The 57,027-nt window shown below is 72.1% G+C and carries 50 protein-coding genes (1 of these 50 cut by a window edge); 34 read left to right on the forward strand and 16 right to left on the reverse strand.

The genetic code is table 11. The annotated features are described in order from the left end of the window. Both OHT61_RS18715 and OHT61_RS18720 read left to right on the forward strand, forming a co-directional pair. Nucleotides 1–827, forward strand: partial view of a transcriptional regulator gene (locus OHT61_RS18715; RefSeq protein ID WP_329039936.1) — the 3' portion only. The gene continues 556 nt to the left of window position 1, outside the view; the window shows 827 of its 1,383 coding nt (coding positions 557–1,383); the start codon falls outside the window, past its left edge; it ends in the stop codon at nt 825–827. Between the two features lie 161 nt (nt 828–988). Continuing rightward, nucleotides 989–2,389 carry a hypothetical protein gene (locus OHT61_RS18720; RefSeq protein WP_329039937.1) on the forward strand — a complete coding sequence of 467 codons (1,401 nt, stop codon included), beginning with the start codon at nt 989–991 and terminating at the stop codon, nt 2,387–2,389. 68 nt (nt 2,390–2,457) lie between these two features. On the opposite strand, the gene OHT61_RS18725 is transcribed toward OHT61_RS18720, so the two are convergent. Then, a complete protein-coding gene (locus OHT61_RS18725) occupies nt 2,458–3,717 on the reverse strand; it encodes an ABC transporter substrate-binding protein (protein ID WP_329039938.1) in 1,260 nt (419 codons plus the stop codon). Nucleotides 3,718–3,891: 174 nt separating this feature from the next. Between OHT61_RS18725 and OHT61_RS18730 the strand changes: the two genes are divergently transcribed. Next, on the forward strand, nt 3,892–4,338 hold the full coding sequence (locus OHT61_RS18730; protein ID WP_329043315.1) for an SCO4402 family protein: 447 nt from the start codon (nt 3,892–3,894) through the stop codon (nt 4,336–4,338). 28 nt (nt 4,339–4,366) lie between these two features. Continuing rightward, nucleotides 4,367–5,266, forward strand: a complete 900-nt coding sequence (gene purU, locus OHT61_RS18735; protein WP_329039939.1) for a formyltetrahydrofolate deformylase — start codon at nt 4,367–4,369, stop codon at nt 5,264–5,266. 19 nt (nt 5,267–5,285) lie between these two features. Here purU and OHT61_RS18740 read toward each other — a convergent pair whose 3' ends face one another. After that, nucleotides 5,286–6,527 carry a maleylpyruvate isomerase N-terminal domain-containing protein gene (locus OHT61_RS18740; RefSeq protein ID WP_329039941.1) on the reverse strand — a complete coding sequence of 414 codons (1,242 nt, stop codon included), beginning with the start codon at nt 6,525–6,527 and terminating at the stop codon, nt 5,286–5,288. Further along, nucleotides 6,524–7,096 carry an RNA polymerase sigma factor gene (locus tag OHT61_RS18745; protein WP_329039942.1) on the reverse strand — a complete coding sequence of 191 codons (573 nt, stop codon included), beginning with the start codon at nt 7,094–7,096 and terminating at the stop codon, nt 6,524–6,526. The genes OHT61_RS18740 and OHT61_RS18745 overlap by 4 nt, the downstream gene beginning before the upstream one ends. 292 nt (nt 7,097–7,388) lie before the next feature. On the opposite strand from OHT61_RS18745, the gene OHT61_RS18750 reads away from it, so the two are divergent. The 3 genes from OHT61_RS18750 to OHT61_RS18760 all read left to right on the forward strand — a co-directional run bounded on the left by OHT61_RS18750 (nt 7,389) and on the right by OHT61_RS18760 (nt 9,386). Then, nucleotides 7,389–7,763, forward strand: coding sequence for an STAS domain-containing protein (locus OHT61_RS18750; protein WP_329039943.1), 375 nt, complete (start codon nt 7,389–7,391; stop codon nt 7,761–7,763). An 82-nt stretch (nt 7,764–7,845) separates the two neighbouring features. Then, a complete protein-coding gene (locus OHT61_RS18755) occupies nt 7,846–8,382 on the forward strand; it encodes an EF-hand domain-containing protein (RefSeq protein ID WP_329039944.1) in 537 nt (178 codons plus the stop codon). Between the two features lie 551 nt (nt 8,383–8,933). Continuing rightward, on the forward strand, nt 8,934–9,386 hold the full coding sequence (locus OHT61_RS18760; protein ID WP_329039945.1) for an ATP-binding protein: 453 nt from the start codon (nt 8,934–8,936) through the stop codon (nt 9,384–9,386). 45 nt (nt 9,387–9,431) lie between these two features. On the opposite strand, the gene OHT61_RS18765 is transcribed toward OHT61_RS18760, so the two are convergent. Next, a complete protein-coding gene (locus OHT61_RS18765) occupies nt 9,432–10,421 on the reverse strand; it encodes a GlxA family transcriptional regulator (protein ID WP_329039946.1) in 990 nt (329 codons plus the stop codon). A gap of 61 nt (nt 10,422–10,482) precedes the next feature. Between OHT61_RS18765 and OHT61_RS18770 the strand changes: the two genes are divergently transcribed. Continuing rightward, the gene (locus OHT61_RS18770; protein ID WP_329039947.1) at nt 10,483–10,908 is read left to right on the forward strand and encodes a ribosomal maturation YjgA family protein; all 426 of its coding nucleotides are present in this window, start codon (nt 10,483–10,485) and stop codon (nt 10,906–10,908) included. Between the two features lie 67 nt (nt 10,909–10,975). Further along, a complete protein-coding gene (locus tag OHT61_RS18775; RefSeq protein WP_329039949.1) occupies nt 10,976–12,316 on the forward strand; it encodes an MFS transporter in 1,341 nt (446 codons plus the stop codon). A 103-nt stretch (nt 12,317–12,419) separates the two neighbouring features. On the opposite strand, the gene OHT61_RS18780 is transcribed toward OHT61_RS18775, so the two are convergent. The 5 genes from OHT61_RS18780 to OHT61_RS18800 all read right to left on the reverse strand — a co-directional run bounded on the left by OHT61_RS18780 (nt 12,420) and on the right by OHT61_RS18800 (nt 16,973). Then, nucleotides 12,420–13,604: a flavin-containing monooxygenase gene (locus OHT61_RS18780; protein ID WP_329039950.1), complete on the reverse strand. Its 1,185-nt coding sequence runs from the start codon at nt 13,602–13,604 to the stop codon at nt 12,420–12,422. 104 nt (nt 13,605–13,708) lie between these two features. After that, nucleotides 13,709–14,293: a PspA-associated protein PspAB gene (gene pspAB, locus OHT61_RS18785; RefSeq protein WP_329039951.1), complete on the reverse strand. Its 585-nt coding sequence runs from the start codon at nt 14,291–14,293 to the stop codon at nt 13,709–13,711. Between the two features lie 9 nt (nt 14,294–14,302). Next, nucleotides 14,303–15,214, reverse strand: coding sequence for a zinc metalloprotease HtpX (htpX, locus tag OHT61_RS18790; RefSeq protein ID WP_329039952.1), 912 nt, complete (start codon nt 15,212–15,214; stop codon nt 14,303–14,305). A 303-nt stretch (nt 15,215–15,517) separates the two neighbouring features. After that, nucleotides 15,518–16,183 carry a pyridoxine/pyridoxamine 5'-phosphate oxidase gene (locus OHT61_RS18795; protein ID WP_329039953.1) on the reverse strand — a complete coding sequence of 222 codons (666 nt, stop codon included), beginning with the start codon at nt 16,181–16,183 and terminating at the stop codon, nt 15,518–15,520. Between the two features lie 142 nt (nt 16,184–16,325). Beyond that, nucleotides 16,326–16,973, reverse strand: coding sequence for a TetR family transcriptional regulator (locus OHT61_RS18800; protein ID WP_329039954.1), 648 nt, complete (start codon nt 16,971–16,973; stop codon nt 16,326–16,328). A gap of 428 nt (nt 16,974–17,401) precedes the next feature. On the opposite strand from OHT61_RS18800, the gene OHT61_RS18805 reads away from it, so the two are divergent. Together OHT61_RS18805 and OHT61_RS18810 are read left to right on the forward strand one after the other, a co-directional pair. Further along, a complete protein-coding gene (locus OHT61_RS18805) occupies nt 17,402–18,202 on the forward strand; it encodes a VOC family protein (protein WP_329039955.1) in 801 nt (266 codons plus the stop codon). A 252-nt stretch (nt 18,203–18,454) separates the two neighbouring features. Further along, nucleotides 18,455–20,824, forward strand: a complete 2,370-nt coding sequence (locus OHT61_RS18810) for an outer membrane protein assembly factor BamB family protein (RefSeq protein ID WP_329039956.1) — start codon at nt 18,455–18,457, stop codon at nt 20,822–20,824. A gap of 38 nt (nt 20,825–20,862) precedes the next feature. Here OHT61_RS18810 and OHT61_RS18815 read toward each other — a convergent pair whose 3' ends face one another. Continuing rightward, entirely contained in the window at nt 20,863–21,552 is a 690-nt protein-coding gene (locus tag OHT61_RS18815; protein ID WP_329039957.1) for a hypothetical protein, read from the reverse strand. A gap of 224 nt (nt 21,553–21,776) precedes the next feature. Here OHT61_RS18815 and OHT61_RS18820 point away from each other — a divergent pair, with 224 nt between their 5' ends. Next, a complete protein-coding gene (locus OHT61_RS18820) occupies nt 21,777–22,316 on the forward strand; it encodes a hypothetical protein (RefSeq protein WP_329039958.1) in 540 nt (179 codons plus the stop codon). A gap of 191 nt (nt 22,317–22,507) precedes the next feature. Here the strand turns inward: OHT61_RS18820 and OHT61_RS18825 are convergent, their stop codons facing one another. The 3 genes from OHT61_RS18825 to OHT61_RS18835 form a co-directional block, all read right to left on the reverse strand. Next, on the reverse strand, nt 22,508–22,663 hold the full coding sequence (locus OHT61_RS18825) for a hypothetical protein (RefSeq protein WP_329039959.1): 156 nt from the start codon (nt 22,661–22,663) through the stop codon (nt 22,508–22,510). Nucleotides 22,664–22,946: 283 nt separating this feature from the next. After that, nucleotides 22,947–25,913, reverse strand: a complete 2,967-nt coding sequence (locus tag OHT61_RS18830) for an AfsR/SARP family transcriptional regulator (RefSeq protein WP_329039960.1) — start codon at nt 25,911–25,913, stop codon at nt 22,947–22,949. Between the two features lie 354 nt (nt 25,914–26,267). Next, nucleotides 26,268–26,471: a cold-shock protein gene (locus OHT61_RS18835; protein WP_023587141.1), complete on the reverse strand. Its 204-nt coding sequence runs from the start codon at nt 26,469–26,471 to the stop codon at nt 26,268–26,270. 284 nt (nt 26,472–26,755) lie between these two features. On the opposite strand from OHT61_RS18835, the gene OHT61_RS18840 reads away from it, so the two are divergent. The 4 genes from OHT61_RS18840 (at nt 26,756) to OHT61_RS18855 (ending at nt 31,777) form a co-directional block, all read left to right on the forward strand. Beyond that, nucleotides 26,756–27,634: a menaquinone biosynthetic enzyme MqnA/MqnD family protein gene (locus OHT61_RS18840; protein WP_327115838.1), complete on the forward strand. Its 879-nt coding sequence runs from the start codon at nt 26,756–26,758 to the stop codon at nt 27,632–27,634. A 512-nt stretch (nt 27,635–28,146) separates the two neighbouring features. Beyond that, nucleotides 28,147–29,853 (forward strand): serine/threonine-protein kinase, encoded by a 1,707-nt coding sequence (locus OHT61_RS18845; RefSeq protein ID WP_329039962.1) that lies wholly within the window; start codon nt 28,147–28,149, stop codon nt 29,851–29,853. A gap of 72 nt (nt 29,854–29,925) precedes the next feature. Further along, nucleotides 29,926–31,125, forward strand: coding sequence for a cyclic dehypoxanthinyl futalosine synthase (gene mqnC / locus OHT61_RS18850; RefSeq protein WP_329039963.1), 1,200 nt, complete (start codon nt 29,926–29,928; stop codon nt 31,123–31,125). Between the two features lie 7 nt (nt 31,126–31,132). After that, nucleotides 31,133–31,777, forward strand: coding sequence for an imidazolonepropionase-like domain-containing protein (locus OHT61_RS18855; RefSeq protein ID WP_329039964.1), 645 nt, complete (start codon nt 31,133–31,135; stop codon nt 31,775–31,777). Nucleotides 31,778–31,849: 72 nt separating this feature from the next. Here the strand turns inward: OHT61_RS18855 and OHT61_RS18860 are convergent, their stop codons facing one another. Further along, a complete protein-coding gene (locus OHT61_RS18860; protein WP_329039965.1) occupies nt 31,850–32,731 on the reverse strand; it encodes a DUF3152 domain-containing protein in 882 nt (293 codons plus the stop codon). A gap of 187 nt (nt 32,732–32,918) precedes the next feature. Between OHT61_RS18860 and OHT61_RS18865 the strand changes: the two genes are divergently transcribed. Further along, nucleotides 32,919–33,611 carry a demethylmenaquinone methyltransferase gene (locus OHT61_RS18865; RefSeq protein WP_329039966.1) on the forward strand — a complete coding sequence of 231 codons (693 nt, stop codon included), beginning with the start codon at nt 32,919–32,921 and terminating at the stop codon, nt 33,609–33,611. A gap of 33 nt (nt 33,612–33,644) precedes the next feature. On the opposite strand, the gene OHT61_RS18870 is transcribed toward OHT61_RS18865, so the two are convergent. Next, entirely contained in the window at nt 33,645–34,163 is a 519-nt protein-coding gene (locus tag OHT61_RS18870) for a GNAT family N-acetyltransferase (protein ID WP_329039967.1), read from the reverse strand. Between the two features lie 97 nt (nt 34,164–34,260). On the opposite strand from OHT61_RS18870, the gene OHT61_RS18875 reads away from it, so the two are divergent. Beyond that, a complete protein-coding gene (locus OHT61_RS18875; RefSeq protein ID WP_329039968.1) occupies nt 34,261–35,544 on the forward strand; it encodes a geranylgeranyl reductase family protein in 1,284 nt (427 codons plus the stop codon). A gap of 65 nt (nt 35,545–35,609) precedes the next feature. Further along, the gene (mptB, locus tag OHT61_RS18880) at nt 35,610–37,094 is read left to right on the forward strand and encodes a polyprenol phosphomannose-dependent alpha 1,6 mannosyltransferase MptB (protein ID WP_329039969.1); all 1,485 of its coding nucleotides are present in this window, start codon (nt 35,610–35,612) and stop codon (nt 37,092–37,094) included. 63 nt (nt 37,095–37,157) lie between these two features. On the opposite strand, the gene OHT61_RS18885 is transcribed toward mptB, so the two are convergent. Further along, on the reverse strand, nt 37,158–37,979 hold the full coding sequence (locus OHT61_RS18885; RefSeq protein WP_329039970.1) for a C40 family peptidase: 822 nt from the start codon (nt 37,977–37,979) through the stop codon (nt 37,158–37,160). 924 nt (nt 37,980–38,903) lie between these two features. Here OHT61_RS18885 and OHT61_RS18890 point away from each other — a divergent pair. From OHT61_RS18890 to recQ, 15 genes are all read left to right on the forward strand, one after another. After that, nucleotides 38,904–39,263, forward strand: a complete 360-nt coding sequence (locus OHT61_RS18890; protein ID WP_003967084.1) for an NADH-quinone oxidoreductase subunit A — start codon at nt 38,904–38,906, stop codon at nt 39,261–39,263. An 18-nt stretch (nt 39,264–39,281) separates the two neighbouring features. After that, nucleotides 39,282–39,836: a NuoB/complex I 20 kDa subunit family protein gene (locus OHT61_RS18895; protein WP_014154689.1), complete on the forward strand. Its 555-nt coding sequence runs from the start codon at nt 39,282–39,284 to the stop codon at nt 39,834–39,836. Beyond that, complete coding sequence (locus OHT61_RS18900; protein WP_329039971.1) at nt 39,833–40,543, forward strand: NADH-quinone oxidoreductase subunit C; 711 nt, start codon at nt 39,833–39,835, stop codon at nt 40,541–40,543. The genes OHT61_RS18895 and OHT61_RS18900 overlap by 4 nt, the downstream gene beginning before the upstream one ends. Next, nucleotides 40,543–41,901 (forward strand): NADH-quinone oxidoreductase subunit D, encoded by a 1,359-nt coding sequence (locus OHT61_RS18905; RefSeq protein WP_329039972.1) that lies wholly within the window; start codon nt 40,543–40,545, stop codon nt 41,899–41,901. The genes OHT61_RS18900 and OHT61_RS18905 overlap by 1 nt, the downstream gene beginning before the upstream one ends. A gap of 29 nt (nt 41,902–41,930) precedes the next feature. Beyond that, nucleotides 41,931–42,755: an NADH-quinone oxidoreductase subunit NuoE gene (gene nuoE / locus OHT61_RS18910; RefSeq protein ID WP_329039973.1), complete on the forward strand. Its 825-nt coding sequence runs from the start codon at nt 41,931–41,933 to the stop codon at nt 42,753–42,755. Continuing rightward, entirely contained in the window at nt 42,755–44,128 is a 1,374-nt protein-coding gene (nuoF, locus tag OHT61_RS18915; protein WP_329039974.1) for an NADH-quinone oxidoreductase subunit NuoF, read from the forward strand. Before nuoE ends, nuoF begins: the two co-directional genes overlap by 1 nt. After that, entirely contained in the window at nt 44,125–46,632 is a 2,508-nt protein-coding gene (locus OHT61_RS18920) for an NADH-quinone oxidoreductase subunit G (protein ID WP_329039975.1), read from the forward strand. Before nuoF ends, OHT61_RS18920 begins: the two co-directional genes overlap by 4 nt. After that, on the forward strand, nt 46,629–48,047 hold the full coding sequence (gene nuoH / locus OHT61_RS18925) for an NADH-quinone oxidoreductase subunit NuoH (protein ID WP_329039976.1): 1,419 nt from the start codon (nt 46,629–46,631) through the stop codon (nt 48,045–48,047). Before OHT61_RS18920 ends, nuoH begins: the two co-directional genes overlap by 4 nt. After that, nucleotides 48,040–48,630: an NADH-quinone oxidoreductase subunit NuoI gene (nuoI, locus tag OHT61_RS18930; protein ID WP_329039977.1), complete on the forward strand. Its 591-nt coding sequence runs from the start codon at nt 48,040–48,042 to the stop codon at nt 48,628–48,630. Before nuoH ends, nuoI begins: the two co-directional genes overlap by 8 nt. Next, nucleotides 48,627–49,481 carry an NADH-quinone oxidoreductase subunit J gene (locus OHT61_RS18935; RefSeq protein ID WP_329039978.1) on the forward strand — a complete coding sequence of 285 codons (855 nt, stop codon included), beginning with the start codon at nt 48,627–48,629 and terminating at the stop codon, nt 49,479–49,481. The genes nuoI and OHT61_RS18935 overlap by 4 nt, the downstream gene beginning before the upstream one ends. Continuing rightward, nucleotides 49,478–49,777, forward strand: coding sequence for an NADH-quinone oxidoreductase subunit NuoK (gene nuoK, locus OHT61_RS18940; protein WP_327115797.1), 300 nt, complete (start codon nt 49,478–49,480; stop codon nt 49,775–49,777). The genes OHT61_RS18935 and nuoK overlap by 4 nt, the downstream gene beginning before the upstream one ends. 12 nt (nt 49,778–49,789) lie before the next feature. After that, nucleotides 49,790–51,685 (forward strand): NADH-quinone oxidoreductase subunit L, encoded by a 1,896-nt coding sequence (gene nuoL, locus OHT61_RS18945; RefSeq protein ID WP_329039979.1) that lies wholly within the window; start codon nt 49,790–49,792, stop codon nt 51,683–51,685. A 2-nt stretch (nt 51,686–51,687) separates the two neighbouring features. Continuing rightward, a complete protein-coding gene (locus OHT61_RS18950; RefSeq protein ID WP_329039980.1) occupies nt 51,688–53,259 on the forward strand; it encodes an NADH-quinone oxidoreductase subunit M in 1,572 nt (523 codons plus the stop codon). Beyond that, the gene (gene nuoN / locus OHT61_RS18955) at nt 53,256–54,920 is read left to right on the forward strand and encodes an NADH-quinone oxidoreductase subunit NuoN (protein ID WP_329039981.1); all 1,665 of its coding nucleotides are present in this window, start codon (nt 53,256–53,258) and stop codon (nt 54,918–54,920) included. The genes OHT61_RS18950 and nuoN overlap by 4 nt, the downstream gene beginning before the upstream one ends. A 120-nt stretch (nt 54,921–55,040) precedes the next feature. Then, nucleotides 55,041–57,017, forward strand: a complete 1,977-nt coding sequence (recQ, locus tag OHT61_RS18960) for a DNA helicase RecQ (RefSeq protein ID WP_329039982.1) — start codon at nt 55,041–55,043, stop codon at nt 57,015–57,017. The last annotated feature ends 10 nt before the right edge of the window (nt 57,018–57,027 follow it).

The raw sequence follows: 57,027 nt of genomic DNA on the forward strand, positions 1-57,027 counted from the left end.
ACGTGCGTCCCGTCCTCGTGCACTACCTCAACAGCGTGGTGTCCGGGCTGCTTTCGGGCGCCTACCGCGAATCGGTCGGCCGTGAGCTCTTCGGGGCGGTGGCGCGGCTGACGGAACTCGCCGGGTACATGGCCGTCGACACCGGCCAGCCGGGCCTCGCCCAGCGGTACTACATCCAGGCGCTGCGCCTGGCCCAGGCCGCGGGCGACCGGGCCTACGGCGGATACGTGCTGGCGGCGTCCATGAGCCATCTCGCCGCGCAATTGGGCAACCCGCGCGAGATCGCCCAGCTCGCGCGCGCCGCCCAGGAGGGCGCGCGGGGACGGGTGACCCCGCGCGCGGAGGCGATGTTCCACGCCGCGGAGGCGCGGGGCCACGCGCTGATGGGCGACGCCCGTACCTGCCAGACGTCCGCGGCCCGGGCGCTGGCCGCCCTGGAACAGGCGGACCCGGACACCGGCGACGACCCGACCTGGATCTCCCACTTCGACGCGGGCTACCTCGCGGACGAGCTGGCGCACTGCCACCGCGACCTGGGGCAGGCGGAGCCGGCCGCCCGCCGGGCGAAGGAGGCCCTGGCGGCTCTCCCGGAGTCCCGTGCCCGGCGCCGCGGCATCGGTCTCGTCCTGCTGGCCACGGCGCAGGTGCAGCAGCGCGAGGTGGAACAGGCCTGCCACACGGGTCTGCGGGCGATGGAGCTGCTGGGGACGGTGCGCTCCAGCCGGGGCGCCGAATACCTCGACGACCTCCAGCAGCGGCTGGAGCCGTTCGCGAGCGAGCCCTCGGTCCGTGAATTCGGCGCCAGGCTCGAACTCCAGGCCGCCTGAATCCGCCCCGTGGGCGAGTCGCCCAAGAACAGCGTCGCGGGCGCGCGGCGCGTTACCCGCCCTGTGAAGGGGTGGTGAGCGCTCACGGGCACTTGGCGCCCGGAGGCGGCCACCCGGTAGCGTGAGCCGACGATTCCATAGGTTGACACGTAGGAGTCCCGGTGACGCAGAGCGGACAGGGTGACGAGCAGCAGCTCCCTGCTGTACGGCCCGCGCACGAAGGTGTCGTGCTGCCCGCAGAGGGTGGTGCCCCCTGGACCGCGGGGGGCACCGGGGGCGGGCAGCCGGACCAGGCGGCCCCCGCGGGCGGGCAGCCCTGGGGCAGCCCCTGGGGGCCCGGCGGGTCCCAGGACGGCCACGCGGCACCGGGTCAGCTTCCACCGGAGCAGCCCCAGCAGGGCTACGCGCCGCAGCACGACCCGTACCAGCAGCAGTACGCGCCCCGGCACGACCCGTACCAGCAGTACGCGCAGCCGCTGCCGCCCGAGGCCGGGCACGGCCCGGCGCAGGGTGGGGACGCCGACGCCACGCAGTACATCGCGCCCGTACCCGGCGGCCACGGGCCGGGCGGGCTGCCGCCCGAGCGCGCCGCCGAGTCCACCCAGTACCTGCCGCCCACGCAGCAGGGCGACGCCGACGCGACCCAGTACATACCCCCGGTGCCCGGTGGCGCCCCCTACGGCATACGTCCCGGGGCCCCCGGCGACCGCCAGCCGCCCGCGGAGTTCGACAGCCTCTTCCGCAGCGACGAGACCGCGGCCGGGACGCAGCAGATGCCGCGCTACGACCAGGGCCGGCAGCAGCAGCCCCAGCAGGCGTACCAGGGCGGCCCGGCGCAGCCCCAGCCGCAGGGCGGACAGCCCTACCCGTCGGGTCTCCAGGGCCTCCACGGCAGGCAGGAGCCGGAGGACCAGGACCGCGGTCCGCAGCGCAAACGCTCCGCGCACATCCCGCTGATCGCCGCGGTCGTGATCGGCTGCGCCGTCATCGGTCTCGGTGCGGGCGCCCTGATGAGCGGCGGCGACGACCCCGAGGACGCCAAACAGCCCGTCGCCTCGCAGAGTTCGGCCGGCGGCGACGCCTCCACGCAGGCCGCCGACGACCCGGCGAAGCCGCAGGCCGAGGCGCTGGACAAGCTCCTCGCCGACAGCAACAACAGCCGCGCGGCCGTGATCGGCGCGGTGGAGAAGACCAAGAACTGCCGCGCCCTCGACCAGGCGGTCACCGACCTCACGGGCGCGGCCGGCCAGCGGCGCGACCTGGTGACCCGGCTGGAAGCGCTCAGCGTCGACAAGCTCCCCGCGAACGCCGAGCTCAAGGCCTCGCTGACCAAGGCGTGGCAGGCGTCGGCCGAGGCCGACGACCGCTACGCCGCCTGGGCCGGGCAGGCGAAGAACGACAAGAAGGTCTGCAAGGGCGGCCATGCCCGCTCCACGGACCAGACGGCCAAGGCGAACGCCGCCAGCGGTGAGGCCACCATCGCCAAGCGCGAGGCGTCGAAGCTCTGGAACTCCATCGCGCAGAAGTACGGGCTGACCGAGCGCGCACCCACGCAGCTCTGACACCGGATCGTGCGGGGGAGCCTCCGGCGCGGGTGACGCCGGAGGCCGTCGCCGGGGGTGACGACAGGTCAGCCGGCGTCCAGGAGCGTGTCCGTGACGTCGACGAAGCCCTTCTTCGACGCCGTGAGGCGGCCGTTCCTCACCACCTGGAACGTCACCTGGCCGTTGACGACGCGGGCGTGGGCCCGGGAGCCGACGCCGTCCTGGAAGCGCCAGCGCAGGGGTGGCGTGAGCCCGCCGGTGTCCACCTCGGTGCCGCGGTTCAGGTTCACGGAGACGCCGCCCGCCCAGATGTCGGGACGGTCCATGGCCTCGATGACGGCCTCGAGTGCGGTGTACGCGATCCAGGTGGTCTGCACCCCGGTGTCCTCGGGATCGACCTTGTTGTCGCCGAAGGCGTACTTCTGGATCACACCGCGCATCTTGTTCCAGCGCGCGTCGCCCGGGGCCGGGTACCAGCCGGTGACGTAGGCACCCTCGAAGGGGCTGGAGGGGCCGCCGGTACGGTTGATGAGGGGCTGGCCGACACTTCCGGCGACGGAGGAGATCCGTACGCCGCCTCCCGCGTCCCCGAGCCGGCGGAACGAGTCGAAGAAGGTCTCGGTGCCGTCGCCGAGCACCGCGGTCACGCACCCGTCGCCCGCCTCCTCGATGGCCTCGGCCGCCTGGTCGGCGTAGGACGTGGCCTCCTCGGGCGCGCGTATGTCGTGCGCCTTGGGCAGCCTGCGTTCGCGGAGGCTCACGTCGAGCAGTCCGGGCAGACTGTCGCCGACGAGGGTGTCGGGCCGCACCAGGGCCACCTGCCCGCAGTCGTCGGCCAGTTGCTCGCCGTTGCCGGCGACGAGCGCCGCCAGGCCCCCGTTGACCGGGTAGGAGATGTAGCTGGTGAACTCCTCGGCCGAGGCGCCGTATCCGCCGATGTACGGAATCCCGGCGGCCTCCAGCGGCGCGAGGAACGCCCGCCCGTGCCGGCTGTACGAGCCGACGACCGCGGCGACGTCCTTGTCGGCGGCCAGGCGCGCGCACTTGGAGGCGCCCTCGGGCGTGTCCTCCTCGCTGCAGGTGAGCACCCGCAGCTCGTGGCCGTCGATCCCGCCCCGCTCGTCGGTCCAGCGGGCGTAGGCCCGCGCCATGGCCGGCATGCCCGCCATGTTCACCGCGTCGGTCCCGGAGGTGTCCGGGGCCCAGGTCATCACCGTGACCGGTTTCCTGGAGCTCTCCGAGGCGCCGGGGAGGGAACCGCACCCCGACAGCAGGAGCGTTCCCGCCACCGCCGATGTGAGGAATCCGTAGGGGCGGTGTGGGCTGATGCGTCGCCGTCCGGTCATGGGCATGAACTTTTGCGGGCCACGGGTAACGCAGTGCCGTGCCCCGGGCGACACGGAGTGACGCGGAGGTGAATTGCGGGGGCCGGTGCGAGCCCGGCGCGGGGGAACGTACGATCGGCAACCGTGCAGCAAGGTTCGGAGAACACTTCCCGTCGCGGCCGTCGCTCCTCCACCATGGGCGGCATGCCGCTCAACGACATGCCGTGGTGGCGCTGGCGCAGCAACGTGCGCTCGGCGCTGCACATGCTCTCCGACCCCGTCTTCCACCACGAGTGCTGGCTGGCCGGCCAGGAAGGGTACGGGGACGTCACCGACGCCGTGTACCGCCTGGTCGAGGACACCTGGCTCGACAACTGGTCCGCCGAGAAGTACGTGGGCACGATCTTCCGTGACTCCGCGGAGGCCGCCCTCGTGGACGTCGCCGCCCTGCGGGTGCTGCGGATCATGCACCAGATAGGCGCCGACGCCCCCGTCTCCGCGTATCTGGAGCATCCGGGCTGGCCGGACGCGGTCCTGGCGGCCCGCGAGGCGCACGTGATGCTCGCCACCAACGACGCCGAGGACCCCGACGTCCCGCCGCGGTCGCTGGACGTGCTCCGCATCATGACCAGATCGGCGTGACGGCGGGACGGTGTGGCACCCTACGGGGATGACCGCGCCGCAGCCCGCCGAATCCGTACCCGCTGCCTCGGACGGCCCCGCCGAGCAGTACGTCCTCACGCTCTCCTGCCCCGACAAACAGGGCATCGTGCACGCCGTGTCGAGCTACCTCTACATGACCGGCTGCAACATCGAGGACAGCCAGCAGTTCGGCGACCACGACACCGGTCTCTTCTTCATGCGCGTCCACTTCTCGGCGGGCGCGGCGGCCGACGTGGAGAAGCTGCGGGCCGGCTTCGCCGCGATCGGCGACTCGTTCCGGATGGAGTGGCAGATACACCGCGCCTCGGACCGCATGCGGGTCGTGCTGCTGGTGAGCAGGTTCGGGCACTGCCTCAACGACCTGCTCTTCCGGTCCGGCACCGGCGCGCTGCCCGTCGAGATCGTCGCCGTCGTCTCCAACCACACGGACTTCGCCGAGCTCGTCGCCTCCTACGGCATCCCCTTCCGGCACATCCCCGTGACCCGTGAGAACAAGCCGGAGGCCGAGGCGCAGCTGCTGGAGCTGGTGCGCGGGGAGAACGTCGAACTGGTCGTCCTCGCCCGGTACATGCAGGTGCTGTCGGACGACCTCTGCAAGCAGCTGAGCGGGCGGATCATCAACATCCACCACTCCTTCCTGCCGAGCTTCAAGGGTGCGAAGCCCTACCACCAGGCGCACGCGCGCGGGGTGAAGCTGATCGGTGCGACGGCGCACTACGTGACCGCCGACCTCGACGAGGGGCCGATCATCGAGCAGGAGGTCGAGCGGGTCGGTCACGGGGTCACACCGGACCAGCTCGTCGCGATCGGGCGTGACGTGGAGTGCCAGGCGCTGGCCCGCGCCGTGAAGTGGCACGCGGAGCGCCGCATCATGCTCAACGGCCGCCGCACGGTCGTCTTCCCGTAGCCGGCCCTCCGCGGGCTCCCTACAGCCTGCTGAGCGAGGCGGCGGCGAACAGCACGTCGCGGATCGCCTCGCGGTCGCCCTCCTGCCCGGCGGCGGCCTCCACCGGCGGCACGTGCCCCGCGACCAGCCGGCAGAACTCCACGCCGTCGAGTGCCACCTGCGCGACCGTGTGGTCCGGGGAGCCGAGGGCGGCGGGCGAGTCCAGAGCGATGTACCAGTCGCCGCCGCCGCGGCCCTCGACCTCCAGGTGGAGGGAGCGGCCCGGCGCCCCTGCGCTCACGAGCTGCCTGGCCGGCGCCGCGAGACCGGCGCGGCGGCGCCCGGCCAGGGTGGCGGGCAGCAGCCGGGCCGCCAGGTCGATCATCCGGTTCAGGTGGGCGGCCGCCGGCGGCTCGTACGGGTAGTCCACCGCCTCCGCGATGTCCTCGCCGTGCACCCAGCACTCGAAGGCCCGCTCCAGGAGCGAGTCGTGCAGCGGGAGGGCGAAGCCTCCGTAGGGGACGGAGAGCTCGGCGACGCCCCGGCCCGCGAAGGAGACCGTGCGCACCAGGGCGTGGCTCTGGTCACGCCACGGCTCCCGCACGGTGCGGGTGGGCGGGCGCCGCGCGGCCGACCAGTACGACTCGGTGCGCTCGGTCGGCGACAGCGGCGTGTCGCCGCTGCCGAGCGGGTCGTCCAGGCCGAGTGCGCGGGAGACCAGGCCGTCGACCGCCATCAGGTGGCTGATCACTCCGGCTACCGTCGTCCTGCGGTTCACCTGGCGGTCGTCCTCGAACCACTTCAGCCGTACCGGCGCATGCCATTCCGAGTCGCCGATGTCCCGCAGCAGCGCGTCGAGCCTGGCCGTCTCCGCGTCGTACGGAGCGGCCCAGTCCGGGACGGGGATGCGCGCCGGACGGCGCCCGAGGCAGCCCTCCAGGACCCGGGAGCGCAGCATCGGGTCCAGGTCCAGCGTGCCGTCGGAGTGCAGCAGCCCGACGGCGTCGCGCAGCCGCAGGGCCTCGTCCGCGCACCGGGCGCACCCCGTGAGGTGCTTCTCCACCGCGGCCGTCTCCTCGGCGGAGCAGGCGGCCAGGGCCCAGGCACCGAGCAGCGATTTGAGGACCCGGTGGGGGAGCGCCTCGGGGACGTGGGCTGCCGCCGGCGGCACGTCCGCAGGCGGCAGGAACGCGCGGTCGTCCGCGGCCGCCCTCGGGCCGGGTATGCGGCGTTCGGCCGGTGTCCGTCCGTCGCGGTCGTCGCCGCCGTCGGCCCCGGTCATGAAGCGGGCCCGTGGCCGGGCGGTGACGACCCGGCCGGGGTCCGGGCGTCGGCGGTGGACAGCAGCTGCAGCCCGAGCCGCAGCCGGCGCCTGGCCTCGTCGCCGGTGACGCCGAGGTCGGCCGCCGTCTGGCGGTAGTCCCGGCGCTGGATGTACGCGAGCTCCAGGGCCGCGCGCAGCGGGGCCGGCATGGAGGCGACGATGTAGTCGGCGCGGGCGGCGGCGGTCGCGTGGAGCACCCGCTGCTCCAGTTCGTCGTCCCGCTCGTCCGTGTCGTCGGCGCCCCGGGCGGCGCGGAGCCTGCGTACGGCCTCGCGGTGTGTGAGACGTGCCACCCAGGAGCGCATCGAGCCGTTCCGGGGGTCGTACGCGTCGGGGTGCTCCCAGACGTGGCCGAAGACCTCGCGGGTCACCTGGTCCGCGGCGTCCTCGTCCTCGAGCATGCGGTGGGCCTGGCTGTGCACGAGCGCGGCGAACCGGTCGTAGAGCTCACCGAGGGCCGCCGCCTCGCCGCGGGCCAGCCGCTGCTGCATCCGGCGGTCCCAGCGCGGTGGTGCGTCCTTCACCATCCAGCCCCCAGCCCTGTTCCCCGCGTCACGTCGAATGTAGTCGGCGGCCTGGTCCGAGCACGTGTGTTTCCGGCAAGTACGTCCCCTGAGTGGCCTCGAATGATAGGGAATAGTGCGCGCTTTGCCGCTTGTTGATCGGGTAAACGCGCTGCGTGTGATCGCTTCCGATCGGATCCTGTGCCCGGCCCGAAGGGGACGGAACGGGGTTTCGTCCACGGCCGAGCGGGCAGCCGCGAGGAGGAACGGTAACTTCCGGATCCTCCGGAATCCCCGGAACGAGAGGCCGAGGCGCGTGACGCTGAAGGTGTACGAGACCGAGCAGGACGGGTGGACCGTGCTGCGGATCCGCGGCGAACTCGACCTCGTCAGCTCACCCGTCGTGCGCCAGTCCGTGCACGGGGCGGTCGCCGCGGGGCGCCACGACGTGGTCCTCGACCTCTCCGGTGTCCTCTTCTGCGATTCCAGCGGCGTCAACGTGCTGATCGCCTCCCGCCGCCTCATGAAGTCCTGCGGCGGCCGTCTGCGGCTGATCCTCCCGGCCCGCGGCGCGGTGGACGGCTCGCACGTCAACAAGGTGCTCGGCGCCCTCGGCGTGCGTCGGCTGTTCGACTGCTATCCGGACGCGGACGCCGCGACCGACGACGAGTCCCAGCCGCTCATCGCCTGACGCGGCGGGCCGTCACCGGGTCGTCACACCTCAGGGGGTATTCGGTGACACGGGACGCCGGCCGGCGTCGTACGCTCCCCGCATGGACAGCGCAGAGTACGAGCGCAAGATCGCGCACCGGTTCGCCGCCTTCGACCAGGACGGCAACGGCTACATCGATCGCGCCGATTTCAACGCCGCGGCGGCCCGCCTCCTCACCGAGTTCGGGACGACGGCCCGCTGCGACAGAGGCCAGGCCCTCTATTCGGGCGCCGAGGCCTTCTGGCAGGGCATGGCCGGCATCGCGGACGTGGACGGGGACCAGCGGGTCACCCGGGGGGAGTTCGTCGGAGGGGCCGTGAAGCGGCTGCGCGACAACCCCGACCGCTTCGCGGAGATCGCACGTCCCTTCCTGAGGGCGGCCCTCGCCGTGGCGGCCGGAACGGACCCCCGGGGGGCCGCCGGCGCCTCCGCCCCGGTCGCCTCGGTGGAACGCGCCCTGCGGGTGCTCGGTGCGCCCGACGACATCGCGAGCGTCGCGGCCCGGAGCCTGGACACCGACCGGGACGGGCGGATCGCGGAGGACGAGGCGGTCGCCGCACTCTCCGCGTACTTCACCGTGATCGAACCCGACGCGTAGCGTGCCCGCCCAACACGCCCGATGGAGGCAGTAGTTCGCGCCCTCCCCGGGCCCGGTCCGGCCGTCGCCGGACCCGGGCCCGGGGGTCCCTCCGGCGGTGAAGTGGCTGACGGGGAAGCGTACGGAACGTCATCGACCGGTGACCCGGAGCATCCGGAGCGCGGGCGGGTGCCGGGTGCGAGCCGTCACCGGGCGGAGTCACGGCGCGCCGCTCGGGTACGCTCGGGTGGATGCGAGTGGTACTGGAGCCCGAGGTTCCGGGTGTGGCCCCTGCGGCCGGCCCGGCCTGCGAAGGATGCCCTGCTCGCGGCCCACGCGGCTGCGCCGGACCGGCCGGGAGTCTGCTTCCCCGGGCGCGGAGGCGCGGCTGTTCGACTGTCCGCAGCACGCGTCGCACAGTATGCACCACGCGTACTCCTTCGCGCTGGAATATGCCCGAAGCGCTTGTTGCGGTGACTGTACGTCAACCATGCTGTGTCGCAGGGGAGTCACGTTCCGTGACCCTGAGGAGGCGCGAGGCGATGTGTCCGCCGGTTCGGATGGTGTGAGCGGTGCAGGTGCTTCAGGTGCAACTTGAGGTCGGGGCGGATCCCGCCGAAGTGGGACGGGCCCGCAGATGGGCGCGGTCCCGGCTGATCGGGTCCGGGGTGGAGGACGACGAGCCCCTCGCGGAGACGCTCATCCTGCTGATCTCGGAGCTCGTCACCAACGCGGTCGTCCACACCGGCTGTCCGGCCGTCCTGCGGATGCTGTTCGGCTCCACGGGTTCCTCGGAGACGGTCCGGGTCGAGGTGGCCGACACCAGCTGCCGGCCCCCGCAGCCGCGTCACGCGCGGGGCGAGGACACGGGGGGACGCGGCCTGGAACTCGTGGACGGTCTCGCGGACCGCTGGGGCTGGCAGCCGGAGGGCGCCGGGAAGCGGATCTGGTGCGAGGTCGACCGGGGCGGCCCCGTGATGGTCCCGGCGGCCCAGGAGCAGCCCGGCGACCGGGCACGGCTCTGAACGTCCGCCCCGCGTGCAGGCGTGTCCGTACCGTCCGCCGGCGCCTCAGCGTCCGGCCGTCGTCGCGCGGAACGTCCGCCGGTAGACCGTGGGGGACACCCCCAGCGCGGCCTGTACGTGCTGCCGCAGCGAGGTGGCCGTGCCGAACCCGGCCTCCCGCGCCACCTGGTCGACCGACAGGTCGGAGCACTCCAGCAGCTGCCGCGCCCGCTCCACCCGCTGCTGGGTGATCCACTGTCCGGGGCTGACACCCACCTCGTCGCGGAAGCGGCGGGTGAAGGTGCGCACGCTCATCGACCCCTGACGCGCCAGGTCGCGCAGCAGGATCGGTTGTTCGAGCCGCCCGAGCGCCCAGGCCCGCGCCGCGGTCGTCGCGGCGGACCCCCGCTCGGGAACGGGCCGCCGGATGTACTGCGCCTGACCGCCGTCCCGGTGCGGGGGCACGACGGTGCTGCGCGCCACCGCGTTGGCGACGGCGGTGCCGTGGTCGCGGCGCACGAGGTGCAGGCAGAGGTCGATCCCGGCGGCCACGCCGGCCGAGGTGAGCACGTCGCCGTCGTCGACGAAGAGCACGTCCGGATCGACGAGGACCTTGGGGAACAGCCGCTGGAAGTGATCCGCGGAGGACCAGTGGGTGGTGGCCGGGCGGCCGTCGAGGAGCCCGGCCGCGCCGAGGACGTAGGCGCCGGTGCAGATGGCGACCAGCCGCGTCCCGGGCCGGATGCGCGCCATCGCCGAGGTGAGTTCCCCGGTGAGTCGGCCTTCCTCCTGCACGGGGCCGAGTTCGTACGAGGTGGGTATGACGACGGTGTCGGCGGTGGCCAGCGCCTCCGGCCCGCGCTCGACCAGGATGCTGAAGTCGGCGTCGGTGCGGACCGGCCCGGGCGCACGGACCGAACACGTCACGGTCTCGTACAGGGCGCGGCCCTCGTCGAGCGGTCCCTGGCCCCGCGCGCTGCCGAAGATCCGCTGCGGGATGCCCAGTTCGAAGGGGAGGATCCCGTCCAGGGCGAGTACGACGACGCGGTGCGGCATGCGGTCTCCTGATCCTCGTCGGACTGGCCGCCGGCGTCCGCGGGCTGATAGACGTCGTGCCATGAAGGTGAAGCCGGCAGGACAGCCGTTCATTCCCGCCCCGTCGGCGCACCGCGCGGCCGCGGCGGCGGCCGCCCTCGTGACGGTGACGGCGGGGCTCGGCGTCCGGGCGGTGGCGGGCGGGGACTTCGCGAAGTACGCGGGGGACGCGCTCTACACCGTGCTGGTCCACACGGTGGTGGTGCTCCTCGCTCCGCGGGTGCGCCCCTCGGTGGCGGCGGGGGCCGCGCTGGTGTTCAGCTGGGCGGTGGAACTGGCCCAGCTCACCGGCGTACCGGCGGAGTTGTCCCGCAGGAGCGTGGTGGCACGGCTGGTGCTCGGCTCGACGTTCAACGCCCCTGACCTCCTCTGGTACGCGGTGGGTGCCGGGTGCGCCTGGGCCGTGCACGCCCGGCTGGTGGCGTGGCGTGCTGCGGGCCGCCCGTGATCCGGTTGGCCCGATCCCTGCGAAGGGTGTCTGTCCGGCCACTCGTCGGCGTGGCGCACCGGGACCGATGCTGGGCCGCGTGACTCAGACAACCGACAGCACGGCCGCCGCGGGCACCCCGCACGGGCTTCCCCGCCGACGGCGTGTCCACCGGGCGTGGATCGTCGCGGCCGTCACCTTCGTGACGATCATCGGCGGCGCGGCCTTCAACTCCCTCCCCGGGCTGCTCATCGACCCCCTCCACACGGAGTTCGGCTGGTCGCGGGGCGAGATCGGTCTCGCGGTGTCGATCGACATGGCGCTGTACGGACTGACCGCACCGTTCGCCGCCGCCCTCATGGACCGGTTCGGCATCCGCAAGGTCGTCGTCGTCGCGCTGAGCGCCGTCGCGGCCGGGGCGCTGGCGAGCGTCTGGATGACGGCCGCCTGGCAGCTGATGCTCTACTGGGGCCTGCTCGTCGGCCTGGGCACGGGATCGATGGCGCTCGCCTTCTCGGCGACCGTCACCAACCGCTGGTTCGTCGCCCGCCGGGGGCTGGTCACGGGCATCCTGACCGCCGCCGGGGCGTCCGGCCAACTGGTCTTCCTGCCGCTGTGCGCCTGGATCGTGGAGGAGCACGGCTGGCGTCCCGCCTCGGTGACCGTGGCCCTCGCCGCGGTCGTCGTCGTGCCGTTCGTCTGGTTCCTGATGCGCGACCACCCCGCCGACGTCGGACTCGCCCCGTACGGCGGCCCGTTCGTGGAGAAGCCGGCTCCCGCGACGGGTGCCGCCCGGCGTACCGTGCGCGTCCTCCTGGACGCGGCCCGCACGGGCCCCTTCTGGCTGCTCGCCGGGTCGTTCGCGATCTGCGGCGCCTCCACGAACGGCCTGATCCGCACCCACTTCGTGCCCTCGGCCCACGACCACGGCATGGCGATCACCGCGGCGGCCTCACTGCTGGCCGTCATCGGGATCTTCGACATCATCGGCACGGTCTTCAGCGGCTGGCTCACGGACCGCTTCGACGCCCGCCGACTGCTCGCGGTCTACTACGCGCTGCGCGGTGTCTCGCTGCTGTTCCTGCCGATGCTGATGGCACCGGCGGTGCACCCGCCGATGGTCTTCTTCATCGTCTTCTACGGTCTGGACTGGGTCGCCACGGTCCCGCCGACGCTGGCCCTGTGCCGCGAGCAGTACGGCGAGGACAGCGCGATCGTCTTCGGCTGGGTCCTGGCCTCCCACCAGGTGGGTGCGGCCCTGGTGGCCTTCCTCGGAGGCGTGGCACGCGATGTGACGGGTTCGTACGACATGGTCTGGTACGCCTCGGGCGCGCTGTGCGCGACGGCCGCGCTGATGGCCCTGATGGTCCGGCGGCGGAGTGAACCCGCGGACGCCCTCCGATCCGCGCCCGCCCGGCCAGCGGCCTGACGCGCACGGTCGGGGCGGCTCGACATCCACGTCCAGCCCGGTGGCGGTCGCGGGCCGGGCCCCGGATCCGTACGGCCGGGGTCCGGCCCGTGCACGGGCGGGATCAGCGCTTCGCCAGGCGCGCGGCTATCTTCCGCGCGTCCCGGGCTATTTCGCGCAGCATGCCGCTGATCGGGTTGGTGAACCCGGTGAAGTAGAGGCCCGGCGCGCCCTCCGGGGTGCGGGCGCCGTGGACGACCGGGCGTCCCCGGGCGTCCAGCACGCCCAGGTGCCCGACCATGCCCTCCAGGGCGCGGTCGTAGCCGGTGGCCGCGATCACCGCGTCCGGGGTGATCCGGCTGCCGTCCGCCAGCACCACACCGTCCCCGTCGAACGACGCGACGGCCGCGACGGGCACCACCCTGCCGCGCTTCACCGCGTCGATCAGGCCGACGTCCTGGACCGGGATCGCCCCCTCCTTGACCCGGGAGTACAGCCCCGTGTCCGGGCGGGGCAGCCCGTGCGCGGCCAGGTCGGGCACGGAGAGGCGGGTCATGAGGCGCCCGGCCCGGTCGACCAGCCGGACCGGCAGCCTGCGGACCAGGACGGCGGTCGCCTGCGCGGGCCAGCCGGCGGTCGAGCGGCGCACGATGTGCGGGGCGGTCCGGACCGCGATCCGCACCCGGGCCGCGCCCCCCTCGACCAGGTCGACGGCGATCTCCGCCCCGGTGTTGCCGATCCCGACGACGAGGACGTCCTTGCCGGCGTACGGCGCGGGGTCGCGGTACCGCGAGGCGTGCACCAGCTCGCCGGTGAAGTCCTCGCGGCCGGGCCAGGCGGGCACGCGCGGGGTGTGGTTGAAGCCGGTGGCCACGACGACCGCGCGACCGGTCAGCACGCGTCCGCCGGTCGCGCTCAGCTGCCACCCGCTGCCGTCCGCGGTCCGGTCGATCCGTGAGACCTCGACGCCGGTCACGACCTCCAGCTCGTGGTGCGTGGCGTACTTCTCCAGGTAGCGCACCATGTCGTCGCGCGACACCCAGCGGCCGAAGCGCCGGGGCATCGCCAGTCCGGGAAGGGCGGACCAGCGGCGGATCGTGTGCAGGTGCAGCCGGTCGTAGTGGCTGCGCCAGGAGGCGCCGACGTGGGCCGACTTCTCCAGGACCACCGTCCGTACGCCCTGCGCCCGCAGGGTCGCGGCCGCGGCGAGGCCGCCGGGGCCGCCGCCGATCACGTAGACCGGCCGGCCGTCGGCGCGGTCCTGGGGGGCGGGCTGGGCGTCGCGGGGGGTGGATGTGCTGTCTGGCATGGTTCGGAGCGTAATCGGACATGAACATGATGGGTTCCGGGGACGGGCCGGAATCGGTTGCGAAATGATCACGGGCGGGCGATTCGGCGCGTATCGGCGCCTGTTCACAGCCCCGGGGCGCCCCAGACCGGGAACCAGCGCGCGAGATCGGCCTCCATCCGGAGGTCCTCCCCGAGCACGGCCCGTATCTCCAGCTCGAGTTGGCTGTCGCGCTTCTCGCCGCCGCCCTGCGCCGGGGCGAACGGGTAGAATGCGCCCCGCTTGTACAGATAGACGAGTGCGAGCGAGCGCCCCCGCGGATCACGGAATCCGACCAGGGAGCAGAGCAGCTGTGGTCCGAAACCGGCGTCCTGGAGCAGGGTGTTGACCGCGTGCAGGTCGTTCACCAGGCCCGCCGTGTCGTCGGGTGCCCGGCGGGCCAGGAGCCAGGTGTACCCGTAGCCGTCCCGGCTGAACTCCACCGGGGCGCCCGATCGCCCGGCATCCGCGTCCAGCAGGTCCAGGACGTCCTGCCGCACGCGGGCGAACGCGCCGCCCTCCACCCCGGCGAAACACACCGAACCGAGTCCGGTGGGCGTGAAACCCGTCCCGGCCTGGAGGGTCAGCGCCGCGGAGGGGACGGCGAAGAGCTGGTCGAGATCGGGGCGTACGGGCTTGCTGCGCCCCAGGATGCTGTCGAGCAGGCCCATGGGGACTCCTCACGGCCGGGACAGGCCGGCGGAGATGCGTGCCAGCTGGTCCAGGCGCTGTTCGAGGGTCGGGTGGGAGGAGAGCAGCCTGCTCAGGCTCTCCTTGGCGGCGAACGCGGGCACGAAGTAGAAGGCGTTGTACGGCTCGGCCTTCCGCAGGTCCTCCGTGGGGATCCGGGCCATCTGCCCGCTCACCTTCGTCAGGGCGGAGGCGAGGGCCGAGGGGCGGCCGGTGAGCAGGGCGGCCGTGCGGTCGGCGGACAGCTCGCGGTAGCGCGACAGCAGCCGGGTCAGCAGGAAGCTGAGGGCGTAGACGACCGCGCTGATCAGTGGGATGAGCATGATGATGATGCCCGCCGGATCGTTTCCCCGGCTGCTGCGGGCCAGTCCGCCCCACAGGGCGACCCGCGTGACGATGCCGGCGAGGACCCCGAGGAACGAGGCGATGGTCATCACCGCGACGTCGCGGTGCGCCACGTGCGACATCTCATGGGCCAGGACCCCTTCGAGTTCCTCGGGCTCCAGTCTGCGCAGGAGTCCGGTGGTGGCGCAGATGAGGGCCGATCTCTCGCTGCGGCCGGTCGCGAAGGCGTTCGGGACGTCGCTGCGCGCGATGGCGACCCGGGGTTTCGGCATGTCGGCCAGGGCGCAGATCCGGTCGATCGCACCGTGCAGTTCCGGCGCCTCCTGCGGGGTGACCTCCCGGGCGCCCATCCCGTAGGCCGCGATGCGGTCGCTGAACCAGAACTGGGCGACGAAGAGGCAGCCCGCGACGATCAGGACGACCGGCCAGGCGCCCCGCAGGACGGCGAGGAGCACGCCCACCAGGACGACGTACAGCAGCCCGATGAAGAACATCGTGCTCACCATGCGGGTGGTCAGCCCCCGGTCGGGGGCGTAGCGGGAACGGGATCGTGCCATGGGTGCCTCCGGCGGCTCACCTGCCGCCTGCATCCCATAGTGCTCCTTTCCTGGCCTAATCGGACGGCTTCCGGCCTTCCGGCCCTCTCGGGCCCCGACCCGCGCGGGGACCCGCTCCGCGCGGCGCCGGGCCGCCGGGCCCGTCCGTGCCGGTCAGGTCCGGGGCGGCCGGCGGGCGGGCCCGTCCGCCGTGCTCACACGGGCCCGTCCGCCCCTGCTCACGGCCGGAGCAGCTCGCGGGCCCGTCCGCACCGCCTCACGGCCCGGGGCGGTTCGCGAGTCCGCCCGCCCGTCCCCGCCGCCTCACGGCCAGAGCAGCTCGCGGGTCCAGTCCCCGCCCTCCCGGCGGTAGCGCAGCCGCACGTGCCGCCGTCGCGCGTCCCCCTGGAAGAACTCCACCTCCCGCGGCTCGACGACGTACAGCGTCCAGGTGGCCGCCTCGGTGTCCGGCGCCGCCCGCGCGCGCTCCCAGGCGGCCTCGGAGGCCCGCACGAGGTCGTCGTGGGAGGGCAGCACCTCGCTCTGCGCGCCGGTCAGTGCCGAGGCGAGCGCACCGGCCGACCGGGCCCGCAGGTCCGCCGTGCTCTCCTCCCTGCCCGCGGCGGCGACGGTGCCGCGTACCCGCACCTGGCGGCCCTGGGCGGGCCAGTAGAAGCCCAGGGCCGCGTGGGGCCGGGCCGCGAGCTGGCGACCCTTCGCGCTGGTGGAGTGCGTGCCGAAGTGCCAGCCGCGGCCGTCCGCGTCGTGCAGCATCAGGGTCCGCACGTCGGGCCTGCCCGCCGCGTCCGCCGTGGCCAGGGTCATGGTGTGCGGCTCGGTCTGCCCGGCGGCCACCGCCTCGGCGAACCAGGCGTGGAAGAGGGGGAGGGGCTCAGGCGGTGCGGTGGACGGGTCGAACCGGGGGAGGCGTACGTCCCAGACGCGCTGGGCGCGGAGCAGTTCGCGGAAGGTCTGCTGTGCATCGCTCATGGGCCCATTCCACCGTCCCGGGGGCCGGCGCGGAAACGCCGAAGGCGGACCACGCGGGTGGTCCGCCTTCGGCGCGACAGGACTGGGCGAGCCGCGAGGAGGTGCGGTTCCCGGTGTGAGGTGGGGGAGTCCTGGCCGGCGCCTACCTGGCCGGCTTCTTGCCGGTGATGCCGAGGTGTACCAACAGGGCGAGGTTGGAGCGGAGTTCCGCCTGCTTCACGCCCCAGGTGGTGAAGCCCTTCTGGTGCGAGGCGGCCCCCACGAGCATGACGACCAGCGAGCCCGCGACCGCCGCGGGGCTGACGTCCTTGTCCACCCTGCCCTTGCTCTGCAGTTCCTTGACCGCGTCGGACAGGGAGCCGGTGACGGAGTTGAGGACCTTCATGCGGATCTTGTAGAACCGCTTGTCCCCCTCGGCCGCGCCGAGGTCGACGACCCGCAGGATCGCGTCGTGGCGGCGCCAGAAGTCGAGGAATCCGTCGACGAGTTCTTCGGAGGTCTGCCAGCCGGCCTTGCCGACCCAGGAGCGCCCGCCGACCAGTTCGGTCAGCTCGGCGGCCTCCTTGGCCATTTCCTCGGCGAGTTCGAGAACGGCGCCCTCGACATCGGGGAAATACTGGTAGAAAGTCGCGGGTGAAGTCCCCGCCTTCCGGGCCACGTCGATGACTTTGACGTCCCGGTACGGCGAGGAGCTGAGCATCTCGCTGAGGCAGTCGAGCAGCTTCTGCCGCGTCTCCTGACCTCGCCGACCAGCCACGCGGCCGTCGACGGTGCGCACTTGTCCTGTCATGCCGTCAGCTTACCGAGGGGTGATCCGAGCGCGATCTGACCGACTGCAAATGGGGAACGGGCCAGTGCGCACGGGGTGAACGGTGCAATTCCCCGATGCGCCGGAGCGCCTTTCGCGCCGGTGCGACTGGTAATTGAATTGCGCTCTATTCGCGCCGGAGGAGCGTCCCGGTGCGATGTTGTTATCAACAGGCTGTGGATAACTTCGGTGGACAACGCGCGTCCACTCGCCGGGGAGAAGCTTCACGAGTCGGGCAAAGGTTCCATTCGGGCTGCTCGGAGCGCGCCGCGCGGCACTCGACGCTACGTTGAGTGTGACGGGGATCACCGCTGCCCTCGTGGCGGTGCGCCGGGCACCGGGGCCGTCCCCACCCCGACCGGGACCCCTGCGGCTCCTCTGCGACATCCTGCGACGGAAGGATCCGGGCCATGGCCGTATTCGCGTCGGTGCCGTGCTGGGTGGACGTCCAGCTCTCCGACCTCGAGGCGGGCAAGCGCTTCTACGGCGGGCTCTTCGGCTGGACCTTCCGCGCGGGCGACGGAATGCCCTTCGCCGACGCGTACAGCGAGGGGCGGCTCGTCGCCGCCCTCGCCGCCAAGAAGGACGGCCGGATGCCGACGACCTGGGGCGTCTACTTCTCCACCGACGACATCGTCGCCACCGTCGCCGCCGTCCGGGACGCGGGCGGCCACATCATCACCGACCCGGTGCGCGCGGGCCGGGCCGGCGTCCTGGCCCAGGCCGTGGACCCGGGCGGCGCGGTGTTCGGCCTGTGGCAGGCGGGCGACCGGGCGGGCTTCGAGCGGCAGAACGAGCCGGGCGCCTTCTGCTGGACCGAGGTGTACACCCGTCAGCCGGAGCGCGTGGACGCCTTCTACGAGGACGTCCTGGGCTTCCAGGGCACCGACGTCGAACTCCCGGACCCCTCCGGGGGGACGGGAACGGCGGAGAGGTTCCGGATGTGGTCCCCCGCCGGGACCGAACCGGGCGACGACACCGCGATCGGCGGGCGCGCCGTCCTCACGGACGCGTTCCCCGAGATGCTGCCCAGCTACTTCCTCAGCTACTTCGCCGTCAAGGACTGCGTCCGCACCGCCGAGACCGCCGTGCGCCTCGGTGGCCGGATCACGGCCCCGCCCATGGACATCCCGTATGGGCGGATGGCCGTGCTGCAGGACGACCAGGGCGCCGCCTTCGCCGTGCTGCAGCCGACCGAGCTGCTGCCCTGAGCCCTGAGCTGACACGGGGTGGGGGCGGTACGGCCCTGCGGTGCGTCAGGTCCCGGGCCCCGTCACGGCCCTGTCCTGAAAGGTGCGGAGTGCCACAGGACACCCCGATCCGCCCCCGGGTTCGCAACCAGGCCCCGAGCCAGGAAGAATCAGGGTGCGCACCGCCATGTGGTGTCCAGTGGTGAGACGCTGCAAGGGGCGTGTTTTCGCGGGCTTCTGTTCCTGAGGCCCGTACGGGGAGGTGGCAGGCAAGTGGAACAGCTGACGCAGCATGACCCGCGGCGGATCGGCCCGTTCGAGGTGCTGGGACGGCTCGGAGCCGGGGGCATGGGGCTGGTCTATCTCGCGCGGTCGGCGTCGGGCCGGCGGGTGGCGATCAAGACCGTGCGTACGGAACTGGCCGAGGACCAGCTGTTCCGGGTCCGTTTCACGCGCGAGGTGGAGGCCGCCCGCGCGGTCAGCGGCTTCTACACCGCCGCCGTGGTCGACGCCGACCCCAGGGCCGCCGTGCCCTGGCTGGCGACCGCCTACGTCCCCGCCCCCTCCCTCGAGGAGATAGTGAACGAGTGCGGGCCCATGCCGACGCAGGCCGTGCGCTGGCTGGCCGCGGGGATCGCGGAGGCCCTGCAGTCGATCCACGGTGCCGGGCTGGTGCACCGCGACCTGAAGCCGTCCAACGTCCTCGTGGTCGAGGACGGGCCCCGGGTGATCGACTTCGGCATCGCGTCCGGTGTCTCCAACACCCGCCTGACCATGACGAACGTCGCGGTGGGCACCCCCGCCTACATGTCGCCCGAGCAGGCCCGGGACTCGCGCAGCGTGACGGGCGCGAGCGACATCTTCTCGCTGGGATCCACCCTCGTCTTCGCGGCGACGGGGCACGCGCCGTTCCACGGGGCGAATCCGGTCGAGACCGTGTTCATGCTGCTGCGTGAGGGCCCCGACACCCACGGGCTGCCCGACGACCTGCGTCCGCTCATCGAGTCCTGCATGCAGATGGACGCGACCCGGCGGCCCAGCCCGGCGGACCTGCAGGCGCAGCTGGCTCCGCACCTGTTCGGCTCCGGCAGCGACGACAGCGGGACCGCCTCCGCCTGGCTGCCGACCGTGGCGACCGCGATGATCGAGCGCCGCCGGGGCGGTGGCCGTACCGTCGCCGCCCCGCCCGCACCGGTCGCGGTGCCGCCGCCCCCGCGGCAGCCGCCCGCCGGGGCGGGCCGCGGGACGGCGTGGGGCGACGCGGCGGAGCAGCGGACCGCGCCCGCTCCGGCGCCTGTGCCCGACGGCGGTCCCGTGCGGCTGACCGGGGCGAAGGTGCCGATCGGGCCCGGCCCCCGGCCCGTGGACGTGCGGGGGCCCGCCGCCGCGCACGCCGACCCGGCCACCGGCTGGGTGCGTGCGCCCGGCGGGCAGGCCGCGACGCCGCCCACGGCGCCGGTGGTCCCCGCCCCCGTGCCCGCCCAGGACGGGACGGCCGCCGCGCCGGAGCGCTGGCGGCCGTGGCGCTTCCGCATGTCGAACGACGTGTGGGGCACGCCCGTCGTCGTGGGCGACCTGCTGTACGTGACGTCGTTCGAGGTCCACGCCCTGGACGTGGGCAACGGGCGGCGCCAGTTCAAGACCCGGGACGTGGCCTGGACGATGGCCGTGGACGGCGGCAGGATCCACGCCTCGGACGGCCCGTCGCTCTACGCGCTGGACGCGGCGACCGGGGCCGAGCGCTGGCGGCTGCAGACGGATGCCTGGGTCTACTCCCTCAAGGCCGACCGGGGCACCGTGCTGACCGCCACGCGCGGGGGCGGCGTGCAGGCGTGGGAGGCCTCCAGCGGCGACAAGCTGTGGGAGACCAGGGGCGCCCAGACGGACTTCGAGACGCCGGAGGCGGGGCCCGTCATCCACGACGGCACCGTGTTCCTGTGGCAGGAGTCGCGGCTGCGGGCCGTGGACGCGCGCACCGGCGCGGAGCGCTGGTCGTACCCGGTCGGCGACGCCGCGTCCTGCGGCGGGGTCCCGGTACGGGTGACCCCCGCACCGGACGGCTTCGTCTACGTCGCGGCGGGCACCCGGGTGCTGGCCGTGGACATCGTCTCGGGCCGGGTGCGCTGGCACTTCGAGTCGCCGGCCGTCTTCCTGTCCCCGCCCGCCTTCGCGCCCGGCCCGGCGGTCACCGGCGGCGGGGTGTACCTCGCCGACTACCTCGGCACCGTGTACGCCCTGGACGCCTCCACCGGCAAGGACCGGTGGCGGATCGCGACGGAGGCCCGCCAGTCGGTCGAGCCCGTCCTGGTGGGCGCCGGAAACGTCCACGTCGGCAGCGGAAGCGCCCTGTACACGCTGGACGCGGTCACCGGCACGCCCAAGTGGCGCTTCGCCGCGGGCGGCGAGGTCGTCGGCTCCCCGGTCGTGGCCGACGGCCGCGTCCACTTCGGTTCGGCGGACCACGTGCTGTACACGCTGGACGCGGCGGGCGGCCAGCTCCGCTGGAAGCTGGCCACGGGGGGCGAGATCACGGGTTCCCCGGTGGCGCAGGCGGGTGTCGTCTACGCGTGCAGCAAGGACCGCTGCGTGTACGCCCTGGACGCGCTCAAGGGCACGGGGACGGGCAACCGGGCCCACGCCTGACGCCCGCGGGAGCGCGCCGGGCGCGCGGGCGGACGGGTTCAGGGGTGCGGCGGGTGGTACCGGTCGCGCTCCGGGCCGTCGGTCCGTCCGGGATACGTGTCCCCGTCATGGACGTCCTGGACCGGGTAGGCGGCCGTGTCCTCGTCGGCCGGTGACGCCCGGTGCCGGCCCGGCCCCGTGTACGGGTCCGCCTCCGGTTCGGGCCCCGGCGACGTCATGGCGGCCGGACCGGGCTCCTGCGTCGGGGGCCAGGTGTCCGGACGGTCGTCCGGCGGCACGGGGTAGGGCTCGGCCGCGTCGCGCCGGCGGGGCGACCGGCGGCGGCCCGACATCAGCAGCGCGCCCAGCAGGAGCAGCACACCGCCCGCCAGCGCCTGGGCCACGCCCCACCGGAGCCCGGAGCCCTCGCCGCCGACCGTCAGGCTGCCCGCCGCCTGACCCTGGCGCACCATCCACAGGACGGTGAACCCGAGCACGACCAGGCCCGCCAGGGCCACCGCCCCGCGCGAGCGCAGGACGACCCCGACGAGGGTCACCAGGGCGGCGAAGAGGAACGGCAGCAGGATCGAGGTGATCACGGGCGACGAGACGCCGGTGATGCCGCCGAACAGGTCCTGGATCCGGTAGTCCCGGCCCAGGCGTTCGCCGTACCAACTCTGGAAGGGGCTCTGGACCGCCGCGGCGGCGCCGACGAGGGCGACGACGGAGCCGAGGACATTGCGGACCATCGTCAGCCTCCCGGGCCTTGGCGCACAGCTGTGGCGCACGGCTGTGCGCTCCGCTCCCCGGACCGACGCTACGCCTGGCCGATCCCCCCTGCCATCGGAGACCATGACGAGACCGTGACAGGGTCATGACTGGACTGCGGGTCGGCGCCGGGGATGCTGTGTGTCACGCTGTCGCGGGTGTGCGACGGCCGGAGAGGCCGACAACAGCAAGGGGGGCTGCGTCGATGATGCGGCGACGGATCAGGTTCGCGGCGGTACTGGTCGTGGTGGTGCTCGCGCTCACGGGGTTCTCCACGTCCAGCCACGGCGGCAGGAGCGGAAAGAGCCGCAGCAGCGGTTCCAGCGGCGGAGGGTGCTCCAACTCCAGCAAGAGCAACGGCGGTTACCACAGCCGTGATGACTACGACGACTACGACGACACCTCGTCGAGTTCGTCCGGCGGCTCCGCCTACGAGTCCACCACCCCGGAGCCGACCGCCTCGGAGGAGCCGGCGCTGCGCGTGGTCCGGTGCGCCGGGCCCCGGAAGGGCAGGCGCGCGGGGTCGACCTCCTCGTCGGTCGAGATCCGTTCCACCGCCACGACCGAGCACCTGTACGACGTGGTCGTGACGTTCGTCGACGCCAAGGGCCTGACGGTCGACACGGGCAAGGCCGACGCCGAGATGAAGGCCGGCGAGTCCAGGATCATCCAGGTCCCCATGGACAGCCCGCGCCTTGCTTCCCGCGTGAAGCGCTGCCTGGTCACGGCCGAGCTGCGCTACTGACCGAGGGCGCGACACGGGGAGGGCCCGAGCCGTCCGGCTCGGGCCCTCCCCGTGTCGCGCATACAGAGCGGCCGCGACGGCTCCCCCTCCGCGCCGCCGCGGCCGCTCTTCGCGCGGTCCGTCGAGGCCCAGGGCCCCGGGTCCGGATCGTGCCGGGCTCCCCCAGAGCCGGCCCGGTCCGGGCGACGGACCTAGTTGGCCGGCTCCGATGTCGCGTGCATGTCGTCCGTGGTGGCCTCGCCACCGGTCGCGTGCATGTCCTTCGTCGTGATCTTGCCGGCGTCGCCGCCCGTCGCGTGCATGTCCTGCGGCTTGATCTCAGGGTTCTTCTTCGCTGCGTCCGCCATGCTGATCCGCTCCCGTTGTGTCGAGTGGCTGAGGCCCGCCCGGCTGTTCCCCCGTGGACTGCCGGACGGGCGTGCCAGGGCCGCTCACGATAGTGCGACGACCACGACTTCAGCCCGCCTGCCCCCCGTTGGGACGGGTTGACGAGGTCGAGACTGCCGGACGGCGATAAACGAATGATGAACGGCCCGCGCCCGCACGGCCTCCGGACCGCCGCACGGCCACAGGGCCGCCACGGTGACGGGCCGCGAGACGGCGTCGGACCGCCGTCTCGCCGTCACGAGGTCAGACCGGCACGGAGGCACCGGAGGAGAGGAGGGCCCGTACCTCGTCGGCCTCGTGCGAGCCCAGCTCCTCGTAGAGGGAGAGCGCCTCGTGCCAGCAGGCCTGCGCCCGGCCGATCTGGCCGATGCCCGCGAGGGCACGGCCGAGCACGGTCAGGACGTTGCCCCGCCGCCACGCACCGCCGATGCCACGCAGGGCGGTCAGCGCCTGCTCCGCCTTGGTCGCCGCGTCCGCCGCCGCTCCGGCCGCCAGATCCACCTCCGCCAGGCGGAAGAGGGTCATCCCCTCCCACAGGCGCTGGCGGCTGTCCCGGAACACGTCGAGCGCCTCCAGGAGGCTGTCCGCGGCCTCGGCGAACTGGCCGCTCTGCGTGTGGGCCATGCCCAGCGCGTAACGGCCGTTGGCACTCCGCAGGGCGTGCCCCATCCCGTCGTAGATCGCGGTGCCCTCCTGGGCCAGGGACACCGCGCTCGTGATCCGGCCCGTCGCCAGGTGGATGCGCGACAGGTTGCACAGCGCGCTGGCCTCGCCGGGACGGTCGTCGATGCGCCGGAAGCTCGCGATGGCCTGGGTGAGGTAGGTCTCCCCGTCCTCGTGACGGCTCTGGTAGAGCGCCATGATGCCGCGCGCGTTCGCGGCCCAGCAGCCCGGCAGCGGGTCCGTGTCCGCGTCGACGAGCCGCATCACCTGCTGCGCCTCCTCCTCCGCCTGGTCGAAACGGCCCGAGGTGTGGTGGACGTCGGCGAGTGTCATCAGCGCCCTGACCTCGGTGCGCCGGTCGCCGCCCGCCCGCGCGGCGTTCCGGACCGAGACGGCGACCTTCTCGTACTGCTTGGCGTCGGCGCCGGACTCCCCGAGGTCGAGCGACGCCCACAGCAGGTCCACGGCCCTGCGCAGCGTGCCCGGACCGTACGACTGCTGGACGCAGGCGAGCAGTGGGCCCGCCTCGGCGTACAGCCAGTCCAGTGCCGTGTGCCGGTCGCCGAACGACAGGCCGGGATGCTCGGTCGGCTCCAGGTGGTCCACCAGACGGTCGCCGGGCCGCTCCAGCGCGTAGACGCCCGCGGCCGTCGCCAGGTAGAAGTCCAGCAGCCGCGAGAGCGCCAGGTCCCTTTCCACCGGCGGGTGTTCGTCGCGCTCCGCGCACGCACGTGCGTAGAGGCGCACCAGGTCGTGGTAGCGGTAGCGGCCCGGGGCCGCCGACTCCAGGAGGCTGGTGTCGACCAGCGACTCCAGGAGGTCCTCCGCCGTGTGCGTCTCAAGGTTCAGGAGCGCGGCCGCCGCCGCGAGGGAGATGTCGGGCCCGTCCGCCAGGCCCAGCAGCCGGAAGGCGCGGGCCTGGGCCGGCTCCAGCTGGCCGTAGCCGAGCTCGAAGGTGGCCTTCACCGCGAGGTCGCCCGCCTGGAGTTCGTCCAGCCGCCGGCGCTCGTCGGCGAGCTTCGCCGCGAGGACGGAGACGGTCCAGGTGCGGCGCGAGGCGAGGCGCGAGGCCGCGATGCGGATGGCCAGCGGCAGGAAGCCGCAGGCGGCCACCACGTCCAGCGCGGCCTCACGCTCGGACTGGACACGTTCCTCGCCGACGATGCGGGTGAAGAGCTGCAGGGCCTCCTCCGGGGACATCACGTCCAGGTCCACCAGGTGCGCGCCGGCCAGGTCGACCATGCGGACCCGGCTGGTGACCAGTGCGGCGCAGCCCTCCGTGCCGGGGAGCAGGGGCCGGATCTGCGCCGCGTCGTGGGCGTTGTCCAGCAGGACCAGGACGCGCCGCCCGTCCAGCGTGGAGCGGTAGAGGGCCGCCCGCTCGGCCAGCGAGTCCGGGATGGCGGAATCGGTGGTGCCGAGGGCCCGCAGGAAGGAGCCGAGCACCGTCTCGGGTTCGGCGGCCCGTGCCCCCGCCCCCTGGAGGTCGACGTAGAGCTGCCCGTCGGGGAAGTGCCGGCGGGCCTGGTGGGCGACGTGCACGGCGAGCGTCGTCTTGCCGACCCCGCCGATCCCGGCCAGGGCGGAGACCGCCATGACGGATCCCTCGGCGGTCCCCAGCCGGCTCCCCAGCTCGCGTACGAAGGAGGAGCGTCCGGTGAAGTCCGGCACAGTAGCGGGCAGTTGGGCGGGGCGCAGCGGTGCGGGTGCCGGGGCCGCCGTCTCGTCCGCCGCGTGGGCCAGATCCTCGTCGGCCCGCAGGATCCGCTGCTGGAGGGCGGCCAGTTCGGGGCGCGGGTCGACGCCCAGCTCCTCCGCGAGCAGCCTGCGGGTGTCCGCGTACACCGCCAGGGCCTCGGCCTGCCGGCCGCTGCGGTACAGGGCCACCATCAGCAGCTCGCGCAGCCGTTCGCGCAGAGGGTGCGCCGCGGTGAGCGCGGTCAGTTCGGAGACGGCCTCGGCGTGGTAGCCCACCTCCAGGTCGAGGTCGAGCCGGGTCTCGACGAGCTGGAGGCGCCACTCCTCCAGGCCGGCACGCCGGTTGTCCGCGTAGGGGCCCGGGAGGGAGGCCAGTGCCTCGCCGTCCCAGAGGCCCAGCAGCTTGTCGACGAGGGCGCGGGCCTGTGACCGGTCGCCGCCGCTCCGGGCCTTCTCCGCCTCGGCCGCCAGGTCCTGAGCGAGCGTCAGGTCGAGTGCCCCGCGCTTGATCCGGACCGCGTAACCCCCCGCCTCGCTGACCAGGGTGTCCTGGCCCAGCGTCTTGCGGAGCCGGGACGCGTAGGTCCGTACGGTCGCGAGGGCTCGGGGCGGAGGGTCGTCGCCCCAGAGGGCGTCGATGAGTTCGGCCGCCGTCGCGGTGCGCCCGTCGCGCAGGAGGAGGGCCGCCAGCAGGGCCCGTTGCTGCGGTGACCCGGACGGCAGGGGCTCGCCGCCCCGCCAGGCGCGTACGGGGCCGAGCACCGTGAAGCGCAGGCCGACGCCGGCCGCGTCCTCGCGCGGAGCCCGCGGCTCCGGCACGCGCGCCCCGGGCCCGTCGTCGCCGTCCATGCTGCCCCCTGTCCTGCTCGCCCCGCCGGTCCTGCCGTCCCCGCCTGTTCCTTACCGCTGGTACCGCGCTCAACAGTCTGCCTTGTCGCGGGCGGACTCGTCAGCATCGGGTGAGGCTCTGCACAGGGCCTCGACAACGAATGCGGGACGGGGCCCCGTTCGGGACGGCGGGCACCGTGTCCCGGGGAGGCGCGGAGGGGCGGGACCGCTCGGCGGACGGCCGGGGGGCGGGCAGCCGGCCGGGGTCCCGGACTGAAGCACCGGGAAGGGCAGGAGCCCCGCTCCTCCGCCGGGGCGGGGGAGCGGGGCTCCTTGGGTACTGCTCACTCGGCCGCGATCGGCCGACCCGGGCAACTAGGCCGGGGTGACGTTCTCAGCCTGCGGACCCTTGGGTCCCTGAGTGACGTCGAAGTTCACGGCCTGGTTCTCCTCGAGGGAGCGGAACCCGGACGCGTTGATCGCGGAGTAGTGGACGAAGACATCCGGGCCGCCGCCGTCCTGGGCGATGAAGCCGAAGCCCTTTTCAGCGTTGAACCACTTGACGGTTCCGGTAGCCATAAGCCCTCCTTGGGCCAAAGGGTTGCCCTGCTCCAGAACCTGCATACAAGTCTGAAAACTACAAAAGCCTGCGGGTTACATGCTCCGCAGGCTCTGTACTGCAAGGGAAACCAAACTGCAACTTGCGGGCGAGCCTAGCACGCAGTCAGCGGGGAGCGGTAGAGGGAAAGATCACTTCACCCGGATGTCTGATCGGCACGTCGGAGGGGTGACGGACAAGGCTCCGGAGGGTGTCCGGCGGCCCCGATGACACCGGTCGCCGGGGACGGGTCTAGCCTCGCGATGTGGACAATTCAACCGTCTCTCCCGTAGAAGGCGACGACCGTCGCAGCAGGCCGCGCGTCGGCCACATCCAGTTCCTGAACTGCCTCCCCCTCTACTGGGGCCTGGCACGGACCGGAACCCTGCTCGATCTCGAGCTCTCGAAGGACACCCCGGAGAGACTCAGCGAACAGCTGGTCCGAGGGGATCTCGACATCGGTCCCGTCACCCTCGTCGAGTTCCTGCGCAACGCCGACGACCTGGTCGCACTGCCCGACATCGCGGTCGGCTGCGACGGGCCGGTCATGTCGTGCGTGATCGTCTCGCAGCTGCCGCTGGACCGGCTCGACGGCGCCAGGGTGGCCCTCGGCTCGACCTCCCGTACGTCCGTGCGGCTGGCCCAGCTGCTGCTCGCCGAGCGGTACGGCGTCACCCCGGACTACTTCACCTGCCCCCCGGACCTCGGCGTGATGATGCAGGAGGCCGACGCCGCCGTCCTGATCGGAGACGCGGCGCTCCGCGCCAACCTCCACGACGCCCCGCGGCTGGGGCTGCAGGTCCACGACCTGGGCGAGATGTGGAAGGAGTGGACGGGGCTTCCCTTCGTCTTCGCCGTCTGGGCCGCGCGCAAGGACTACCTGGCCTCGCACCCCGACTACGTCGAGAAGGTCCACGAGGCGTTCCTGGCCTCCCGCGACCTGTCCCTGGAGGAGGTCACGAAGGTCGCCGAGCAGGCCGCGCGCTGGGAGTCCTTCGACGCCGAGGTGCTGGAGCGCTACTTCACCACGCTGGACTTCCGCTTCGGTCCGGACCAGCTGGCGGGCGTACGCGAGTTCGCGCGGCGCACCGGTCCGACGACCGGTTTCCCGGCGGACGTGAAGGTCGAGCTGCTCGGCCGCTGACACGGGACGGCCGCCGGCACCCGGCAGGCGAGAGCTGCCCGGGACGGCCGGGAATCCGGGGGCCCGGCAACGGCGCGCGGGAATGGTGCGGGAGAAGAAGATGAATCCCGTACTTTCCCGGGCCTTCCCCGGGTTCCCCGCTTTCCTTCCGGGGCGGGGTTCCTCCGGGGCCGGGCGGAGTTCCGCTCACCGGTGCGCGGAACTCCGCCCGCGGCGCCGTAAGGCCTCGGCATTTCCGTTCCCCGGGAAAGCGGACGAATGCCGGGAGTCGTACCCGGGTTCCCTTCCCGGCGTCCGCCCGGCGAATAGCGGATGGCCCGGCGAATGCCTTCCGGTATCCGTCCGGCGAACCCCCGGGGGCTTGGACGAACGGCGTATTCGCGCCTTTCGGTGTGGCGAAATCCCTGCTTCGTGCCCATAGGGGCGAAATCGTCGTACGCGGTATCGGTGACCGTGCGACCCCGGCCCCCTAGGCTGCCGTCCGAGTCCCGGGGTCCACAGGGGGAGACCGTATGCAGCCGCTGGAAGCCGGCGAACCGCACACCATCGGTGCCTACCGGCTGCTCGGCAGGCTCGGCGCCGGGGGGATGGGCCGCGTCTACCTGGGGCGCAGCGCGGGGGGCCGCACCGTCGCGGTCAAGGTCGTCCACCCCCACTTCGCCCTCGACGAGCAGTTCCGCGCCAGGTTCCGGCGCGAGGTGGAGGCCGCGAGGCGCCTCGGTGCCCGCTGGACGGCGCCGGTGCTGGACGCGGACCCGGACGCCGCGGTGCCCTGGGTGGCGACCGGTTACGTGGCCGGGCCCCCGCTCTCCGACGCGGTCACCCGTCACGGCCCGCTGCCCGAGCACGCGGTGCGCGCCCTGGGTGCCGGGCTCGGCGAGGCGCTCGACGCGGTGCACGGCCACGGCCTCATCCACCGGGACGTGAAGCCGTCCAACGTCCTGCTGGCGCTCGACGGCCCGAGGCTGATCGACTTCGGGATCGCCCGCGCGCTGGGCGCCACCGTCTCCCTCACGTCCACCGGGGTCTCCGTCGGCTCACCCGGCTACATGGCACCGGAACAGATCCGCGGGCTGGACATCTCCGGGGCGGCCGACGTCTTCTCGCTCGGCGCCGTCCTCGCGTACGCGGCGACGGGCAACGCCCCCTTCCCCGGGGACTCGTCCGCCGTGCTCCTCTACAAGGTGGTGCACGAGGAGCCCGAACTCGGCGACCTGGAGGGCGAACTGCGCGAGGTGGTCGCCGGATGCCTCGCGAAGGACCCCGCCGACCGGCCCGCGCCGGCCGAACTCGCCCGCCGGCTCGCCCCCGGCGGCGCCGCCGCGCTGGTCGCGCCGGGCTGGCTGCCGGACCCGCTGGTGCGCGAGGTCAGCCGGTCCGCGGTGGCCCTGCTGGACCTGGAACCCCAGGACGAGCCGGTGCGGTCGGGCCCCGTGCCCTTCAGCAACGCGTCGCTGGGGAGCGCCGCGCTCGGCGTGTTCGGCCCGCCGCTGCCGCTCCCGCCGGACGGGCCACCGGCCCGCGCGGACACGGAGGGCGCGGGCCGGTCCGGTGCCCGTGTCGCCTTCACCATGGACGCCGGTCCGCAGTCCGGCCGCCGGCCGGGGCGGCGGGTCAGCTGCACCGTCGCTCTCGCGGTCGCGGGCGCCCTCGCGGTGGTGACCGTCGGGGCGGCGACGCTCGGCGACCTGTTCAACGGCAGCGACAAGGACCGCGGCAACGACAGCGCGGCGCAGCCGCCGTCGAGGTCCTCGTCGCAGAAGCCGCCGGACGCCGCGCAGGAAACCCCGGGGGGCACCCCCTCGGCCTCCGCCCCGGGGAGCACCCCCTCGGCCTCCGTTCCGGTGAGCGCGCTCCCCAGGACGTTCGCCGGGACCTGGACGGGGCCCACGACCGAACGCAACGGCTCCCCGCACGGCACGCTCACGGCCGTCTTCAGCGAGGGACGGAAGGGGGAGGACGTGGTCCGCCTGTCCTACGAACTCGACCTGCTCGGGAGCAGCATCGTCTGCAAGGGGATCGGCCGGCTGGTCTCCGGCACGGCCACCGAGCTCAGGATCAGGGAGCGCCCCGACCCCGCGTCCGCCACCGGCTCCCTGTGCACCGGCGGCGAGGCCGACCTGGACTTCACCCTCACCTCGGCCGACGCCCTGGGCTACGTCTCCCACGAGAAGGCGGCGGGCACACCGAAGGGCACGCTCACCCGGTCCCGCGGCTGACCCCGGCAAGGGCTGGCGTAGGCTGGATCGGTCCGCGGATCCGTAGAAAAACCGCCGAAAGGTGACAGCCCGGTGACCGAGAAGGCCGACCTCCAGCCCATCCTCGACCGCGCCGCCGAGGGCGGGCGGATCACTCCCGAGGAGGCGCTCGACCTGTACAGGTCGGCACCGCTGCACGCCCTGGGAGCCGCGGCCGACGCCGTCCGGCGCCGCCGTTACGCCGGTACGGAGCACATCGCGACGTACATCATCGAGCGCAACATCAACTACACGAACGTGTGCGTCACGGCCTGCAAGTTCTGTGCGTTCTACGCCCCGCCCAAGGACACCGCCAAGGGCTGGTCCCGCGGCCTCGACGACATCCTGCGCCGCTGCGCGGAGACCGTCGAGCTCGGCGGCACGCAGATCATGTTCCAGGGCGGCCACCACCCGGACTACGGCGTCGAGTACTACGAGGAGCACTTCTCCGCGATCAAGAAGGCCTACCCGGAGCTGGTCATCCACTCCCTCGGTGCCTCCGAGATCGAGCACATGGCCCGGATCTCCGGTGTCTCCGCGAAGGAGGCCATCGAGCGGATCCACGCCGCGGGCCTCGACTCCTTCGCGGGAGCCGGCGCCGAACTCCTGCCCGCCCGGCCGCGTACGGCGATCGCTCCGCTCAAGGAGTCCGGCGAGCGCTGGCTGGAGATCATGGAGATCGCCCACGGCCTCGGCGTCGAGTCCACCTCCACGATGCTCATGGGCACCGGCGAGACCAACGCCGAGCGCATCGAGCACCTGCGGATGATCCGCGACGTCCAGGACCGCACGGGCGGCTTCCGTGCCTTCATCCCGTACACCTACCAGCCGGAGAACAACAAGCTGAAGGGGCAGACGCAGGCCACGCTCTTCGAGTACCTGCGCATGATCGCCATCGCCCGGCTGTTCCTCGACAACGTCGCCCACATCCAGGGCTCCTGGCTGACCACGGGCAAGGAGGTCGGGCAGCTGTCGCTGCACTACGGTGCGGACGACCTCGGCTCGATCATGCTGGAGGAGAACGTCGTCTCCTCGGCCGGCGCCAAGCACCGCTCGAACCGGCTCGAGATCATCGACCTGATCCGCAAGGCGGGCCGCGTCCCCGCCCAGCGCGCCACGACGTACGAGCACCTGGTCGTCCACGACGACCCGGCGAACGACCCCGTCGACGCGCGCGTCGTCTCGCACATCTCGTCCACCGCCATCGCGGGCGGCACGGCGCACCCGGAGCTGAAGCTCCTCGACGCCAACTGACGCAGACATGCTGACCGTTCACGCCGCGCCACTGGTCCTTCCGGTCGGCGCGGCAGGCGTGTCCGGGGGCGCCGTCGCCGTGGACGGTGCTCTGATCACGGCCGTCGGCCCGTACGACGAGGTTCTGGCCGCCCACCCCTCGGCCCGGGTCCGGCAGTGGCCCGGCGTCCTCACCCCCGGCCTGGTCCAGCGGGACGGGCTCCCGCTGCTGACCCTCTGCTACCACCCGGACCCGCGCGAGGCCGACGAGCTCGGGGAGCGGCCCCTGACCGGCGCGGACTTCGACCGGCTGGGGGTCGCGACGGACGGGCCCCGCCGGGCCGGGAGCGTGCGGAGGGGGCTGCAGCGCATGCTCCGGCACGGCACCACGCACGTCGCCGGGGTCCTCGGGGAGCCCGCCGTCCGCACCGCCGCCGGCCGCGCCGGCCTGACGCTCCTCCCATCCGCCGGGGAAGCGGCCGGAGAACCGTCCCTGGACCCGCTCGCGGGGGGCCGCGCCCTGGCGGACGCCGTGCACGGACCCCTCGTGGCGGGCGGACGCGCCGACCTCGCCGTCTTCGACGTGCCGGACGAGGAGGAGCTGCGCGCGGCGGGCGGCGCCGCGTGCGTGGCCACGGTGCTCGGCGGACGGCTGGTGCACCGGCGGCGCTGACGCGGACCCGCGGACCCGCCGGGCGGGCGCTGCGACGGCCCGGCCGGCGGCCGCCCGAGGGCGACGCGGCGTTCACCGCGCCGCGGGCCCGCCCAGGTAGCGTCCCTTTCCGTCGTAGGGCCAGGCGTTGGACACACAGCCCTTCAGGCCCTTGATCTGCTGCATCATGGCGGGCGCCGGTCTCCCCGGACCGGGGCAGGTCTCGTGGCCGTGGCCCAGCCAGTGGCCGACCTCGTGGTTGATGATCAGGGCGCGGTACTCGGCCGGCGGCCCGTCGAACTCGGGCGAACCCAGCTGCCACCGGCGCAGGTTCACCATCACGTCCTTGGCGCCCCGGCAGTTCAGCTCGCCGCCGGTGCGCAGCCCGTAGCGGCCGCACAGGCGGTCCGTCGTCGCGGGGGTGCCGATGCGGATCACCAGCCCGGCCGAACCGTCGGCGACCTGGCGGAACGCGTGGGTGCCGCCCTTGTTCCAGCCGCGCGGGTCGGCGAGTATCTCCGCGACGGCGGCGGCCGCCTCGTCGGGATCGACCCCGCTGCCCTCCTCCACCTCGACGCGGTAGCGGCTCCCCGAACCCTTCGCCGTGACGCCCGCCCGGGCCACGGTGAAGGTGCCCGGACCCGACCTCGGCACCTCCGCGGCGGTCGGCGGGGAGGCGGACGGCGAGGAGTCCGGGGCGATCCGCACGGGGGCCGGGCGGTCCGCCGCGGCGGGGGTGGGAGGGGCATCCCCGGAGCCGGCGGCGACGGCCGGGCCGCCGCCCCGCCAGGGCGGTTCCGCCATGAGGCAGGCCGCGCCGGCCACGAGTGCGAGGAGCAGCGCGGCCGCGCATCTCCGGCGTCTGCGGACGCGCGGGCTCGGCCGGCGGCGTGCGGGGCGGCGGGGCGCCGCGGGTAAGTCCCGGCGGCGGGGCGCGGCAGCGGCGCGTATGTGGTGGGTGTCGTTGCTCTGCATGTTCCCGTGAGTATCCGTGATCTTGGTGCGGGCCGTGGCCGGACCGCCCTCCGCGTCCCTCTCCGGTCCTTGGGTACGGCCCCGGCGGCCCGGGTGCGTGTACTGCTGCACCTCTACGGAGTGCCTCCGCGCCGAAAAGGTTCACGCCGCCTCGGGGAGCCGGGGGCGCGGCTGCTTGAATGGGCGGGTGACCCGAGCATCCCTGGACAAGCAGCCGCACGAAGTCGCCTCGATGTTCGACGACGTGGCGGCGAACTACGACCTCACCAACGACGTGCTGTCGCTCGGACAGGCGCGGCTCTGGCGCAAGGAGGTCGCCCGGGCCGTCGATGCCCGCCCGGCCCAGAAGATCCTCGACCTGGCGGCCGGGACGGCCACCTCCTCGCAGCCCTTCGCGCGGGCCGGCGCCTACGTGGTGCCGTGCGACTTCTCGCTCGGCATGCTCCGGGTGGGCAAGCGGCGCCACCCGTGGATGCCGTTCACCGCGGGCGACGGCATGCGGCTCCCCTTCAAGGACGAGACCTTCGACGCGGTCACCATCTCCTTCGGCCTGCGCAACATCCAGGACACCGCGGCGGCGCTCGGCGAGCTGTACCGCGTGACCAGGCGCGGCGGCCGGGTGGTGATCTGCGAGTTCTCGCAGCCGACCTGGGCGCCCTTCCGGACCGTCTACACCGAGTACCTGATGCGCGCGCTGCCGCCGGTCGCCCGCGCCGTGTCGTCGAACCCCGACGCCTACGTCTACCTCGCCGAGTCGATCCGTGCCTGGCCCGACCAGGCCGGCCTCGCCGCACTGCTGCAGAAGGCCGGCTGGTCGGACGTCGCCTGGCGCAACCTCACCGGCGGCGTGGTGGCGCTGCACCGGGGTGTGCGCGACTGAGCGCCCGCGGCGGACCCCCTGGTCCGCCGCGGCTCAGAGCTCCAGCCGGAAGCAGCACACCTCCTGCTCCGTCACCGGCTTGGTGTACGTCTCGGCCCGCCGCATGCCGAGGCGTTCGGCCACCGCCGCCGAGCGGGTGTTCCGCGGGTCGACCACCGCGACGACCTCCGGCACCCCCAGCGCCCTCAACCGCTCCAGCGCGGTCCGCGCGGCGGCGGTCGCGTAACCACGGCCCCACGCGGCGCGGCCCAGCCGCCAGCCGATCTCCACCTCGCCCACCGGGCCGAACGACCGGTGCGGCCACGGCTGGGCGCCGGTGAAACCGAGCACCGTCCCCGCGTCGTCCAGCACCGTCCACAGGCAGTGGCCGAGTTCGGCGTCGTGCCTGCGCTGGCGGGCGGTCAACTCCTCGTACGCGGAGTACTCCGCCCGGTTTCCGCCGAGGTACTCCATCACCTCGCGGTCGTCGAACACGCGGTACCAGGCGTGGGCGTCCTCGTCGGTGGGGACACGCAGGTGTACGGACGGAGTCGGGTCGGTCGCGTGAGGCATCGGGGAGCCCTTCGGGAGGTTGATCAGCAGCCACCCATAGACTGCACGCGACATGTGCCGCGCGGCACGCGAATTCGAGTCTTCGGGAGATCCGACCGTGACCGAGCCCCTCTCCGAACACAGCGCGGACGTGATCGTCGTCGGAGCGGGCCCAGCCGGCTCCACGACCGCGTACTACCTCGCCAAGGCCGGCCTCGACGTCCTCCTCCTGGAGAAGACGGCCTTCCCGCGTGAGAAGGTCTGCGGCGACGGTCTCACCCCGCGCGCCACCAAGCAGCTCGTCTCCATGGGCATCGACATCTCCGAAGAGGCCGGCTGGCTGCGCAACAAGGGACTGCGCATCATCGGCGGCGGTGTCCGGCTCCAGCTCGACTGGCCGGACCTCGCCTCGTATCCGGACTACGGTCTCGTGCGCAAGCGCGACGACTTCGACGAGCAGCTGGCCCGGCAGGCGCAGAAGGCGGGAGCCCGGCTCCACGAGCGCTGCAACGTCGGGGAACCGATCAGGGACGAGCGCACCGGCCGCATCACCGGCGTCCACGCCAAGCTCGGCGAGGAGAAGACCCCGGTCACCTTCCACGCGCCGCTCGTCGTCGCCGCCGACGGCAACTCCACCCGGCTCTCCCTCAACATGGGACTGCACCGCCGCGAGGACCGCCCGATGGGCGTCGCGGTCCGCACCTACTTCACCTCGCCCCGCCACGACGACGACTACCTGGAGTCCTGGCTGGAGCTGTGGGACCGCCGTGGCACCGAGGACCGCCTGCTGCCCGGCTACGGCTGGATCTTCGGCATGGGCGACGGCACGTCCAACGTCGGCCTCGGCATCCTGAACTCGTCGTCGGCCTTCCGGGAGCTCGACTGGCGCGAGGTCCTCAAGGCCTGGTGCGCGTCCATGCCCGAGGACTGGGGCTACACCCCCGAGAACATGACGACGCCGATCCGCGGCGCCGCCCTGCCGATGGCCTTCAACCGCCAGCCGCACTACACCAAGGGCCTGCTGCTCGTCGGTGACGCGGGCGGTCTGGTCAACCCGTTCAACGGCGAGGGCATCGCGTACGCCATGGAGTCGGGCCAGCTCGCCGCGGACGTCATCGTCCAGGCGCACGCCCGCGCGACGCCGGCCCAGCGCGAGCTGGCGCTGCAGCACTACCCGAAGGTCCTGAAGGACACCTACGGCGGCTACTACACGCTCGGCCGCGCGTTCGTGAAGATGATCGGGAACCCGAAGGTCATGAAGATCGCGACCCAGCGCGGTCTGACCCACCCCGTACTGATGAAGTTCACGCTGAAGATGCTCGCCAACCTCACCGACCCCACGGGCGGCGACGCCATGGACCGCATCATCAACGGCCTCTCCAAGGTGGCCCCGAAGGCCTGAGCCCACGGGCCCGGCCGCCCCGGGCCCTGCTGCCGGCGGCATGCCCTGAGGTAGGTTCTCGGCCCATGCGGGCATTGGGGGCACGGAGCGCCGGCGGCTGCCGTCGGCTGGGCGCGGCGGGGGCGGCGGCCGCCGCCCTGGGGGGCTGGGCCGTCGGCACACTGCCGGCCCACGACCCATGGGGACTGTGGGTGCCCCGGGGGCCCGCCCTGACGGCGGCGGGCTACGCGGCCGCGTACGGCGGACTGACACTGCTCGTCGTGGCCTGGTGGCTGTACGGGCGCACCGGGGCCTCCGTGCGCCACACCCTCGTCACCCTCGTGTGGTGGGCGGCGCCGTTCGTCCTCGCGCCGCCGCTCTACAGCGCGGACGTCTACAGCTACGTCTCGCAGGGCGTGATGGTCATGGAGGGCCACGACGTCTACAGCGTCGGGCCCTCGGTGCTGGACCCCGGCGGACCGGGCGGTGACGCCGCGGCGAGTGTCGGCGGGCACTGGACCGACACCCCGGCGCCGTACGGGCCGTTCTTCCTGATCCTCGCGCGGGGCGTCGCCGGGGCGACCGGCGGCACCGTCGTCCCGGCCGTGCTGGGTATGCGTCTGATCGCCCTGGCCTCCCTGGTGCTGATCGTGTGGGCGCTGCGCAACCTCGCCCGGGAGCACGGCCGCGACGAGAGCGCCGCCCTGTGGCTCGGAGCGCTGAACCCGCTGCTGCTGATCCACGTGGTCGGCGGGATCCACAACGACGGGCTGATGACCGGCCTCATGCTGGCGGGTGCGCTGCTGGCCCTGCGCGGGAGGTGGGTCAGCGGCTCGGCGCTCATCGGGCTCGCCGTGATGGTCAAGTCCCCGGCGGCGGTGGCGCTGCTGTTCGTCGGCGTCGTGGTGGGCAGGGCCGCGAGCGGACCCATCGCGCGGCGGGTGGCGAAGGGGCTGCTGGGACCGGGCCTGGTGGCCGGTGCGGTCGCCGCCGGCGCCACGGTCGTCTGCGGCACCGGTTTCGGCTGGCTCGGGACCCAGGGCGTCGCGGGGCGCATCCACACCGCGCTCTCGCTCAGCAGCGACCTGGGCCTCGGTCTGGGCGAACTCCTGCGGCTGCTGGCGGGGGTGGACCCGGACCCTGCCAGGTCCGCCGTGCAGCAGCTGGGACTGCTGGTGGCCCTGGTCCTCATCGGCCGCCTCGCGTGGCACGCCGCAACCGGCCGGACCGAACCCGTCCGCGCGCTGGGCCCCGCGCTGCTGGTGCTGGTCGCCCTCTCGCCGATGGTCCAGCCCTGGTACCTGCTGTGGGCCACGGCCGTGCTCGCCGCCACCGCGTCCCGGGGCCGGGCGCTGGACGCCGTGACGGTGCTGTCGGCCGCGCTGGTCTACGAGACACAGCCCTCGGGGTCGACGCCCCCGTACGGATTCGTGCTGGCCGCGCTCGCCTGCGCGGCGTGCGTGCTGCACCTGCGCCGCGAGCGCGCCGCCCCGACGGGCGGGAAGGTGCCGGGCCAGCGGCGGCCGGTGGACGAGGCGGCCTCCTCGGACGTCCGGCACGCGACACGATGACGGGCCGTCACTCCCGGTGGAGTGACGGCCCGCGGTCGCGTCCGGTCGTGCGGCGCTTGTGAATCAGAGAACGCGGACGGCGCCCGACGGCGGGTCGTAGTCCAGGGACTTCTGCACGACGCCCGTGCTGGAGTTCTGCGCGCCGACGAACTGGCCGCCGCCCACGTAGATCCCGACGTGGTAGGCGCTGCCCGCGCCGCCCCAGTACAGGATGTCGCCGGGCTGCAGGTTGTCGAGCGAGACCTGGGTACCGGCCGTGGACTGGTCCTGGGAGACGCGCGGCAGGTCGACGCCCACCGTGCGGAAGGCGGCCTGGACCAGACCCGAGCAGTCCCACGAGTTGGGGCCGGTGCCGCCGGAGACGTACGCGTCGCCGACCTGGGACTGCGCGAACGCGACGACGGACGCGGCGGACCCGGTGGCGCTGGAGGAGACACGGGAGGAGGAGGACGACGCCGACGCCCCCGTGGAGGCGCTGAGCGTGGTGCGCTCGGCGGTGCGGGAGGCGCGCTCGGCGGCCTCCGCCTTGGCCTTGGCGGCGGCCTTGGCCTTCTTCTCGGCCTCGGCCTTGCGGACGGCCTCGGCCTTGGCCTTGGTCGCCGTCTTGGCGGCGGCGGTCGCTGCGGCGTCCTCGGCGGCCTGCGTCTCCAGGTCGAGGGCGACCAGCTGGGTCGCCTGCGCGGACGCGGCGACGGAGGTGGAGAGCCCGGCCGTGATGGTGGGCATCTCGATGGTCTGGGTCACCGGCTCGGCCTGGGCCGGACCGGCGGCACCCGCGACCGCGATGGTGCTGAGGACGCCACCGGCAACTCCTGCCCGCAGCGCTGTCTTCGAGGCGCGCTGGCGGGGCTTCCGGTGGCTGGGTATGTGAGCGGTGTGGGACATGGGTACTAGCGCTATCAGGGCTGTAGGGGTCCCATCAAGAAACGTGTGTTGCGACACAGTTACGTTCGGAATCTCTGAATCCGCTTATTTGAGGCCCTTATTGACGCCCTAACGGGCAAAACGGGCACCGGCGATCAGTGCCGTGATCACGGCGTTCTTTCAATACGTCCGAATTGCCCGTCACTTACCATCCGTTCACACCGATGGCCAAGCCCGCCTTTATGGGAGCTTGAGTGGAGTGGCGCAGGTCACAGCATGAGTCTCCTGTGAGAGGCAACCGCCCGCCCGCGCACCGCGTGGAGGAGCGGTCCGCCCGCCGCCCGGTGTGTGCATGACCTATTGGTGAGTCATGTCCCCTTATGCTCCCGCCCGTCGGGCGGGCCTCCGCCGGCCCCGGTGATCCGGGCCGGGGTCTGCGCCCGCGAGGCGGCCCCCCTCCCGGGTGGATCGCGGGGGTGGTGACCGGCCACCTCGGCTGCCTCCCCGGCCACCGCCCGGAAGATCGTGAATGCGGGCGCAATGTCCACATCGGTACCGGCGAACCCCCGTCCGGGTGTCCCCCTTCCGAGGCCGGTTCCTATATCACCACCCTGGCGCCCATCGCCAATTTGCTTGTACGGCACGTCGATTGATAGAGCCAAGCGTCCTTGACCAGCGGTAACGCCGCGAGATGTCACGTCTCGTAACCGCTCGGCCGCTTCGCGTACGAAGATCACCGCTCATCCGACTTCATGATCGTTCGTCAGGTGGTGGAGATCACAAAGACGGTGGTGCACCCCGTGTCGCAGATCACAGGACGGCAGGCATAGGATGCGGGGCAGTCGGGCTTGTGAACTGCCTCACATGTGCACGATCTTGGTGAGGTGGCGAGCCGGTCGCCCGATGCGGTCCAACGGTCAAGGACGACTGGAAGGAGCGAGGAGCGTGAATGCCTACGCGCCCATCCTCGTGCTCGGCGCCCTCGGGGCAGGGTTTGCGATCTTCTCCGTGGTCATGGCCACGCTTATCGGCCCCAAGCGGTACAACCGGGCAAAGCTCGAAGCGTACGAGTGCGGCATCGAACCCACCCCGACTCCGGCTGGAGGCGGCCGCTTCCCCATCAAGTACTACCTGACGGCGATGCTCTTCATCGTCTTCGACATCGAGATCGTCTTCCTCTATCCCTGGGCGGTCAGCTTCGACGCCCTGGGGATCTTCGGGCTCGTGGAGATGCTGCTCTTCGTGCTCACCGTCTTCGTCGCCTACGCGTATGTGTGGCGCCGGGGCGGCCTGGAATGGGACTGAGGGGCTGAGGGGCACACCATGGGACTCGAAGAGAAGCTGCCCAGCGGCTTCGTGCTGACCACTGTCGAACAGGCCGCGGGCTGGGTGCGGAAGTCATCCGTCTTCCCGGCCACCTTCGGCCTCGCCTGCTGCGCCATCGAGATGATGACGACCGGCGCGGGGCGCTACGACCTGGCCCGTTTCGGGATGGAGGTCTTCCGCGGATCACCGCGGCAGGCGGATCTGATGATCGTCGCCGGACGCGTCAGCCAGAAGATGGCGCCCGTCCTGCGGCAGGTCTACGACCAGATGCCGAGCCCCAAGTGGGTCATCTCCATGGGGGTTTGTGCGTCATCGGGCGGAATGTTCAACAACTACGCCATTGTTCAGGGTGTTGATCACATTGTTCCGGTCGACATCTATCTGCCGGGATGCCCGCCGCGTCCCGAGATGCTGATCGACGCCATCCTCAAGCTCCACCAGAAGATCCAGGGCTCCAAGCTCGGGGTCAACGCGGAGGAGGCCGCCCGCGAGGCGGAGGAAGCGGCGCTCAAGGCGCTCCCCCTGATCGAGATGAAGGGGCTGCTCCGGTGAGCGACGAGAAGAACGGCGCACCGCTGCCCACACCGCGCGACGACTCCGGTGAGGTCATCGGCGTACGCAAGGGCATGTTCGGCGCCAACAACGGAGGCGACACCTCCGGCTACGGCGGCCTCGTCCGGTCCGTGACCATGCCGGGGGCCACGTCACGGCCGTACGGCGGCTGGTTCGACGAGGTGGCCGACGAGCTGGAGGGCGCCCTGGAGGAGCAGGACCTGCTCCCCTCCGAGGCGATCGGGAAGACCGTCGTCGACCGGGGGGAACTCACCTTCCACATCGAGCGCGAGCACCTGGTCCGGGTCGCCCGCACCCTGCGCGACGACCCCGCCCTGCGCTTCGAGCTGTGTACGGGCGTCAGCGGCGTCCACTACCTCGGGGACAAGGGGCGCGAGCTGCACGCGGTGTACCACCTGCGGTCGCTCACCCACGGCCGGCTGATCCGCCTGGAGGTGTCCGCCCCGGACAGCGACCCGCACATCCCGTCGCTCGTCGGGGTCTACCCGACCAACGACTGGCACGAGCGCGAGACCTACGACTTCTTCGGGCTGATCTTCGACGGGCACCCCGCCCTGACCCGGATCATGATGCCGGACGACTGGCAGGGCTTCCCGCAGCGCAAGGACTACCCCCTCGGCGGCATCGCCGTCGAGTACAAGGGCGCCCAGATCCCGGCTCCGGACCAGCGGAGGTCGTACAGCTGATGAGCACTCCCCATTCCCACGCGACGCCCGGCGTGTCCGGGACGCCGCTCTCCGACGCCCGTGCCACGACCGAGGGGACTGTATATACAGTCACCGGCGGCGACTGGGACGAGGTCGTCGAGTCCGCGGCGAAGTCGGACGACGAACGCATCATCGTGAACATGGGTCCCCAGCACCCCTCCACGCACGGAGTGCTGCGGCTGATCCTGGAGATCGACGGCGAGACCGTCACCGAGGCCCGCTGCGGCATCGGCTACCTCCACACCGGCATCGAGAAGAACCTCGAATTCCGGAACTGGACGCAGGGCACGACCTTCGTGACCCGCATGGACTACCTGACCCCGTTCTTCAACGAGGCGGCCTACTGCCTCGGGGTGGAGAAGCTCCTCGGCATCGAGGACCAGATCCCCGACCGGGCCACCGTCCTGCGGGTGCTCCTGATGGAGCTCAACCGGATCTCCTCCCACCTGGTGTGCATCGCCACCGGCGGCATGGAGCTCGGCGCCACGACGATCATGATCTACGGCTTCCGCGACCGTGAACTCGTGCTCGACCTCTTCGAGCTGATCACCGGCCTGCGGATGAACCACGCGTTCATCCGGCCCGGCGGCCTCGCCCAGGACCTCCCGATGGGCGCGATCGACCGGCTCCGCGAGTTCGTGAAGACCATGAAGAAGAACCTGCCGGAGTACGACAAGCTCGCGACCGGCAACCCGATCTTCAAGGCCCGTATGCAGGACGTCGGATACCTCGACCTGACCGGCTGCATGGCGCTCGGCGCCACCGGCCCGATCCTCAGGTCCGCCGGCCTCCCGCACGACCTGCGCAAGACGGATCCGTACTGCGGCTACGAGACCTACGACTTCGACGTGCCCACCGCGGACACCTGCGACTCCTACGGCCGCTTCCTCATCCGGCTGGAGGAGATGCGGCAGTCGCTCCGGATCGTCGAGCAGTGCCTGGACCGGCTGGAGCCGGGCCCGGTCATGGTCGCCGACAAGAAGATCGCCTGGCCCGCGCAGCTCGCGCTCGGACCCGACGGCCTCGGCAACTCGCTCGACCACATCAAGAAGATCATGGGCACCTCCATGGAGGCCCTGATCCACCACTTCAAGCTGGTGACCGAGGGCTTCCGGGTCCCGGCCGGGCAGGCGTACACCGCCGTCGAGTCCCCTAAGGGCGAACTCGGCGTGCACGTCGTCTCGGACGGCGGCACGCGCCCCTTCCGGGTCCACTACCGCGACCCGTCCTTCACCAACCTCCAGGCCATGGCGGCGATGTGCGAGGGCGGCCAGGTCGCCGACGTCATCGTCGCCGTCGCGTCCATCGACCCCGTGATGGGAGGCGTCGACCGGTGACCGCGTCCAACCAAGAAGTCAGCCTGGGGATGCCGCAGCTCCCCGCCCCCGCCTACCCGGCCGACGTGCTCGCCCGGCTCGAAGCGGACGCGAAGGAGGTGATCGCCCGCTATCCCGGCACCCGTTCCGCGCTGCTCCCGCTGCTGCACCTGGTGCAGTCCGAGGAGGGGTACGTCTCGCGCACCGGCATGGCCTTCTGCGCCGACCAGCTCGGCCTCACCACCGCCGAGGTCACGGCCGTCGCCACCTTCTACTCGATGTACCGCCGCCGGCCGAGCGGCGACTACCAGGTCGGGGTGTGCACCAACACCCTCTGCGCGGTCATGGGCGGCGACGCCATCTTCGACCGGCTCAAGGACCACCTGGGCGTCGGCAACGACGAGACGACCGACGACGGCAAGATCACCCTCGAACACATCGAGTGCAACGCGGCCTGCGACTTCGCGCCCGTCGTGATGGTCAACTGGGAGTTCTTCGACAACCAGACGCCCGAGAGCGCCACGAAGCTCGTCGACGACCTGATCGCCGGCCGTACCGTCGAGCCCACCCGCGGTGCCCCGCTGTGCAGTTACAAGGAGACGGCGCGCATCCTGGCCGGCTTCCCCGACCAGCGCCCCGGCGCCGTCGAGGCCACCGGCGGTGCGGGCGCGGCGTCCCTGGTGGGGCTCAGGCTCGCCAGGGGCGAGGGCGTCGCGCAGGCACGGGTGGTCGGGCCGCGAGGCGAGTCCCCGCAGGACTCCGCCCCCCACGACCCCTCACCGACCGAGCACCTCAGCTCGCATGACGCGCCGCAGCAGACCTCGGCCTCCGACCCGGCGAACCCGGCCGGGCCCACCGCCGAGGAGGGGGAGTGATGACCTTGGCAGCCGAGATCGACAAGAACGGGACGAGCCCGGAGAAACTCCTGGCCCCCGTCCTCTCCTCCTTCTGGGACGAGCCGGAGTCCTGGACCCTGGAGACCTACCGCCGCCACGACGGTTACGAGGGACTGCGCAAGGCCCTGGCCATGACGCCCGACGACCTCATCGCGTACGTCAAGGACTCCGGTCTGCGCGGGCGCGGCGGCGCCGGGTTCCCCACCGGGATGAAGTGGCAGTTCATCCCGCAGGGCGACGGCAAGCCGCACTACCTCGTCGTCAACGCCGACGAGTCGGAGCCCGGAACCTGCAAGGACATCCCGCTCCTCTTCGCCAACCCGCACAGCCTCATCGAGGGCATCGTGATCGCGTGCTACGCGATCCGCTCCTCGCACGCCTTCATCTACCTGCGCGGCGAAGTCGTGCCCGTCCTGCGGCGGCTGCACGAGGCGGTGCGCGAGGCCTACGAGGCCGGCTACCTCGGCAAGGACGTGCTGGGCTCGGGCCTCGACCTGGAACTCACGGTGCACGCGGGCGCGGGCGCGTACATCTGCGGTGAGGAGACCGCACTGCTCGACTCGCTCGAAGGACGGCGCGGCCAGCCCCGGCTGCGGCCCCCCTTCCCCGCGGTCGCCGGTCTGTACGCCTGCCCCACCGTGGTGAACAACGTCGAGTCCATCGCCTCGGTTCCCGCGATCCTGCACAGGGGCAAGGACTGGTTCAAGTCCATGGGCAGCGAGAAGTCCCCGGGCTTCACGCTCTACTCGCTCAGCGGGCACGTCACCAGCCCCGGGCAGTACGAGGCCCCGCTCGGCATCACCCTGCGCCAGCTGCTCGACATGAGCGGCGGCATGCGTGCCGGGCACCGCCTCAAGTTCTGGACCCCCGGCGGCTCCTCCACCCCGATGTTCACCGAGGAGCACCTCGACGTGCCCCTGGACTACGAGGGCGTCGGCGCCGCCGGATCCATGCTCGGCACCAAGGCGCTGCAGTGCTTCGACGAGACCACCTGCGTGGTGCGCGCCGTCACCCGCTGGACCGAGTTCTACGCCCACGAGTCCTGCGGCAAGTGCACACCCTGCCGCGAAGGGACCTACTGGCTCGTCCAGCTGCTCCGCGACATCGAGGCCGGCAAGGGCGAGATGGCCGACCTCGACAAGCTGAACGACATCGCCGACAACATCAACGGCAAGTCCTTCTGCGCCCTCGGCGACGGCGCCGCCTCGCCGATCTTCTCCTCGCTGCAGTACTTCCGTGAGGAGTACGAGCAGCACATCACCGGCAAGGGCTGCCCCTTCGATCCCGCCAGGTCGACCCTCTGGGCCGACGACAAAGACGACAAGAACGCTCACCGGGGGGTGAACGCATGACAGTCACCACGAGTGCGCCCTCCGGGGGCGGCGAGGCGGCCATCCCGCCCGAGGACCTGGTCACGCTCACGATCGACGGCATCGAGATCAGCGTGCCGAAGGGCACCCTCGTCATCCGCGCCGCCGAACTGCTCGGCATCGAGATCCCGCGCTTCTGCGACCACCCCCTCCTCGACCCGGCCGGCGCCTGCCGGCAGTGCATCGTCGAGGTCGAGGGCCAGCGCAAGCCGATGGCCTCCTGCACCATCACGTGCACCGACGGCATGGTCGTGAAGTCGCAGATCACCTCGCCGGTCGCGGAGAAGGCCCAGAAGGGGGTGATGGAGCTCCTGCTCATCAACCACCCGCTGGACTGCCCGGTCTGCGACAAGGGCGGCGAATGCCCCCTGCAGAACCAGGCGATGTCGCACGGAGGCGCCGACTCCCGCTTCGACGGGAAGAAGCGCACCTTCGAGAAGCCCGTCCCCATCTCCACCCAGGTGCTGCTGGACCGCGAGCGCTGCGTGCTCTGCGCGCGCTGCACCCGGTTCTCCAACCAGGTGGCGGGCGACCCGATGATCGAACTGATCGAGCGCGGCGCCCTCCAGCAGGTCGGCACCGGCGAGGGCGACCCCTTCGAGTCGTACTTCTCCGGCAACACCATCCAGATCTGCCCGGTCGGGGCGCTCACCTCGGCGGCGTACCGCTTCCGTTCCCGGCCCTTCGACCTCGTGTCGACGCCGTCGGTGTGCGAGCACTGCGCCGGAGGCTGCGCGACCCGGACCGACCACCGCCGCGGCAAGGTCATGCGGCGGCTCGCCGCCAACGACCCCGAGGTGAACGAGGAGTGGCTCTGCGACAAGGGCCGCTTCGGCTTCCGCTACGCCCAGCAGCGCGACCGGCTCACCACTCCGCTGGTACGCAACGCGGAGGGCGTGCTGGAGCCGGCGAGCTGGCCCGAGGCGCTGGAGGCGGCGGCGGCCGGACTGTCCGCCGCACGCGGCCGGACCGGGGTGCTCACCGGCGGCCGGCTGACCGTCGAGGACGCCTACGCCTACAGCAAGTTCGCGCGGGTCGCGCTCGCCACGAACGACATCGACTTCCGGGCCCGCGTCCACAGCGGCGAGGAGGCCGACTTCCTGGCCGCCCGCGTCGCCGGACGGGGACGTGACCTGGACGGCAGCGGCGTCACCTACACCACGCTGGAGAAGGCGCCGGCCGTCCTGCTCGCCGGATTCGAGTCCGAGGAGGAGGCGCCCGGCGTCTTCCTCCGGCTGCGCAAGGCCCACCGCAAGCACGGGCAGAAGACGTTCGCACTGGCCTCGCACGCCACCCGCGGCCTGGAGAAGGCGGGCGGCACGCTGCTGCCCGCCGCGCCGGGCACGGAGACCGAATGGCTGGACGCCCTCGCGGGCGGTGTCGGCCTGGAGGGCGACGGTGCCGCCGCCGCCGAGGCGCTGAGCGGCGAGGGCGCCCTGATCGTGGTGGGCGAGCGGCTCGCCGCGGTGCCCGGCGCGCTGAGCGCCGTCGTACGGACCGCCGCCGCCACCGGCGCCGCACTGGTGTGGATCCCGCGCCGGGCCGGTGAGCGGGGGGCGATCGAGGCGGGCGCGCTGCCGTCGCTGCTGCCGGGCGGCCGTCCCGCCACGGACCCGCGGGCCAGGGAGGAGGTGGCGTCCGTGTGGGGCGTCGCCGAACTCCCCGCCGGATTCGGCCGCGACACCGGCCAGATCGTGGAGGCCGCTGCGGACGGCGGGCTGGCCGCGCTGCTGGTCGGGGGCGTCGACCCCGAGGACCTGCCCGACCCGGCGGGGGCGCTGCGCGCGCTCGACGAGGTCGGCTTCCTGGTCTCGCTGGAGCTGCGTCCCGGCGCGGTCACCGAACGCGCCGACGTGGTCCTGCCCGTGGCCGCCGTGGCGGAGAAGCCCGGCACCTTCCTCAACTGGGAAGGCCGGGCGCGGATGTTCGAGGCCGCGCTCAAGCCCGAGCAGATGCCACGGACGCTCTGCCCGACCGACGCCCGGGTACTGCACATGCTGGCCGACGCGCTCGACGTGCACCTGGGCCTGCCCGACCTGAGGGCGGCCCGCCGTGAGCTCGACCGCCTCGGCGGATGGCAGGGCGGCCACGCCGAGGACCCCCGGGCCACGTCCCGTCCGGTGCCCCGGCCCGGCGACGGCGAAGCGGTCCTCGCGGGCCACCGGATGCTGCTCGACCGGGGCCGTCTCCAGGAGGGCGACGAGGCACTGGCCGGCACACGGCACGCCGCCGTCGCCCGGCTCTCCGCGGCCACCGCCGCCGAGTCCGGGGTGAAGGACGGCGATCTGCTCGCCGTCACCGGCCCCGCCGGCACCACCGAACTCCCGCTGGCCGTCACCGAGATGCCGGACCGGGTGGTGTGGGTGCCCCTCAACTCCGTCGGCCGGGGCGTCCCCGCCGACACCGGTGCCCAGCCGGGCGGACTGGTCCGGATCGGTCCGGCCGCCCCGGGTTCCCACGTCGTGACATCGGAGGTAGGAGAGTGACCGGCCTCGCCCAACTCGCCGCGGCGCCCCAGGGCGCCGTCCTCGCAGCCGAGGACCTCTCCATGTTCGGCACGGACCCCTGGTGGCTCGTCGTCGTCAAGGCGGTCTTCTGCTTCGCGTTCCTGATGGTGACCGTGCTCTTCTCCATCGTGTGGGAGCGCAAGGTCGTCGCCTGGATGCAGCTGCGCATCGGTCCCAACCGGCACGGACCCTGGGGCATGCTCCAGTCGCTCGCCGACGGCATCAAGCTGATGCTGAAGGAGGACGTGGTCGTCAAGCGCGCCGACAAGGTCGTCTACATCCTGGCCCCGGTCATCGCCGCGGCGCCCGCGTTCATGGCGATCGCCGTGATCCCCTTCGGCCCGGCCGGCAACGAGGTGTCGATCTTCGGCCACCGCACGACGATGCAGCTGACCGACCTGCCGATCGCGATGCTGTACATCCTCGCGGTCGCGTCCGTCGGCATCTACGGCATCGTGCTGGCCGGCTGGTCGTCCGGATCGACGTACCCGCTGCTCGGCGGACTGCGCTCCTGCGCCCAGATGATCAGCTACGAGATCGCGATGGGCGCCGCGTTCGCCTCCGTGTTCCTCTACTCCGGCTCGATGTCGACGTCCGAGATCGTGGCGGCGCAGCAGGACCGCTGGTTCGTCCTGCTCCTGCCGGTCTCGTTCATCATCTACATCGTCACGATGGTCGGGGAGACCAACCGGGCCCCGTTCGACATGCCGGAGTCCGAGGGCGACCTCGTCGGCGGCTTCAACACCGAGTACTCGTCGATCAAGTTCGCGATGTTCATGCTCGCCGAGTACGTCAACATGGTCACCGTCTCCGCGGTCTCCGTGACCCTCTTCCTGGGCGGCTGGCGGGCACCGTACCCGGTCAGCACCTTCTGGGAGGGCGCGAACCACGGCTGGTGGCCGATGCTCTGGTTCGTCGTCAAGGTGCAGGTGCTCCTCTTCTTCTTCATCTGGCTGCGCGGCACCCTGCCCCGGGTCCGCTACGACCAGCTGATGAAGCTCGGCTGGAAGGTCCTGATCCCGGTCTCGGTGGTCTGGCTGATGCTGGTCGCCACCGTCAGGGCGCTGAACAACGAAGGCTACGAGTTCTCCAGCATCCTGCTGTACGTCGCGGGGGCCGTCATCGCCGTCCTGCTGGTCTCCTTCGTGGCGGACGTCTTCCGCGACCGCAGGGCCAGGGCCGCCGAGGAGGAGGCCGGACCCGAGCCGGCCTTCGACCCGATGGCCGGCGGATTCCCCGTACCGCCGTTGCCCGGCCAGACACTGCCGCCGGTACCGCGCCGCAGTGCGCGGCGGGAGCGGGAGCTCGTTGTCAGTGGTGGACCGGACACCCGGAGTGACGAACACGTGGGTGCCGCAAGTGCGAGTGACGGAAGGGAGGCCGACGGTGTCTGACTCCGCAGACCCCTCAGGGGAGAAGTTCCAGAATCCTGTGGCCGGCTTCGGCGTGACCTTCAAGGCCATGTTCAAGAAGCGGCTGACCGAGCAGTACCCGGAGACGCCGAAGGTGACGGCTCCGCGCTTCCACGGCCGGCACCAGCTCAACCGTCACCCGGACGGGCTGGAGAAGTGCGTCGGCTGCGAGCTGTGCGCCTGGGCGTGTCCCGCGGACGCGATCTACGTCGAAGGGGCGGACAACACCGACGAGGAGCGCTACTCCCCGGGGGAGCGCTACGGCCGCGTCTACCAGATCAACTACGCGCGCTGCATCCTGTGCGGACTGTGCATCGAGGCGTGCCCCACCCGGGCGCTGACCATGACCAACGACTTCGAGCTCGCCAACACCACCCGCGAGAGCCTCATCTACACCAAGGACGAGCTGCTCGCGGGCCTCGACGAGGGCATGGTCGACAGCCCGCACGCGATCTTCCCCGGCATGGACGAACAGGACTACTACCGGGGCCTGGTGACCGAGGCCGCACCCGGCACGGAGCGCCAGACCGCCGTCTCCAAGGGAGAGAAGGAGGTGGACGCATGAGCCCCGACCTGGCCGCAGCCGCCACGGCCACCTCGACGGGTGAGGCCGTCCAGTTCTGGCTGCTCGGCACCGTCGCCGTCATCGGCGCACTCTCCACGGTCCTGATGAAGAAGGCGGTGCACAGCGCGCTGTCGCTCGCCGGGACCATGATCGTGCTGGCGGTGTTCTACCTCGCCAACGGCGCCTACTTCCTGGGCATCGTCCAGGTCGTCGTCTACACCGGCGCCATCATGATGCTGTTCCTCTTCGTGGTCATGCTCGTCGGTGTCACGGCGGCGGACTCCCTGAAGGAGACCCTCAAGGGCCAGCGCTGGCTGGCCGCCGCCTGCGGACTCGGCTTCGGCATCCTCCTGATCGCCGGCATCGGCCAGGCGTCGCTGACGTCGTTCAACGGTCTCGGTGCGGCGAACGCGAGGTACGGCGGGAACGTCGAGGGCCTGGCCAACCTCATCTTCACCAAGTACGTCTTCGCCTTCGAGATCACGGGCGCCCTGCTGATCACGGCGACCGTCGGCGCGATGCTGCTCACGCACCGCGAGCGCACGGAGCGAGCGAAGACGCAGCGGGAGCTCTCCCAGGAGCGGGTGCGCGGCAGCCACCTCCCGCCGCTGCCGGCCCCCGGTGTCTACGCCCGGCACAACGCCGTGGACATCGCGGGACTGCTCCCGGACGGCACCCCGTCCGAACTCACCGTCATGCAGACCCTGCGGCAGCGCGGACAGATCCGCGACGTGTCCAGCGAGTCGCTCGCCGACCTCAAGGCACTGGAACAGCGCTCCGTGGAGCGACTGGGCCGTGACCGCGGCACGGCCGGCGACCGCGCGGAGGAAGAGGAGGAGGTCGCCAAGTGAATCCGGTCAACTACCTCTACCTCGCGGCCCTGTTGTTCACGATCGGCGCGTCCGGCGTGCTGATCAGGCGGAACGCGATCGTGGTGTTCATGTGCGTCGAGCTGATGCTCAACGCCTGCAACCTCACGCTCGTCACGTTCTCCCGGATGCACGGAAACCTCGACGGCCAGATCATCGCGTTCTTCACGATGGTCGTCGCCGCCGCGGAGGTCGTCATCGGGCTCGCGATCATCGTGTCGCTGTTCCGCTCCCGCCACTCGGCCTCGGTCGACGACGCCAGCCTGATGAAGCTGTAAGGGGTCGGAATCGTGGAAAACCTGATTGCGCTGCTGGTGGCGGCGCCCCTGCTCGGAGCGGCGGTGCTGCTCTGCGGCGGCCGCCGGCTCGACCGGGCCGGACACTGGATCGGCACGGTGCTCTCCGCCGCGTCCTTCGTCATCGGTGCCGTCCTGTTCACCGACATGCTGGGCAAGGGCGCCGAGGACCGCGCCCTGCACCAGCACCTGTACAGCTGGATCCCCGTCGAGGGCTTCCAGGCCGACGTGGCCTTCCAGCTCGACCAGTTGTCGATGACGTTCGTCCTGCTGATCACGGGTGTGGGCACACTGATCCACATCTACTCCATCGGGTACATGGAGCACGACGAGCGGCGGCGCCGCTTCTTCGGCTACCTCAACCTGTTCCTCGCGGCGATGCTCATCCTGGTCATCGCCGACAACTACCTGCTGCTGTACGTCGGGTGGGAGGGCGTCGGTCTGGCGTCGTACCTGCTCATCGGCTTCTGGCAGCACAAGCCCAGCGCGGCCACCGCCGCCAAGAAGGCGTTCCTGGTCAACAGGGTCGGCGACATCGGCCTGTCCATCGCGATCATGCTGATGTTCACGACCTTCGGAACGTTCGCCTTCGGCCCGGTGTTCGCCGCGACCGGGGACACGAGCGAGGGCAAGCTCACCGCGATCGGACTGATGCTGCTCCTCGCCGCCTGCGGCAAGTCGGCCCAGGTGCCGCTGCAGTCCTGGCTCGGGGACGCGATGGAGGGCCCGACCCCGGTCTCGGCCCTCATCCACGCCGCCACCATGGTGACCGCGGGCGTCTACCTCATCGTCCGCTCGGCCGCCGTGTTCAACGGGGCTCCCGACGCCCAGCTGGTCGTCGTGGTCGTCGGCGCGGTCACCCTGCTCTTCGGTGCGATCGTCGGTTGCGCCAAGGACGACATCAAGAAGGCCCTCGCGGGCTCGACGATGTCGCAGATCGGCTACATGATCCTCGCGGCCGGCCTCGGCCCCATCGGCTACGTCTTCGCGATCATGCACCTGGTCACGCACGGCTTCTTCAAGGCCGGGCTGTTCCTCGGCGCCGGTTCGGTCATGCACGGCATGAACGACGAGGTCGACATGCGGAAGTACGGAGGCCTGCGGACGTACATGCCGGTCACCTTCGTCACCTTCGGCCTCGGCTACCTCGCGATCATCGGCTTCCCGGGCCTCTCCGGCTTCTTCTCCAAGGACAAGATCATCGAGGCGGCCTTCGCGAAGGGCGGCACCGAGGGCTGGATCCTCGGAGCGGTCACCCTGCTGGGCGCCGCGATCACCGCGTTCTACATGACGCGCGTGATGCTGATGACGTTCTTCGGGGAGAAGCGCTGGCAGCCGGACGCGGAGGGCCACGAGCCGCACCCGCACGAGTCGCCGAAGTCGATGACGATCCCCATGATCGTGCTGGCCTTCGGGTCGGTCTTCGCCGGAGGCTTCTTCTCCATCGGCGACCGGTTCCTGCACTGGCTGGAGCCCGTCACCGGTCACTCCCACGGGCACGCCCCGGTCAGCGCGACCACCGTCACGGCCGCCACCATGGTGGTGCTCGTCATCGGTGTCGCCATCGCCTGGGCCATGTACGGGCGCAGGCCCGTGCCGGCCGTGGCCCCGCGCGGCTCGCTGCTCACCAGGGCGGCACGCCGCGACCTGCTCCAGGACGACTTCAACCACGTGGTCCTGGTCCGCGGCGGCGAACACCTCACCCGCTCCCTGGTCTACCTCGACCACAGCCTGGTCGACGGCGTCGTCAACGGCACGGCCGCCTCGATGGGCGGGCTCTCCGGCCGGCTGCGCAGGCTGCAGAACGGCTACGCCCGCTCCTACGCGGTCTCGATGTTCGGCGGCGCGGCGGTACTCATCGCCGCGACCCTGCTGATGAGGGCGGTCTGATCATGTCCTTTCCCCTCCTGACAGCGACGGCGGCGCTCCCGGCGATCGGCGCGATCGCCACCGCCGCGGTCCCGGCCGCGCGCCGCACCGCCGCGAAGTGGCTGGCGCTGCTCGTGTCGCTGGCCACCCTGGTCCTCGCGGGCATCGTCTTCGCCCGCTTCGAACCGGGCGGCGACCGCTACCAGCTCACCGAATCCCACGCCTGGATCAGGGACTTCGGGGTCCGGTACGAACTCGGGGTCGACGGCATCGGGGTCGCGCTCATCGCGCTGACCGCGCTGCTGATCCCCTTCGTCATCCTGGCGGGCTGGCACGACGCCGACCCGCTGGAGACGGCCTCCTCCCGGTGGCGTCCCACCCAGGGCTTCTTCGCGCTGATCCTGATGGTGGAGGCGATGGTGATCCTCTCGTTCGAGGCCACCGACGTCTTCCTCTTCTACATCCTCTTCGAAGCCATGCTCATCCCGATGTACTTCCTCATCGGCGGCTTCGGGGACCGCGCGCACACCGGCAGCGACGAGAACGCGGCGGCGCAGCGCAGCTACGCGGCCGTGAAGTTCCTCCTCTACAACCTCGCCGGCGGCCTCATCATGCTGGCCGCGGTCATCGGCCTCTACGTCGTCGCGGGGAGCTTCTCGCTCTCCGAGATCGCCGAGGCGCGGGCCAACGGCTCGCTGGAGATGGCGACCAGCACCGAACGCTGGCTGTTCCTCGGCTTCTTCTTCGCCTTCGCGGTGAAGGCCCCGCTGTGGCCGCTGCACACCTGGCTGCCCAACGCGATGGGGGAGTCGACCACGCCGGTCGCGGTCCTGATCACCGCGGTCGTCGACAAGGTCGGAACCTTCGCGATGCTCCGCTTCTGCCTCCAGCTGTTCCCGGAGGCCAGCAAGTGGGCGACGCCGGTCATCCTCGTCCTCGCGCTGATCTCCATCGTCTACGGCGCACTGCTCGCGGTCGGCCAGCGCGACATCAAGCGACTCATCGCCTACGCGTCGATCTCGCACTTCGGGTTCATCATCCTCGGGATCTTCGCGATGACGAGCCAGGGCCAGTCCGGCGCGACGCTGTACATGGTGAACCACGGGCTCTCCACGGCCGCGCTGATGCTGGTCGCCGGATTCCTGATCACCCGGCGCGGTTCGCGGCTCATCGCCGACTACGGCGGGGTGCAGAAGGTGGCCCCGGTGCTGGCCGGCACCTTCCTGATCGGAGGCCTGGCGACACTCTCGCTGCCCGGCCTCGCCCCGTTCGTCAGTGAGTTCCTCGTCCTGGTCGGCACGTTCAGCGCGTACCCGGTGGCCGGCATCGTCGCGACCGTCGGCATCGTGCTCGCCGCGCTCTACGTCCTCGTCCTCTACCAGCGGACGATGACGGGGCCCGTCAGGGAGGGGATCGGGGGCATGCCCGACCTCAAGGTCCGTGAACTGGCGGTGGCCGTGCCGCTGATCGCCCTGCTGATCTTCCTGGGCGTCTTCCCGAAGCCGCTCACCGATGTCGTCAACCCGGCGGTGCAGCACACCATGCAGGACGTACAGAAGAAGGACCCCCAGCCCGATGTGGAGGCCGCCAAGTGAGCGCAACAGCTGTCCACAGCCTGTGGACGACGGCGGGCGGGGTGACATCCGCCGCTCCGGCAGACGCGTTCACCGCGCCGGACATCGAGTACGCCCAACTGGCGCCCGTCCTCATCGTGGTCGGCGTCGCCGTCCTCGGAATCCTGGTGGAGGCGTTCGTCCCGCGCCGGGCCCGCTACACCACGCAGGTCGCCCTGACCGTGGTCGCCCTCGCCGCCGCGTTCGCCGCGGTGATCGGGCTCGCCGCCGACGGATACGCCTCGAAGAGCGCGCACATCGCCGCGATGGGGGCCATCGCCGTCGACGGCCCGGCGCTGTTCCTCCAGGGCACCATCCTGCTCGTCTCGATGGTCTCCATCTTCACGTTCGCCGAGCGGCGCCTCGATCCGGCCTCGCACGGCAACCGCGTGGACTCCTTCGCCGCGCAGGCCGGTTCGGTCCCCGGCAGCGAAGGGGAGAAGGCGGCGGTCAAGGCCGGCTTCACCACCACCGAGGTCTTCCCGCTCGCCATGTTCTCCGTGGCGGGGATGCTGGTCTTCCCCGCGGCCAACGACCTGCTGACGCTGTTCGTCGCGCTGGAGGTCTTCTCCCTCCCGCTCTACCTGCTGTGTGCCGTCGCCCGCCGCAAGCGGCTGATGTCGCAGGAAGCGGCCGTGAAGTACTTCCTGCTGGGCGCCTTCTCGTCGGCGTTCTTCCTCTTCGGCATCGCCCTGCTCTACGGCTACGCGGGCACCGTCTCGTACGCGGGCATCGCGAACGTCGTGGACGGCACGGTCCAGGACATCGACCCGGCGCTCGCCGACACCATGGGCAACGACGCGCTGCTCCTGATCGGCGCGGCGATGATCCTCATGGGCCTGCTCTTCAAGGTCGGCGCCGTGCCGTTCCACATGTGGACCCCGGACGTCTACCAGGGCGCCCCGACCCCGGTCACCGGCTTCATGGCGGCGGCCACGAAGGTCGCCGCGTTCGGCGCGCTGCTGCGCCTGCTGTACGTGGTGCTGCCCGGCCTCACCTGGGACCTGCGGCCCGTCATGTGGGGCGTCGCGATCGTCACGATGCTCGGCGGTGCGATCGTCGCGATCACCCAGACCGACATCAAGCGGCTCCTGGCCTACTCCTCGATCGCCCACGCGGGCTTCATCCTCGCCGGCGTGATCGCGTCCAGCCCCGAGGGCATCTCGTCCGTCCTCTTCTACCTGGGCGTCTACTCCTTCGTGACCGTCGGCGCCTTCGCCGTCGTCACGCTGGTGCGCGACGCGGGCGGCGAGGCGACGCACCTGTCCAAGTGGGCCGGGCTCGGCCGGCGCTCGCCGCTGACGGCGGCGGTCTTCGCGGTCTTCCTGCTGTCCTTCGCCGGTATCCCGCTCACCTCGGGCTTCTCCGGCAAGTTCGCCGTCTTCAAGGCGGCCGCGGACGGCGGCGCGAGCGGACTCGTCGTGGTCGGTGTGATCTCGTCGGCCATCGCCGCGTTCTTCTACATCCGGGTCATCGTCCTGATGTTCTTCAGCGAGCCGAAGGCGGACGGCCCCACGGTCGCCGTCCCCTCCCCGCTGACGATGACGACGATCGCGGTCGGCGTCGCGGTGACGCTGGTGCTGGGCCTCGCCCCGCAGTACTTCCTGGACCTGGCGAGCCAGGCGGGAGTGTTCGTGCGGTAACGCACCGCAGCACACGAGGACGCCGGACGGGCCGGGAAGTCAAGCCCGTCCGGCGTTGTCGTACGCGGCGCCTATGGTTGCAGGGGAGAGTCGGACGGCAGCGACGGGCGGACGGGAACGATGAGTGTGACGACCGGGAGCGCGGCGCAGGAGACGCTGCACCGGGTATTCGGGTACGAGGCGTTCCGCGGCGAGCAGGGCGCGGTGATCGACCACGTGGTCGGCGGCGGCGACGCGGTCGTCCTCATGCCCACGGGCGGCGGCAAGTCGCTGTGCTACCAGATCCCCGCCCTGGTCAGGCCGGGCACCGGCGTCGTGGTCTCCCCGCTCATCGCCCTCATGCAGGACCAGGTGGACGCCCTGCGGGCCCTCGGGGTCCGCGCCGGCTTCATGAACTCCACGCAGGACTTCGACGAGCGCCGCTCGATGGAGGCCCAGTTCCTGGCCGGCGAGCTCGACCTGCTGTACCTGGCGCCGGAGCGGCTGCGCCTGGACTCCACGCTCTCCCTCCTGGCCCGCGGCGAGATCTCCGTCTTCGCCATCGACGAGGCCCACTGCGTGGCCCAGTGGGGCCACGACTTCCGCCCCGACTACCTGGCCCTGTCCGTCCTCGGCGAGCGCTGGCCCGACGTGCCGCGCATCGCGCTGACGGCCACGGCGACCGACGCCACCCACCGCGAGATCACCCAGCGCCTGGGCATGCCCGAGGCCCGGCACTTCGTCGCCAGCTTCGACCGCCCGAACATCCAGTACCGCGTCGTCGGCAAGTCCGACCCCAAGAAGCAGCTGCTCACCTTCCTGGAGGAGGAGCACGCGGGCGACGCGGGCATCGTCTACTGCCTCTCACGCAACTCGACGGAGAAGACCGCCGAGTACCTCAGCCGCAACGGCATCGAGGCGGTGCCCTACCACGCGGGTCTGGACGCCGGGACGCGTGCCAAGCACCAGGCCCGCTTCCTGCGCGAGGAGGGCCTGGTCGTCGTCGCGACGATCGCCTTCGGGATGGGGATCGACAAGCCCGACGTGCGCTTCGTCGCCCACCTCGACCTGCCGAAGTCCGTCGAGGGCTACTACCAGGAGACGGGCCGCGCCGGCCGGGACGGCGCACCGTCCACGGCCTGGATGGCCTACGGCCTCCAGGACGTCGTCCAGCAGCGGAAGCTGATCCAGGGCGGCGAGGGCGACGAGGCCTTCCGGCGTCGGGCGGCCTCCCACCTCGACTCGATGCTGGCGCTCTGCGAGACCGTGCGGTGCCGCCGCGCCCAGCTCCTGACGTACTTCGGCCAGGAGCCCGGCGAAGAGGCCTGCGGCAACTGCGACACCTGCCTCACCCCGCCCGAGACCTGGGACGGCACGGTGGTCGCGCAGAAGCTCCTGTCGACCGTCGTCCGGCTGAAGCGCGAGCGCAACCAGAAGTTCGGGGCCGGACAGATCATCGACATCCTGCTGGGCCGCAGGACGGCGAAGACGATCCAGTTCGACCACGACCAGCTCTCGGTCTTCGGTATCGGCGAGGAGCTGGCCGAGGCGGAGTGGCGCGGTGTGGTGCGCCAGCTGCTGGCCCAGGGGCTGCTGGCCGTCGAGGGCGAGTACGGCACGCTGGTGCTGACCGAGGCGAGCGGTTCCGTGCTCGGCCGGGAGCGCGAGGTGCTGCTGCGCAAGGAGCCGAAGAAGCCGACGTCCCGCTCCTCCAGGGGCGAGCGCAAGGGCAAGGCGGCAGCCGCGGTGGCCGACCTCCCCGCGGAGGCAGTCCCGGTCTTCGAAGCGCTCCGCGCCTGGCGCGGCGCCCAGGCCAAGGAACTCGGCCTCCCGGCCTATGTGATCTTCCACGACGCGACCCTGCGGGAGATCGCGACGCTGCGCCCGGCCTCCCTCGCGGAGCTGGGCGGGGTCGGCGGACTGGGCGAGAAGAAGCTGGCGACGTACGGCGAGGGGGTGCTGGAGGTGCTCGCAGGACTGGGGGAGGCGGCCCCGTCGGCCGCAGCGGAAGCGCCCTCCGCACCGGCGGCCCGCACGGAGGCGCCGCCCGCCCGGACCCCCGCTCCGGACGCGGACCCGGAGTTCGGCTGGGACGAGGAGCCCCCGGAGTTCGACTGATCCCCGGGTG

The organism is Streptomyces sp. NBC_00178 (assembly GCF_036206005.1).
Classification (GTDB): Bacteria; Actinomycetota; Actinomycetes; order Streptomycetales; family Streptomycetaceae; genus Streptomyces.

Coding starts and splice junctions, on each gene's coding strand:
- OHT61_RS18725 (WP_329039938.1), bottom strand. CDS start 3,717: ATGACCGGACGGCGACGCATCAGCCCACACCGCCCCTACGGATTCCTC.
- OHT61_RS18730 (WP_329043315.1), top strand. CDS start 3,892: ATGGGCGGCATGCCGCTCAACGACATGCCGTGGTGGCGCTGGCGCAGC.
- purU (WP_329039939.1), top strand. CDS start 4,367: ATGACCGCGCCGCAGCCCGCCGAATCCGTACCCGCTGCCTCGGACGGC.
- OHT61_RS18740 (WP_329039941.1), bottom strand. CDS start 6,527: ATGACCGGGGCCGACGGCGGCGACGACCGCGACGGACGGACACCGGCC.
- OHT61_RS18745 (WP_329039942.1), bottom strand. CDS start 7,096: ATGGTGAAGGACGCACCACCGCGCTGGGACCGCCGGATGCAGCAGCGG.
- OHT61_RS18755 (WP_329039944.1), top strand. CDS start 7,846: ATGGACAGCGCAGAGTACGAGCGCAAGATCGCGCACCGGTTCGCCGCC.
- OHT61_RS18765 (WP_329039946.1), bottom strand. CDS start 10,421: ATGCCGCACCGCGTCGTCGTACTCGCCCTGGACGGGATCCTCCCCTTC.
- OHT61_RS18770 (WP_329039947.1), top strand. CDS start 10,483: ATGAAGGTGAAGCCGGCAGGACAGCCGTTCATTCCCGCCCCGTCGGCG.
- OHT61_RS18775 (WP_329039949.1), top strand. CDS start 10,976: ATGCTGGGCCGCGTGACTCAGACAACCGACAGCACGGCCGCCGCGGGC.
- OHT61_RS18780 (WP_329039950.1), bottom strand. CDS start 13,604: ATGCCAGACAGCACATCCACCCCCCGCGACGCCCAGCCCGCCCCCCAG.
- pspAB (WP_329039951.1), bottom strand. CDS start 14,293: ATGGGCCTGCTCGACAGCATCCTGGGGCGCAGCAAGCCCGTACGCCCC.
- htpX (WP_329039952.1), bottom strand. CDS start 15,214: ATGGCACGATCCCGTTCCCGCTACGCCCCCGACCGGGGGCTGACCACC.
- OHT61_RS18795 (WP_329039953.1), bottom strand. CDS start 16,183: ATGAGCGATGCACAGCAGACCTTCCGCGAACTGCTCCGCGCCCAGCGC.
- OHT61_RS18800 (WP_329039954.1), bottom strand. CDS start 16,973: ATGACAGGACAAGTGCGCACCGTCGACGGCCGCGTGGCTGGTCGGCGA.
- OHT61_RS18805 (WP_329039955.1), top strand. CDS start 17,402: ATGGCCGTATTCGCGTCGGTGCCGTGCTGGGTGGACGTCCAGCTCTCC.
- OHT61_RS18815 (WP_329039957.1), bottom strand. CDS start 21,552: ATGGTCCGCAATGTCCTCGGCTCCGTCGTCGCCCTCGTCGGCGCCGCC.
- OHT61_RS18820 (WP_329039958.1), top strand. CDS start 21,777: ATGATGCGGCGACGGATCAGGTTCGCGGCGGTACTGGTCGTGGTGGTG.
- OHT61_RS18825 (WP_329039959.1), bottom strand. CDS start 22,663: ATGGCGGACGCAGCGAAGAAGAACCCTGAGATCAAGCCGCAGGACATG.
- OHT61_RS18830 (WP_329039960.1), bottom strand. CDS start 25,913: ATGGACGGCGACGACGGGCCCGGGGCGCGCGTGCCGGAGCCGCGGGCT.
- OHT61_RS18835 (WP_023587141.1), bottom strand. CDS start 26,471: ATGGCTACCGGAACCGTCAAGTGGTTCAACGCTGAAAAGGGCTTCGGC.
- OHT61_RS18845 (WP_329039962.1), top strand. CDS start 28,147: ATGCAGCCGCTGGAAGCCGGCGAACCGCACACCATCGGTGCCTACCGG.
- OHT61_RS18855 (WP_329039964.1), top strand. CDS start 31,133: ATGCTGACCGTTCACGCCGCGCCACTGGTCCTTCCGGTCGGCGCGGCA.
- OHT61_RS18860 (WP_329039965.1), bottom strand. CDS start 32,731: ATGCAGAGCAACGACACCCACCACATACGCGCCGCTGCCGCGCCCCGC.
- OHT61_RS18870 (WP_329039967.1), bottom strand. CDS start 34,163: ATGCCTCACGCGACCGACCCGACTCCGTCCGTACACCTGCGTGTCCCC.
- mptB (WP_329039969.1), top strand. CDS start 35,610: ATGCGGGCATTGGGGGCACGGAGCGCCGGCGGCTGCCGTCGGCTGGGC.
- OHT61_RS18885 (WP_329039970.1), bottom strand. CDS start 37,979: ATGTCCCACACCGCTCACATACCCAGCCACCGGAAGCCCCGCCAGCGC.
- OHT61_RS18895 (WP_014154689.1), top strand. CDS start 39,282: ATGGGACTCGAAGAGAAGCTGCCCAGCGGCTTCGTGCTGACCACTGTC.
- OHT61_RS18905 (WP_329039972.1), top strand. CDS start 40,543: ATGAGCACTCCCCATTCCCACGCGACGCCCGGCGTGTCCGGGACGCCG.
- nuoE (WP_329039973.1), top strand. CDS start 41,931: ATGCCGCAGCTCCCCGCCCCCGCCTACCCGGCCGACGTGCTCGCCCGG.
- nuoF (WP_329039974.1), top strand. CDS start 42,755: ATGACCTTGGCAGCCGAGATCGACAAGAACGGGACGAGCCCGGAGAAA.
- OHT61_RS18920 (WP_329039975.1), top strand. CDS start 44,125: ATGACAGTCACCACGAGTGCGCCCTCCGGGGGCGGCGAGGCGGCCATC.
- OHT61_RS18935 (WP_329039978.1), top strand. CDS start 48,627: ATGAGCCCCGACCTGGCCGCAGCCGCCACGGCCACCTCGACGGGTGAG.
- OHT61_RS18950 (WP_329039980.1), top strand. CDS start 51,688: ATGTCCTTTCCCCTCCTGACAGCGACGGCGGCGCTCCCGGCGATCGGC.
- recQ (WP_329039982.1), top strand. CDS start 55,041: ATGAGTGTGACGACCGGGAGCGCGGCGCAGGAGACGCTGCACCGGGTA.